Below are 57,671 nucleotides of genomic sequence, written 5' to 3'. Positions count from 1 at the left end.
GATCGCCTTCTGATATTTTCTCTGCTTTTTCCACAATGGCATTGATGGGCTTTGTGATTTTTCTGGCTGCGATCCAGGAAAAAATAGCGGAAAGAAAGATCAGCAGCCCGCTTCCAATCAGGGAGGAAGAGGTTATAAAGCCGATTTTGCTGTTCGTTTCCTGCAGGATGCCTTCATACCATTCATTTGTGCGTTTTTTCAGTAGGTGCATATCATTTAAAATGCCGGAGATTCTGATGCTTTGGCGCTTAATCTCCGCTTTGCTGCCATTGTTGAAGGCTTCAGTGGCGGCTTTCGAAAGTTCGGCGTACTTTGTTTCCATGTTGCCAATGATCCTTTTGTGCTCGGAAACCGTCGCAATCGAAGAAAGCGAAGCCAGGTTTTCCTGGACATTTGCAAGCATGGTCAGGGCCTGGTTTTTGTTGGCATCGCTTGAATTATACGTGAAATTGGACAGCGACTGGCTTGTCACAACCAGGCTTTGTTCAAGGTCCTTCACTTGCAGAAGGAGCTCTATATCATTTTCAGCAGAGCTTTGGATGTTTAATGTCTGGTATATGATAAAGCCGATCATGCTGACCGATAGGACGAGCGGGATCAGCGTAACAATAATAAGGCGTTTTCGTAATGTCATCGTCGGTGCTCCTTTATTTCTCAGCTTTCACTGAGATTTTTCCATCAATAATCTCTTCGGCCGCTTTTTTTAGCAGGGATTTTTGTTCCTCTGTTAAGGAAATAACCCGGACTTCGGATAGGCCGACCCCATCCTCAGCCAGTCCCCATTCATAGGAGGATGCTTCAATTTTGCCGTTTTCGGCTAAGGTTTTTGCCATATGAAAAACGGCTACATCGATGTTTTTCATCATAGATGCCGCGACTGCCTTTTCAGCGACGAAATACTGGTCGGAATCGACACCGCCCGCAAGCACGCCTCTTTCTTCCGCTTTTTTCAATGCGCCAAAACCGGTAAAGCCTGCGGCAGGATAGATGAAATCTGCCCCTTCAGCAATTTGCTTCTCTGCGATTTTACCGCCAAGTGCAGCATCACCAAATGATCCAGCATATTCGATTGAAATTTCAATTTCCGGATTCACATGTTTGGCTCCTTGGATAAATCCGTTTTCGAAATGATGAATAACCGGTACATCAAGGCCGCCGATAAATCCAAGCTTGCCCGTCTTACTCGTCATGGCAGCGAGCATCCCGACAAGGAAGCTGCCTTCATGCTCTTTAAACGTAAGGGAAACAACATTGTCAAGCTCTGAGACCGCATCAATCAGCAAAAATGGCTGATCCGGATATTTTTCCGCTGTTTTCTCAAGTGCTTCCTGTACGGAAAAACCAAGCCCAATTACAAGGTCATTTCCTTCTTTGACTAGCTCGTCCAGCGGCTTTTCAAAATTGCCGTCCGGAGCTTCTTTGTAGTCAAAAAGAATGTCCAGTTCGTCTCGGGCCTTTTCAAGCCCGCGGAAAGCAGAGTCATTGAACGACTCATCCCCTAGACCTGTGTCGGATAAGAGAATGCCAATTTTATATTCTTTCCCTTTCGCAGCGCTATCCTCAGCGGCTGAGCAAGCTGATAAAAACAATGTGAACATCAGTAGAATAGGTAGTAGTTTTTTCAAGGTGAACCTCCAGGTTGTAAGATTTAGCCACCGTTTATATCGGCAGAAAGGAGGAGTTGTTAAGTCTGAAGTCAGACCTTTTACCTAAAAAGGAAAATAAGAAAAGCGCAGGGCACCTGGAGCTAGACCGTTATCAAAGTTCAAAAGGATATAAATTCTGATATTATAAAAAAAGCCTGCAAATCGCAGGCTCTCAAATCATTATTCCGCAAGCACCTTATCTTTCTCCTTCAGCGAATTTGGTGCCATCGTTACCATCTGCTGCAGGACGAACGGATTAGAGTGTGACTAGGTTCTAGGTTGATCGCTGAAAGGGTGCTGCTGCCGCCGTTTGTATTCGCGGCGGATTTTTCACGTCTAGTGTGACGGCCGATTGGCAGCTGGTTTCAAGTATGCTTCAAAAAGTTAGAATAATAAGCCACTTTTGCAAAGTCGCTGTTTTCAATGGATTGCAAATCTCCTCTGAGTTTATTTTTTCTATATTTTTTCTATGAGAGGGGATTATTTTACACCGCAGGTTTTCCTCCTTTTGATTCTTTAATTTGTAATAATGATCTTATCCAAATCCGCGCTTTTCACGCCTTCGTTAAAGATCAGCCTTGTTTTAAACTGAAAAGTGCAGTCTGAAGTCGAGCATGGAATATCCTCAGGCAGCTGAAAGTGAAAGTCCATCCGGTTGGTTTGTTCGGATTGAATCACCTGTGTAGATAGGATCGTCGATGTCCCGATCACGTCTTCCTTTTTATCGGAATGGGTTGTCATGACAAGGTCACATTCAATTCGCTTGATTTGCTGTTCGATGGTACCGCCTTCGATCAGGTATATGCCAGTCACATTCTCGCCTGGAGCATATTGATGCTTCGGCAGCTGTAAATCAATTTTGGCAGAACCGATTCCAAGCATGGACATGTATTTTCGTAAAATCAACAAAAATCTCTCCTCTAATTGTTTTAACAATTATTACGTGAAAGTGATGAGAAAGTTTCATCTATTCGCTACATCTTTTTCACCTTTCTGTCATCCAATTTTTTTTCGATTTTTTCAAGCTGCAGTCTGTCTTTCATTAGTTCCTCTTTATTCTGTTTGATCAGTTCATCCAATGTATATCGTATTTTCTTCTTCATATCCCTATTCCTCCATTTTATAAAATCAAACCATTCGCGGTGTGGGCCTGTTTAGAAAAAAGGCCTTTACCGCGATTGGTAAAGGCCCAAAAATAAAGACCTCTACCGAATGGGTAAAGGTCTTGCTAACAATTGTTTAGATTGCCAGCAAAGCCGAGAGCGGATGCTCCGTAATGACGACTCTGCTGTAAAAGCTACTCCCCTTTAGGAGAATGATTATTGAATTTATAGCCTTATCATACAAAACTTTGATAAAGAAATCAACAAGAAAACAGAAGTTTAGATATACGAAATAAATACTAACATAATATTTATATAATTTGCTATAATCAGAACTAAAGAACCGTAAATTTAACCAGAGGTGAGCCACATGAACTTTGATTTCCAAAACCACCCATACCCTTCACAGCGCACGACCGTGATGGCGAACAATGGCATGGTCGCTACTTCCCAGCCATTAGCTGCACAGGCCGGACTCGATATCATGAAAAAAGGCGGGAATGCGATCGATGCCGCGATTGCCACAGCTGCCGCTTTAACAGTGGTTGAACCCACTTCAAACGGAATCGGCGGCGATGCCTTTGCGCTTGTTTGGACGAAGGGAGAATTGCATGGCTTGAATGCAAGCGGACCGGCTCCAAAGTCCATTTCCATCGAAGCTTTAAAGGAAAGAGGCTATGAAAAAATGCCAGTGCACGGCTGGATGCCTGTTACCGTGCCAGGAGCGCCATCTGCATGGGCAGAGCTATCCAAACGTTTCGGCAAGCTTCCCTTAAAAGAAGTTCTTCAGCCTGCGATTGATTATGCACAAAAAGGCTATCCTTTAACCCCAATCCTCGGCAAGTACTGGAAATTTGCTTATGAAAAATTCAAGCAAATCTTCACGGACGAAGAATTCCAGCATTGGTTTGAAACATTTGCTCCAAATGATAAATGCCCGGAAGTGGGCGAAGTTTGGCGTTCGGAAGGCCATGCGGCCACTTTAAGGTCGATCGCTGAAACAGACGGCGAAAGCTTTTACCGCAGTGAAATCGCCGATAAAATCGATGCTTTTTCGAAAAAATACAATGCTTTTTTATCAAAAGAAGATCTTGCAGATTACAAAGCGGAATGGGTGGATCCGATCAAGGTCAACTACCGCGGCTATGATGTGTGGGAAATCCCGCCGAACGGTCAGGGGCTTGTAGCTCTTCTAGGGTTGAATATCGCCAAAGGCTTTGAGTTCGGCGATAAAGACACCGTGGATACATACCACAAACAAATGGAAGCCATGAAGTTAGCTTTCACCGACGGCAAGGCATTTATTACCGATCCAGCGGATATGAGCGTAACGGTTGAAGAATTGCTTTCCGAAGAGTATGGCGAATCCCGCCGCAGTGAGATTGGCGACGAGGCGCTAACACCTGAGCCATACCAGCCTCACAAAGGCGGAACGGTATACCTTGCAACAGCCGATGCTGAAGGCAATATGGTCTCCTTCATTCAGAGCAACTACATGGGCTTCGGTTCCGGCCTTGTCGTTCCGGGAACAGGCATTGCTCTGCAAAACCGCGGACACGATTTCTCCCTTGATCCTGAGCACCCTAATGCACTGAAGCCGGGCAAGAAAACATATCACACCATCATTCCCGGTTTCCTGACAAAGGACGGAGAGGCAGTCGGACCGTTCGGTGTTATGGGCGGCTATATGCAGCCGCAGGGCCACATGCAGGTGATTATGAATACCGTCGATTTCCATTTGAACCCGCAGGCTGCATTGGATGCGCCAAGATGGCAGTGGATCGAAGGCAAAAAGGTTCAAGTGGAACCAAACTTCCCGAACCATATTGCAAAGGCCCTTGCACGCAAAGGACACCAAATTGAAGTAACCCTTGATACCGGCGGATTCGGCCGCGGCCAAATCATCTGGCGCAATTCGAAAACGGGCGTCCTTATGGGCGGAACGGAATCGCGTACAGACGGATCCGTTGCTGCCTGGTAATAAAAAACGAGGAAACAGCGCGCATATAAGCGTAAAATAATTATATAAACCATGATGGGGAGCGGACCAGATAAAAGCCGCTCCTTCACCTGCTTTTCCGGGACAGGAAGGCAGGGCTTTAGACAGAACGAAAAGAGGTGGTGGCATCATGAAGCAGCTTGACATCTTTTGGGCTTTTTTCAGAGTGGGCATTTTGGGCTATGGCGGCGGGCCGTCGTCGATTCCGCTTGTTCATAAAGAGGTTGTCGATAAATATAAATGGATGGATACAGATGAATTTGGCGATGTGCTGGCCCTCGGCAATGCGCTGCCCGGCCCGATTGCGACGAAAATGGCCGGCTATATCGGCTTTCGTGTCGGCGGGATTCTTGGCATGGTGATTGCACTTTTTGCTACGATGGTTCCAACCATTGTCCTTATGATAATACTTCTTACGGCATTAAATACATTCAAAGACCAGCCATGGGTGGCAGGCATGACAAAGGCTGTTGTTCCGGTTGTAGCCGTCATGCTGGCAACGCTGACTTGGGACTTTGTGAAAAAGTCGACAAAATCTTCACTTGGCTGGGGCTGGACACTCCTTTTTATAGCGGCAAGCTTGGTTCTTCTTGAATTTGTAAATATTCATCCCGCCATCATCATTTTTGCTTTGCTGGCGGCCGCTCTCCTGAAAAAGGATAAGCTTGAAAAAAGTGAAGCGAAAAAGGAGAAGAGTTCAGCATGATATACGCACAGATTTTTCTGGCATTTTTCATCCCGGGGATTCTTGGATACGGTGGGGGACCGGCATCCATTCCTTTGGTTGAAAATGAAGTAGTAGATCATTATGAATGGCTGACAACCACTGAATTCAGTGAAATGCTTGCGATGGGCAATGCGCTGCCCGGCCCGATTGCGACGAAAATGGCCGGCTATATTGGCTACCAGCAAGGAGGCGTTATTGGAGCAATCGTTGGGGTATTTGCTACTGTTGCGCCATCATTGATTCTGATGATCACCTTGCTCGGGCTGCTGATGAAATATAAGGAATCGCCGCGCGTCAAACGGATGACGACTTACATTCGTCCGGTTATCGCTGTGCTGCTTGGCATCATGACGTATGATTTCTTTTTCTCGGCTTATGAAGGCGCCGGCATCTGGCAGACATTGTTCATTGGCATCCTGAGCTTTTTCCTCATGGAAAAGCTCAAAGTGCATCCGGCTTACGTCATTGCCGGAGCGCTCGTTTATGGGGGACTTGTATTAGCATAGGGAGGATTCATAAATGACATTTTCAATTATAGGATACGATCCAAAAGAAAAAGAATGGGGAATTGCGGTTCAGTCGAAGTTTTTAGCTGTTGGCGCTGTGGTGCCGTTCGCCAAAGCGGGAGTTGGAGCGGTTGCGACCCAGTCTTATGCTAATACTTCGTATGGCCCGCGTGCTCTTCAGCTGATGGATGAGGGGAAAACAGCGGAGGAGGCACTTGAAATCATTACAAAAGATGATCCTGAAAAAGAGCTTCGCCAGGTCGGTTTGCTGGATAGGATGGGGAATCCGGCAACCTTCACGGGGGAAGGCTGCTACGACTGGGCAGGCGGCATGACGGGGCCTCACTTTGCCGCACAGGGGAATATTTTAGTCGATGAGAAAACGGTTCAGGCAATGGGGCAGACGTTCATAAGCACGGAAGGATCACTCGCGGAACGTTTGCTGGCGGCATTGAATGCAGGCCAGGCAGCGGGCGGTGACAGCCGCGGCCAGCAATCGGCAGCACTTCTGGTGGTCAAGGAGGCTGGCGGATACGGTGGATTCAACGACCGCTACATCGATTTGCGCGTCGATGACCATCCGGAACCGATTACAGAGCTGATCCGCATCTTTGGTCTGCAGCAGCTTTATTTTGCTCCTTCAAAGGCAGAGCGTATAGCTTCCATTGAAGGCGAGGTAAAAGAAGAATTGGTTCGTGAACTGACTCGCCATGGCTATTTAGAAGCAGGCCACGCGGGCGAACAGCTTTTAAAAGCACTGACTGCCTACATCCACACCGAAAACTTCGAAGCCCGCGAGCAGGAAGCGGGAAAGATTGATCTGGATGTTTTGGATTATATGAAAAAGCATTAAGATTTCCAGAAAAGCGGAGAGTGGAGGCTCTCCGTTTTTTGTTTTTCCTATGTGCTTTGTGGAAAGCTGATAGGACGCGAACTGACCGATATATTGAAAAAGTGGCCGATAAAACGAAAAAGTGACCGATATATTGAAAAAGTAACCGATAAAAATGAAAAAGTGACCGATATATTGAAAAAGTAACCGATAAAAATGAAAAAGTGACCGATAAAATAAAAATCTGACCGATAAACATGGTGTAGTAACCGAAATAAGTTTTCTCAATAAAAACATGAACTAGCAGTATCTTAATGCGGTCTGCCTAAATCTTTCAATCGTTTGTATAATGCCTAAATTGCTGATAAATGTTAGGATAATAGAGTTAAACAAATTTTGTAGGAGAGATTTTAGAAATGTCAACAGTAAAAATAAGCAGAAACGACCCATGCCCATGCGGCAGCGGAAAAAAGTATAAGAAATGCTGCGGCAAGAAGGATGCCGTTTCGATCAAAGAGGTATTGAACCATGAAGTGATTGAGCTTCAAAAGGAAGCGAGGGTATTTGCGCTAACCCATTATGAGGATGATATACGAGATGATTTTACAGATCTTATTGATATACTCGAGGATACTGAGGGCGAAGAGAAACAGTTTTATGAATTTGTTCACTCTTTCTGGTATATTCTTTTCGGCACATTAGAGGAAGAAGTCTCAGTTATGCACGATTATATGCAAGAGAAATTACCTTACATTACGCGCCCGCGCTTAAAAAGGATCTTGCAATCCTGGACGGAAGGCAAGGCAGTGGCTGGCGTATTGACCGAAGTGACAGAAGATCAAGCTGTCATTAAGGATACCTTAACAGGCAAGATTTATAACGTTTCCCTTTTTGACGATTTGAATGGGTTTGAACAGGGGAACTATGCATTTGCACTCCTTCTCCCATATGGAGAAGAGTACCTGGCATTCCCGGCTATTTTTGATCTGCCGAAAGAAAATGCTGCACAATTCGAAGACTATATTCAATATTCCTTCGAAGAAACAGGCTATGATGACCCGGAAGAATACCTGGCAGAATATTTCGTAGATCTGATGCACGAAACACCAAAATTGGCCGTAGCGTCATCCATCGACAACTTCGATTGGCCGAGCAAGGGTGCTGAGCAGGTGGCTGAAATTTTCAGAGACGACATGATTGCGGCAGGCGAAGAGCCATGGATCATCGGCATGGGAGTTTCCCTCTGGATGGATTACATTGAGAAAACAGGCAAACAGGTGAAAAAGCCAGACAATTATGTGGCGGGTCTTCGCTATCTTGTTACTACAATCGCTGATACAAACGAAATGTTAACGCAGAAGGAAGTCGGCGAAAAGTACGGCATCAATGCAAGCCGCGTATCAATATACTATGGTGAAATCTATAATGAAGTAGAAGATACAATTCGCAATTTAATTGAATCATCGAATTCTTAATTTAAGCGGATGGCGCAGGCCCTCCGTTTTTCTTATTTTCATATTGATTATGCTGGAATGTTGCTAGGACGCGAAGTGACCGATATATGGAAAAACTGACCGATAAAACGAAAAACTGACCGATAAAAATGAAAACTGACCGATAAAACGAAAAACTAACCGATAAAATAAAAATTTGACCGATAATCCCAGCAAGGAGACCAAATAAATGATTTCGGAGTGGAAAAAAGAATCGATCTGGCAGGAATATTGGGTGCAGAAAGAGAATTTTATTTTCAAATTACAATAAGGAGTGCTGTATTTGATTGAAAAAGACCGATTTTTACCTATAAGGATTCAAAAAAATCATGCCCTGCTAAAACGAATCTCGAAAAACCACCCGAAGCGACCAGATATTGAGTCAGATCAAACCAGACGATTAGCTGGCTACAAAGGAGAACAAGCAGTTGACTTCCATTTAAGGAAACTGCCAGTAAAAGAGTACATAATCCTCCACGATCTTCGCCTCTCAAACGACAAACATTTTTTCCAAATTGACACGCTGCTCCTCAACTCCAATTTCGCCTTAATTTTAGAAGTGAAAAACTACAGCGGAACCTTATATTTCGACCCGGATTTTAATCAATTAATCCAAACGAATAGCAAGGGAGAAGTCAAAGGATATCCCAATCCGATTGAACAGGCAGCCCAGCAATGTGCTGAGCTGAAAAAATGGCTCCAAAAGCGCAATGCTGCCATTCCGATTGAGTTTCTCGTCATCATCAGCAAACCTTCCACGATCCTCAAAGCCGCTCCCGGCTATGCCAAAATGCTGCAAAAAGTCCAGCATGTCCAATTCCTTCTCAAAAGTATTGAAAAAGTAAAATCTGCATACAGGAACGAGATTTTCATTTTAAAGGATCTAAAGAAGATCTCTCGTGCACTAATAAAAGAACATACGCCACTTTCGTTTGACATTCTGGAATACTACGGAATTCCGCCAGCCGATATTCAAACAGGAGTCATTTGCAAATCGTGTTCACATAGACCGATGAAGCGCCACTTTGGAACATGGTTTTGCCTCAAATGCCAATCCAAAGATAAAGAAGCTCACCTTCATGCCGTCAAAGACATTTTTCTCCTAAACAATCACGCTCCCTTAACCAATCAGAAAATCTGCGGCTTTCTAAACCTTCCTTCGGGAGATATAGCCAAAAAACTTCTTACCTCGATGCAGCTGCCTTATTCCGGCACAAAAAAAGGCAGGGTATATCTCCCGCCGCCTGCTTGCCAGCAAATTAAGAACCTAGAATAAGCGCGGCGTGTGGCATAAGTTGTCACCCCCTACCCAAAGTGGTAATATTAATAAGAAATAATTTGAATTTTTATGGGAGGATTCCGCCGGCAAAAAGCGAATCTTTTTTAATTACTACCTATGCAATTGATGTATAGGCCTAAAATTGACTTTAATATTAGACATGTCTAGCTCCAGCGCCTAGGGACTCGAGGTCATAAACCGTTCCCCTGCTGAAGGCAAAATACGCCTTCCTCCGGGGCCCATCTTATGCATGTGGCCCGCAGGACAAGGAAGTCTTCCTTGAATTAGCATCGCACGAAGGAAAAGCGATAGCTTTTTCGGGGAAGCGGGTCATGCAGACGTTGCCACAGGACAAGGAAAGCTACGGCAGCGATACATCGCACGACCGAAAACGGTAGCTTTTGGGAGGACGTGGCGGTTTTAGTTTGCGTTCCATCCTATCGTGGCGCTTGCGCTTTTCTGATTATCCAACATAAAGGAGCGTTTTTAATGCTTGGGATTTTAAATAAAGTGTTTGATCAAAATAAACGCGAATTAAAACGTCTCACCAAAATGGCAGAACAAATCGATGCGCTGGCATCTGATACCGAAAAATTATCGGACGAGCAGCTGCGCGCGAAAACAGAGGAATTCAAGGCTCGCTGCCAAAAGGGAGAATCCGTCGACGACATGCTGATTGAAGCCTTTGCGGTTGTCCGCGAAGCAGCAAAGCGTGTTCTTGGCCTATACCCTTACCCGGTTCAGCTAATGGGGGGGATCTCTCTTCACGAAGGCAATATCTCCGAGATGAAAACCGGTGAAGGTAAAACACTGACGGCCACAATGCCGGTTTACCTCAATGCACTAACGGGCAGAGGCGTTCACGTTGTAACAGTCAACGAATACCTTGCAAGCCGTGACGCCACCGAAATGGGTCAGCTTTATGAATTCCTTGGACTGACTGTTGGTCTTAACTTAAACGGACTTTCCAAAGAAGAAAAGCAGGCGGCTTATGCGGCTGACATCACATACAGCACAAATAATGAGCTTGGCTTTGACTATCTTCGCGACAACATGGTTCTTTACAAAGAGCAGAAGGTTCAGCGTCCGCTTCATTATGCCGTTATCGATGAAGTTGACAGCATTCTGATCGACGAAGCGCGCACACCGCTGATCATTTCCGGATCTGCGCAAAAATCGACTCAGCTTTATATCCAGGCAAATGCGTTTGTCAGCCGCCTGAAAAAAGATGAAGACTACACGTATGATGAGAAAACTAAGGGTGTTCAGCTGACAGAAGAAGGGATGACCAAAGCGGAAAAAGCTTTTGGGATCGAAAATCTTTTCGACATCACCCATGTGGCGCTTAACCACCATATTACACAGGCCCTGAAAGCCCAATCCAGCATGCATCTTGACGTTGACTACGTCGTTCAGGACGGCGAAATCGTCATCGTTGACCAATTTACTGGCCGTCTGATGAAGGGGCGCCGCTACAGCGATGGTCTTCACCAGGCGATTGAAGCAAAAGAAGGCCTCGAAATTCAGAACGAAAGCATGACACTTGCGACGATTACATTCCAGAACTACTTCCGTATGTATGAAAAGCTTGCCGGTATGACGGGTACAGCAAAAACGGAAGAAGAGGAATTCCGCAATATTTACAATATGAACGTGGTTGTCATTCCGACAAACCGCCCGATCGCCCGTGACGACCGACCGGACTTAATCTACGCAACCATGGACGGCAAGTTCCGCGCTGTTGTAGAGGATATCGCCGAGCGCTACAAAAATGGACAGCCTGTTCTTGTCGGTACAGTGGCAATCGAAACATCTGAAATTATTTCTAAATACCTAAGCAAAAAAGGGGTTCCGCATAACGTTCTTAACGCGAAGAACCATGGCCGTGAAGCGGAAATCATCTTGGATGCCGGTAAGCAGGGTGCTGTTACAATCGCAACAAACATGGCAGGACGCGGTACGGACATCAAGCTGGGAGAAGGCGTTAAGGAAGTTGGCGGTCTATGCGTGATTGGAACAGAGCGCCACGAAAGCAGACGGATCGACAACCAGCTCCGCGGACGTTCCGGCCGTCAGGGAGACCCGGGTGTCACTCAGTTCTATCTTTCCATGGAAGATGAACTGATGCGCCGCTTTGGTTCTGACAACATGAAATCGATGATGGAGCGCCTGGGCATGGATGACACCCAGCCGATCCAAAGTAAAATGGTTTCAAGAGCGGTTGAATCTGCGCAAAAACGCGTTGAGGGCAACAACTTTGATGCGCGTAAACAGCTTCTATCTTACGATGATGTTCTTCGCCAGCAACGTGAAATCCTGTATGGACAGCGCAACGAAGTTCTTGAGTCTGAGAACCTAAGAGAAATCGTTGAAAAAATGATCATGACCAGCATCGAACGCAATGTTTCAGCATATGCACCGGGCCATGAAGACGAGGAAAACTGGAACTTCCAAGGCATCATTGACTACGTAAATGGAAACCTTCTAAATGAAGGCGACCTGACAGCGGGCGATATCCGTGGCAAGGATACAGAAGAAATCGTCGAAACCATTTTTGCCAAGGTCAAAGAACGCTATAATGAAAAAGAGGAAATGCTTAGCCCTGAGCAAATGCGCGAATTCGAAAAAGTGATCGTGCTTCGTGCTGTTGACTCCAAGTGGATGGACCACATCGACGCGATGGACCATCTTCGCCAGGGTATCCACCTTCGTGCGTACGGCCAGACAGACCCGCTTCGTGAGTACCAGGGAGAAGGCTTTGCCATGTTTGAGAACATGATTGCAGCGATTGAAGAAGACATTGCCAAGTATATCATGAAAGCAGAAATCCGCAGCAACCTTGAGCGCCAGGAAGTGGCCAAAGGCCAAGCTGTCAATCCGAAGGAAGACGGAGAAAAAGTTAAGAAAAAGCCAGTCGTCAAGCAAATGGACATCGGGCGCAACGACCCTTGCATCTGCGGCAGCGGCAAAAAATATAAAAACTGCTGTGGTGCAGAGAAATAAGCTACCGAGCCGGCAACAGCTTTGCCGGCTTCTCTCTTTGTAAAAAAGGTGAGGGCTCCGCGTTATGCAGAGGGCAGGGGAATCGGGCGGGCACCTAAGAACTCAGGTGTTCTTCATAGAGAATAAGTGGAGGCTGCGCCCACAATATTTGGATTTTGGGAACATTATTTTAGAAACAAACGATGCCCAACTCCTCTGAACGGTATTCGAATGAAATATGCCCTTCAGAGAGAAACAAGCGATAATAGGCAAAAATAATTTTTGAGGTGACTGGAATGGAATTAGCAGATATTCGCAATGAACTGGAAAAAACAGCTAAGATATTAGCGGACTTTAGGGGGTCTCTTTGACTTAGAAAACAAAGAGGCGCGCATCGCAGAGCTTGACGATGTCATGCTGCAGCCGGGATTTTGGGATGACCAGCAGGCGGCACAAGGTATCATCAACGAATCAAATGCCCTGAAGGATCAGGTAAATGAATTTAATGATTTAAATGAAACGTTCGAAAACCTGGAATTGACGTATGAACTTGTAAAAGAAGAAAGCGATGAAGATCTGCAGAATGAGCTTGAGGGTGAGCTCAAAGAGTTGATAAGGCACCTGAAAGACTTCGAACTGCAGCTGCTCCTAAGCGAGGAGCACGATAAAAACAACGCCATTCTAGAACTGCATCCAGGTGCAGGCGGAACCGAATCACAGGATTGGGGCTCAATGCTTCTGCGCATGTATACACGCTGGGCAGAGAAAAAAGGCTTCAAAGTGGAAACGCTGGATTATCTGCCGGGAGATGAAGCAGGAATCAAGAGTGTTACACTCGGCATTAAGGGCCATAATGCATATGGTTATTTGAAAGCGGAGAAAGGCGTACATCGTCTTGTCCGAATCTCGCCGTTTGATTCATCAGGCCGCCGCCATACTTCATTCGTTTCCTGTGAGGTTATGCCTGAATTTAACAACGAAATTGAAATTGATATCCGTACGGAAGACTTGAAAGTGGATACCTACCGTGCAAGCGGTGCAGGCGGCCAGCACATCAATACGACTGACTCGGCTGTCCGCATTACCCATATTCCAACTGGAGTGGTAGTATCCTGCCAGACAGAACGTTCTCAAATTAAAAACCGCGAACAAGCCATGAAAATGCTCAAAGCAAAGCTCTACCAAAAGAAAATTGAAGAGCAGGAAGCAGAACTCGCTGAAATCCGCGGCGAACAAAAAGACATCGGCTGGGGAAGCCAAATCCGCTCTTACGTCTTTCATCCCTATTCCATGGTAAAAGACCACCGCACCAACACGGAAGCCGGAAACGTCCAGGGAGTCATGGACGGCGACCTGGATCTCTTTATTAATGCATACCTTCGCTCAAAATTAAGTTTGTCCCAAGACTAAAAAGTAGAAGCCAATGCCGGAAGACTTCCGGCATTGGCTTTTTTTTATAATATCAGAATTTATATCCCTTTGAACTTAGAAAACGGTCTAGCTTCAGGCGCCCTGCGCTTTTCTTAAATAGGAAGAAAAGATAATTTCTCTGCGGATGAAAATTTTTTTCGCGAAAAAAGCTTTATCAAAATATAATTAAGAACGATAAATCTTTTATATTCTATATCTCGAAACCAATAATTAATTTTTTTGAAATAGTTTAAATTTTATTATTCGATTTGAATATAAAAAATAGTTTGACAACTAAAACCTACTAACGTTACAATACAAATAAGTTCACGAATGCAGAACAGAGTTTTATAATGTAAAACAATTAAAAAGAGGTGATACATAGACCGATTTTTTTTACAGAAGTATGAAAGCGTTTTATTGCCGGAAAAGTCACTATGAAACTTCCAATGATAGCGCAGAAAATCAGATTAACTATCATTTTTAAAAATAGTTGAGGGGGAAAATTTATGAAGAAACTATCGATTTTATTTCTTAGTATCTTAATGATCAGCACAATGGTTTTAGCAGCCTGCGGGGGAAACTCAAGCTCGACAGGCGCTTCTGAAAAAGGTTCATCAGATAGTGCAAGCGGCGAAGGAGAGAAGCGTACGCTGAAGGTTAGCATCGGGGTAAATGACAAGCATCCTGAATATGAAGGGGCTATGAAGTTTAAAGAATTGGTTGAAGCAGAATCCGATGATTTAACAGTTGAAGTGTATCATTCCGGCCAGATTGCAGATGACCGTTCTGCGATTGAGATGCTTCAGTTCGGTACACTTGATATCACGATTCCATCTACATCACCGCTTGTTAACTTCATTCCTGAATTCGGAGTATTCGACCTTCCATTCACGGTTCCAAATGAAGAAGTTGCAGACAAAGTTCTGGATGGACCGTTTGGAGATAAGATGCTTGAGATGGTTGACAGTCAGGGTCTTGTTGGTCTTGCTTGGTGGGAAAATGGCTTCCGTAACTTAACAAACGATGTAAAGCCTGTTGCCGCAATGGAAGATGTTAAAGGCTTGAAAATCCGTACAATGGAAAATGAAATTCACTTAGACGCTTGGAAAGCTCTTGGTGCAAACCCGACACCAATGGCATTCACTGAATTGTTTACTGCATTGCAGCAGGGCACAATCGATGGACAGGAAAATCCATACCCAACGATTTTGTTAAGTAAGTACCCTGAGGTTCAGAAGCATGTTTCAAATACAAATCACGTTTACACACCGTTTATCTTCTTATTCAGCAAAGAGATTTGGGAACAGCTTTCTGCTGAGCAGCAGGAAATTGTTTCAAAGGCTGCAGTAGAAGCTGGGAAATTCAATCGTGAGCGCAATCGTGCAGTTGCGGATGAATCTCTTGAAACACTAAAGAAGGAAATGACTTTCACAGAAATCAAAGATGGAGAATTTGAAAAGTTCCAGGAAGCTGTAAAGCCGGTAATCGATAAATATAAAGATAAAATCGGTGCTGAAATTGTAGATGAATTCCTTGCTGAGGTTGATAAGGCAAAATAAAAAAGAGAGGCCGGTTGTCGCCTGATGGCCGGCCCCTTTTTAAAGAAAAGAGGCGATCCAGTTTGCTAAAACCACTAAAATGGCTTGATGAAAACCTCGAAAAGTACATACTGTTCCTTTTGTCGGCTGTCATGGTTGCCGTGATTTTTTTACAAGTCTTTATGCGTTATGTGATGTCAAATTCACTTTCCTGGTCCGAGGAGCTCGCGCGGTACTGCTTTATCTGGCTCATTTACATTGGGATCAGCTACGCGGTCAAGCATCACCGCCACATTAAAGTAGATGCCGCATTATTGCTATTTAAAGACAAAACGAAAATATATTTTTCACTCATCTCTAATATCCTCTTTTTCATTTTCTGTGTATATGTTGCGATTTATGGCTATGGCATCGCATCCCAGCTGCTTTTATTTGGACAGACAACACCTGCACTTCAAATTCCAACAGGCATTGTGTATCTGGCTCCACCCGTTGGCATGGGGCTTGCGGGAATCCGATTGATCCAAAACATGATTGGCAATGTGAGAGACATTAAAAACTTTGGTAAAAACCAGGAGCTTCCGTCAGATGTAGGGCAGAACATTAATGCGATCTAGAAGATTTTGTGAAGGAGGTAAGTTCTGAATGGCAGGGGTATTATTCGGTTCATTTGCAGTATTTCTATTTTTTACCGTTCCTATAGGAATCGCAATCGGGTTAGCGGTACTATTCACGATTTTATATACCGGCGAAATGCCGGTCGAGTTCCTGATGAAGGAATTAACCAACTCTGTTGACTCTTTTCCGCTGCTGGCTGTCCCATACTTTATTATCGCCGGCGAAATTATGGGAAAGGGCGGAATATCCAAGCGCTTATTTAATGTAGCAGATTCAATGGTCGGGAATAAAACTGGCGGGATTGCGATGGCTACCATCATCACCTGTATGTTTTTTGCGGCAATCTCCGGTTCAGGTCCTGCAACCGTAGCAGCCATTGGCGGGATTATGATTCCGGCCATGGTTCAAAAAGGGTATGACAAACGCTTCGCCACTGCTGTTGTTGCTGCGGCAGGTTCCATCGGTGTCATCATTCCTCCAAGTATTCCGATGGTTATTTACGGCGTATCCGGCAGCGTGTCGATCGGCGATATGTTTATTGCCGGGATTATTCCAGGGATCATGGTTGGAATCGGCTTGATGATTTATTCTTATATCCATTCGAAAAAAATGGGCTATACCGGATCGGACCAAAAAACAACCGCCAAAGGGATTTTGACAGCCATTTGGGAGGCAAAATGGGCCCTCATGATTCCGGTCGTTATTTTAGGCGGCATATACGGCGGGATCTTCACACCGACAGAAGCAGCAGTTGTCGCAGTAGTATTCGGCTTAGTTGTCAGTGTATTCGTTTACAAAGAATTGAAATTTAAAGACCTTCCGCAGATTTTTGTTGATTCTGCTTTAACGACAGCCTCAGTGCTCGTGATCGTGGGAGCTGCAACAGCATTTGGCCGACTTTTGACTATTGAACAAATACCAAATCAGATTGCGGAAGCGATGATGTCGATTTCCAGCGAGCCGCTCATCATCATGATGCTGATTACATTATTGCTATTGATTGTCGGCTGTTTCATGGACACGATTGCAGCCATTATCATCCTAACGCCAATCCTTCTGCCGGTTGCTCTGCAGATTGGCTATGATCCAATTCACTTTGGGATTATTATGATCGTAAACCTGGCAATTGGATTTATAACACCGCCGCTTGGTGTAAACCTGTTTGTAGGAGCGGGGATATCCGGTTTATCACTGGAGCAGTTATCAAAAGCGATTGTGCCGTTTTTCATTGCCATGGTTATTACCTTGCTGGTCATCATTGTTGCTCCGCAGCTGTCACTATTGTTCTTATAAACCTGACTAAATTGGAAAGACCTATGCGATTTCTATTTAACAGCATTTTATCGGTGATCAAAAAATGCTGTTCACTTTTTGCGGATATGGCAAAACCGTGTTTTACAATGCAGAACAATAACTGGTTTTGGATGATAAACCGCAATTGTGCTGGTGCTGCTGATCCTATTCCCGGAAATGATTCCGGTTCCGCTTAAATGGCTGAATTAACCGGGGTGCCAGAGTGAGAAGGATGAAGGAGATAAGGATATGGACATCATTAAAGAAATATTAAAAGAGATCACTATTCCCAAAATGGTTAAAGTCAAGCAGAAATTTCATGCCCCCCAGCTGGATGATGTGGGAGCTGAGGTGAGGAAAACACTGAATGAAACGAATGTGCTGACAAAAATTAACGAAGGAGATTCCGTGGCGATTGCAGTCGGAAGCAGGGGGCTGGCCGATTTACCTGTTCTGGTGCGTGAAACGGTCAGAGAAATTAAGCGTGCCGGAGGGCAGCCATTTATTGTTCCGGCAATGGGAAGCCATGGCGGGGCAACAGCGGAAGGCCAGATTGATGTGCTTCACCAATTGGGCGTGACGGAAGGAGCCGTTGAGGCACCAATTAAATCCTCCATGGAAGTAGTTAAAATAGGCGAACTCCCAAATGGGCTTCCGGTCTATATTGACCGAAACGCCTATGAAGCTGACAAAATTATTGTCATCAATCGGATTAAGCCTCATACGGCATTCCGCGGACCGGTTGAAAGCGGGCTTATGAAAATGATTACGATCGGGCTCGGGAAGCAAAAAGGGGCGGAAGCAGCCCATGCCTACAGCTTTAAATATATGGCAGAGCATGTACCGGAAATGGCCAAAATTTCATTATCAAAAGCTCCGATTATTTTCGGCCTTGCCTCACTTGAAAATGCTTATGACAAGATTGCTAAGGTTATTGCTGTTGCGGCAGAGGACCTGGAAACAGTGGAGCCGGAACTTTTGAAAGAAGCCAAATCGTTAATGCCTAAAATTCACTTTGATAAGTTTGATGTCCTGATTGTTGACGAGCTTGGAAAAGATATTTCAGGTGACGGGATGGACCCCAATATTACTGGGAATTTCGCTACGCCATATGCAACCGGCGGTCCGGATATCAAAAGAATTGTGGTGCTGGGCCTAACCGAAAAAACGCATGGAAATGCGAATGGCATAGGCTTGGCAGATATGACAACGAAAGCGGTAGCAGATGAAATTATCTGGGAGAAAGGCTATGCAAATGCATTGACCAGCACAGTCATTGAAGTGATTAAGCTTCCAATGGTGCTCGAAACAAAGGAGCTGGCAGTCAAGGCTGCCATCAAAACCTGCAATTCCTTTGATTTAAACAAGGTAAAAGCGATTCGGATCAAGAATACATTAGACATCGGGGAGATTTGGATCTCGGAAAGCATGGTTGAGGAAGCGAAACTAAACGGCAATCTTGAAATTATTTCAGAGCTGCAGGAAATAGTGTTTGCTTAAAACGGCAAAAGCTATTTTTGCAGAATAATAGAGAAGGAGTGTTCACATGACACATGTATATCCGCTTATAGACAATTCTGTAAATCCATATCGTGACAATGTACAAGGGAAAGCCAATGAACCGATTACGGTAGCCGGCCTTTTGGACCGTGCAAAACAGACACTCGGTTCATCCTACGAAGGCGGAAAGCCGGATTGGACGCTTGAAGAAATCTATAACCGACTGGAAATAAATGCCCCGCGCATTGCTATTATCGGAGGCTCATCTGACCATCCTGCCCACATTATGGACTATCAGACCTCTGCCCGGGCAGCCATCCGCATCTGGCAAAACGGAGGAGTTCCTTTTTACTTTTCCACACCCGTCATGTGTGACGGGACTGCCCAAAGCAATCAGGGAATGAGCTATTCGCTTCAAAGCCGGAACGCCGTTGCCCAAATGGTGGTCAATCAGTTGGAAGCACATAGTTATCATGGTGCATTCGTCATTCAAGGGTGCGATAAACAGCCCCTTGGCGTTGTCAGTGCCTTGGCACATGTCGACCGGGTGAGGCGCAGCCGCGGCGAGGCTCCATTTTTTGCAACATTTGCCCCGGCACATGTACTTGAAGGCGGCTCGATCCCTGATGATGTAATCGCAGAACTGGAAGAATTGGCGAAAAAGGCAGAGGCGGACGATGCCCCGGATGTGGCGGCTGATTTGCGCGACACCATGGCCTATATCCTGCAATGCTCTTCTAATACAGCCTTTCAAGGTGTTTTCGAGCGTGCCTGCGAGCGGGGTATTTTAACGAAAGAACAGCATAAATATTTTGAAATGAGGCTTGCCGTTGCCACATGTGACGGACAGGGCGGTGTGTGTGCCTTTAATGGAACCGGCAATAGCTCCAGGCATTTGGTCGCTGGATTGGGGCTTGTTCATCCAGCGGTAGAGCTGCTGACAGATCCGCCGACACAAAGGCAGATCAATGCCGTTCTTGACAGCTTTGCCACTATGATTAATGAAGAAAAATATGGAGTTTCCAATATTGTGGCTGCCAATATTAAGAATGCCATCCGCATCCACAGTGCATCTGGCGGTTCCACTAACTTGATGATGCACATCGTGGCAGGCATGCTCTATGGGGGATACAAATTCAGCTTATGGGATTTGGACCGCATCCATCACGAACATCCAATTCCGGATTTATTTGACTACAGCCTAACAGAAGGCCGCGACATCTACTCGCTTGCGATGCAATGCTGCAGCGGAACGAGCCGGGGAATGGAAACGCTCTTTTACGAACTTCTTGAACATGGCGTTCCGATGGATCAGGATGCACCGACCGTTGCAGCCAGAACATGGAGAGAGCGTCTGGCCATCACACGAAGCCTGCAGGCAGCCAATGTAAAAGAAAATCCTGTCATCTTATCATCAGCAGAACCACGCAGGACATTCAGCGGTGTAGATGTATTGCAGGGGAATTTCTTCGAGAGCGCTGTTGTGAAAATAAGCGGTATGCCAACGCCGCAGCTTGATCAGTTCGATGATAAGCTTGCATTCGTCCTTTATTTTGAGAATGAGGATGATGCTAATAGAAGCCTTCTGGACTCAAACCTGCTTACCGACATAAAAAAGGATAAGTTATTTGACCATAACCTCCTGCTTGAAACACTGAAATACAATAATAAACAGGAATGGGAGCTTTTAAAAGAAGAAACGTACGAAACATTATTTGACGAGATGGCTGAAAAAGGCATTCTGAAGATTTCAGTTGTCATTGGAGGGCAGGGTCCGGTTGCTTTTGGAATGCCGGAGATGTTTACGCCTATGCAGCATATTAATGCCAATCGCGTGATGAAAAAGCTGGCAACCATCATCAGTGATGGACGCTATTCCGGCGTTACCTACGGCGCTGCCATTGGGCATATGACACCGGAAGCCTATGAAGGCGGGGGCATTGGTTTTCTTCAAACAGGGGATGTTGTACATCTTCAGCTTCGGGGACGCCGCATAGACTTTGTAGACCGGGCTCAGCTGTTCGCAGGCCAGGTTGTGCATGCATTTTCAGATAGCTTAAAGGCAGATCGCCAATCCCTTACGGAAGAAAGAAAACAGCGAATGAAAGCACGCCAGAAGCTAGTTGCAGCAAGCAATCGCATGTATGGCCATACCGATGCGGCAAATGGTGTTGTTCCGCTGGCTGTTATAGAAGATGCTGTGCTGGACTATGAAAAAGATATTTTGCTTCATGAAACCAGCACAAACGCATAATAAGGCAAGCTCGTCAAATATCCTGTAAAATTAAGTCAAATAGAACTAGGAGTGAGCAAAAATGCCTATCATCCAATCAGTGGAACGCGCATTAAAGATAATGGATTTATTTGACGAGCGGGATAGAGAATTATCCATTACAGAAATCAGCTTAAGGATGAACCTGCACAAAAGCACGGTTCATTCCTTGCTAAAAACGTTACAGGAACAGCGATATATCTCACAAAATGAAGAGAATGGGAAATATCGGCTTGGCCTGAAGCTTTTTGAACGGGGAAATATGGTTCTCAGCGATCTCGATTTACGGAAAGTTGCCAGAAAACATCTGGAGAGGCTTTCGGCGACGACAAACTTAACGGTTCATCTAGTCATTCTGGACGGCCAGGAAGGTGTTTATATCGATAAGGTTGAAGGAAGCGGAGTCACCGTCTTATACTCCCGTATTGGCCGCCGTGTTCCGGTCCATACCAGTGCTGTAGGCAAATCGCTTATTTCCGCCAAAACAGATGCTGAACTTGAACAGTTTCTTGAAAACTATCAGTACACAAGCCAGACATCCAAGTCAATTAGCTCAAAAGAAGAGTTATTAGAAGAAATCAGCCATGTCAGAATGGCCGGTTATTCAGTTGATAATCAAGAAAACGAATCAGGCATCTTCTGCCTGGCCGTTCCGATTAAGGATTATTCAGGTAAAGCGGTTGCCGGCATCAGCATGTCCATGCCAGCAGCAAAAGTAACAGCTGAAATCCGCGAACAGTATGTAGGGCTCTTAAAAGAATGCAGCCACACGATTTCACAGGCCCTCGGATATGAATATCAAAAGATTTAACTCTTTTGAACTTGGCTGTTGATTTTCACTTATAAAAATGGCTTTCAATGGTCGGCTAGGAGCTTCATGGCACATGGCGTGTGAGGGGTCTCCTTCTGATTCTCATTCTCATATGATCACACAGAACTTGCTCCTTCCATTCTAATCAGCCGTGTGTGGAAAATTAATGAAAAATTTTAATGAATTTATAAATAGTCATTCAGGAGGAATAAGGATGAGAATTATCCGCTACCTACAAGAAAATAAAAAACAACTTGCCGCTGTCACCAAGGAGAATGCAGTAGCTGACCTTCCCTTTAGCGATTTTATGTCGTTGATTGCCAAGGCACGCGAAGATAACAGAACAGCGTTTGATATTGTAAAACAAATTGCGGCGGAAGCAGAAACTCAGCCGCTGGAAGGCCTGCAGTTAACCACCCCTATCGATGCTCCTGAAGTATGGGCTGCAGGCGTGACATACAAAAAAAGCCGGGAAGCGCGGAACTATGAAGCTACACAAGGGAAGCTTGACAGGGAAACGTTTTATGACAAAGTCTATGACGCCGTACGTCCTGAAATCTTCTTCAAATCAACAGCTGCAAGAACGGCCGGGCCGAATGATCCTATTTATCTCCGTTCCGATTCCAGCTGGCAAATTCCAGAACCGGAGCTTGGGGTAGTTATTGATAAAGAAGGCAATGTGCTGGGCTACACGGCCGGAAACGACATGAGCTGCCGTGATATTGAAGGGGAGAATCCGCTGTATCTTCCTCAGGCGAAGGTCTGGAAAAACTCCTGCTCCATCGGGCCTTCTATCGTATTGGCAGACGCTGTATCAGACCCTTATGAATTTCAGATTATTTGCCGCATCTATCGTGATGAGAAGCTTGTCTTCTATGGGGATGCACAAGTCAATCAGCTGAAGCGCACGCTTGAGGAGCTTGTCCATTACCTGTTGCTTGATAATCAAATTTTTGACGGAACGATCCTTCTGACAGGAACATGCGTCGTGCCGCCGAATGATTTTACATTAGCCGAAAATGACCGGATTGAAATTGAAATTCCTGGCATCGGCATCCTGAATAACCCGGTTGTCCAAAGTGAAAAAGCGGGGCAAGCCGCTAAGGGGTGAGGAAATGAGTGAGTACAAGACACTTTTTTTAAACGAAAAAGATAGTGTGGCTATGGCTTTGTCGGATATTCCTGCGGGTGCGCAAGTGACTGTGAAAGCAGAGGAAAGAGAAATTTGTGTCAAAATTCTAGAACCAATCCGCTTTGGCCATAAATTTGCAGTCCGGGCAATTCCCCAGGGGGATGACATTATTAAGTATGGAGAGGTGATTGGGGCAGCAGTTGTCCCAATAGATGTCGGGGAACATGTGCATGTTCATAATCTGGAAGGCAAAAGAGGAAGGGGTGACAAGGTTGTTTAATGAAAAACTTCAGTTTTGGGGTTACCGCCGTTCGGATGGCCGCGTAGGGGTAAGAAATCACGTGCTCATTCTGCCAACGATTACCTGTGCTACGCAAACGGCCCAGCGGGTGACAGAGCTTGTCAGCGGAACGGTTACATTCATCCATCAGCATGGCTGTGCCCAGGTCGGAACTGATTATGACCAGACGGCAAGAACCTATGCCGGAATGGGGATGAATCCCAATGTTTACGGTGTGATCGTTCTCGGCCTTGGCTGTGAAACCCATCAGGCCCACCGCATTGGCGATGAAATTGCCAAATGCGGCAAGCCGGTGCAAACTGTATCGATTCAAGAACATGGCGGCACGCTTCAAACGATTGCCGAGGTGGCAAAAATAGCGGTAAAAATGGTTCAGGATGCTTCCATGGTACAGCGGGAGCTATGCGATTTCAGCGAATTAATCGTCGGTACGGAATGCGGGGGTTCCGATGCATGCTCCGGCCTTTCGGCAAACCCGGCTGTTGGGCGCACAAGCGACATGCTTGTTGAACAGGGCGGTACAGCCATTTTAGCTGAAACAACCGAGTTAATTGGGGCAGAACATTTGTTGGCCAACCGTGCAGCTCATGACTCGGTCGCCAAAAAAGCCTATGCGGTCATCAAAATGATGGAAAACCGCTCGATCCAAATGGGTGTTGACATCCGTACCGGCAATCCAAGTCCGGGCAACATTGAAGGCGGTCTTAGCTCTCTCGAAGAAAAGTCGCTTGGGGCGGCAACGAAGTCAGGTACATCACGTTTAGAAGAAGTAATCGATTATGCACAGAGACCGACCAAAAAAGGACTGGTTTGGATGGATACCCCGGGTCATGATATTGAGCAGCTGACGGGCATGGTTGCGGGCGGAGCGCAGATCGTCCTTTTCACCAGCGGGCGAGGCACACCAACCGGATCGCCGATTGCCCCGGTTATTAAAATCTCAACAAATACCCCAATGTTTGAACGCATGAACGAAAACATGGATCTTGATGCCGGAACGATCGTGGACGGCAAAGAAACGGTCGGAGAAGTCGGCGGGCGCATCATGAAAGAAATCCAGGCTGTAGCAAATGGCAAATTGACAAAAGCTGAAATATTGAAGCAGCACGACTTCGGCATTTGGCGTATTGGCCCAACATTTTAATAAAAGGATCTGCATTTACCGAATGAAATTAGAGAATAACGGTTAATTTTCCTGAATTCAGGATATTTTCGGACCCGGACTAGCGGGCCGAATAACATTTACCGGCCATTTTTAGAAAAAATACCGGCCAAACTAGAGCATTTACCGGCCAAAATTAAAAAATACCGGCCAAACTACCGGATTTACCGGCCAAACTACCGGATTTACCGGCCAAACGGTATTCTGCAGCTACTCAAATTTGGTTTACCGGCCAAATTCATGATTTTATCGGCCAAAAACGGCCAGTTATCGGCCAAAAACGGCCAGTTATCGGCCAAACAGCTAGCTTTATCGGCCAAATGCTTGTTTTGCAAAATTATTCAGCATCCGCACCAAGGATCTCTGAACGCCCGCGGGCGGCTGAGCACTTTAAGCAAAAATCAACAAAAAGGGAGAGGTTAAAACATGAAAGCTGCAATCGAAACAAAAACATACAGCAACTTTATTAATAACGAATGGATAGCATCCGCATCCGGGAAAGTCATTGAAAGCATTAACCCGGCTACGAAGGAAGCGGTCGGCTATGTGCAAAAATCCACTGAGGAAGAGCTGAATCAGGCTGTCGAGGCGGCGTTCAATGCGAAGAAAGCATGGCGCAAGCTTGGCCAGGCAGCAAGAGGCCAGATCTTGTTCCAAACAGCTAACATCCTCGAATCAAGGCTGGATGAAATTGCTGAAAGCATGACAATGGAAATGGGAAAAACCCTTCCGGAAGCCAAAGGGGAAACTGCCCGGGGAATCGCAATCCTCCGTTATTATGCAGGAGAAGGAATGCGCAAAGACGGAGACGTGATTCCGTCAACAGATAAAGATGCCCTCATGTTGACCAAGCGTGCTCCCCTTGGAGTTGTAGGTGTCATCACTCCTTGGAACTTCCCGGTTGCCATCCCTATCTGGAAAATTGCTCCTGCACTTGTGTACGGAAATACAGTCGTATTCAAGCCTGCCAGTGAAGCGGCTGTCACAGCTGCAAAAGTGGCTGAATGCTTTGCAGAAGCCGGCTTTCCAGAAGGTGTATTCAACTTTGTAACGGGTTCAGGCTCTGTTATCGGCCAGGGATTGATCGACCATCCAAAATTGAACGCCATTACCTTTACCGGATCAGAAAGTGTCGGCCAAGGTGTAGCGAAAGCGGCTGCTGCTCGAGGCATCAAGTTCCAGCTTGAAATGGGCGGGAAAAACCCGGTGATCGTGACGAAAAATGCAAACCTTGATCAGGCGGTAGAAGCCGTCATCAGCGGAGGATTCCGTTCTTCCGGACAAAAATGCACGGCTTCAAGCCGCGTAATTGTAGAAGCTGAAGTCTATTCCGAATTTAAGCAAAAGCTAATCGAAGCCTCAGAAAAAATCACCGTCGGAAATGGCCTTAAAGAGGGCATCTGGATGGGGCCATGTGCAAGCGAAAGCCAATTCAACACGTTTAACAAGTACATTGAAATCGGGAAAAACGAAGGTGCCAGACTGGTTCATGGCGGCGAAGTGCTGACAGGCGGGGAATATGATAATGGCTTCTTCGTTAAACCGGCCATATTTGAAGAAGTAACACCTGATATGACGATTGCCCAGGAAGAAATCTTTGGGCCGGTCATAGCCCTTATTCGTGCCGTTGACCTGGAGGAAGCCATTGACTTGGCAAACAATACGAAATATGGGCTGAGCGCATCCATCTTTACGTCCGATATCAGCTCCATCCTGGAATTCATCGATGAAATCGAAGCAGGCCTTGTCCGTGTTAATGCGGAGAGCGCGGGTGTAGAGCTTCAGGCGCCATTCGGCGGCATGAAAGCTTCAAGCACAGGTTCGCGTGAACAGGGCGAAGCAGCGAAAGAGTTCTATACAGCTATTAAAACAGTTTTCATCAAAGGGTCATAAAAAGTAAGCACAAATCGATTGAGCAGCAGAATTATTTAACCCTAAAAATCATTCAACCAAAAAAGGAGATTTCAAGCAGAGAAATCTCCTTTCTATAAAAATATTGCGAGGTGCCCATATGAAAATTACGAAACTTTCATTATATAAAGTTCCGCCGCGGTGGCTGTTTTTAAAGATTGATACAGACGAAGGCATTTCCGGCTGGGGAGAGCCCGTTGTTGAAGGGCGGGCAGAAACAGTGAAAGCAGCGGTTAATGAACTATCAGACTATATCATTGGCCGTAATCCGAATGACATCGAAGATATATGGCAAACCCTGTATCGGGGCGGTTTTTACCGGGGAGGCCCGATTCTGATGAGTGCGATCTCAGGCATTGAGCAGGCCCTCTGGGATATTAAAGGCAAGTATTACAATATACCAGTCTATGAAATGCTTGGCGGCAAAGCGCGCCAGAAAATTAAAGTGTATACATGGATTGGAGGAGACCGGCCGGACGATGTTGCTGCAGCTGCAAAAGAAAAGAAGGAACAAGGCTTCCAGGCGATTAAAATGAATGCTACCGAGGAAATGAACTACATAGATAGCTTTTCCAAGGTGGAAGCGGTCATTGAACGTGTTGCCTCCATACGCGAGGTGCTCGGAAAGGACTTTGGCATTGGCGTTGATTTTCATGGCCGGGTACATAAAACCATGGCCAAAGCGCTTGTGAAAGAGCTGGAGCCTTATCGTCCGATGTTCATCGAGGAGCCGGTGCTCCCGGAAAACAATGAAGCGCTGCGCGAAATTGCACTGCACACTAGCTGCCCGATTGCTACCGGGGAAAGAATGTTTACGCGCTGGGGATTCAAGCAGCTTCTGCAGGACGGCTATGTGGATATTATCCAGCCTGACCTTTCGCACACAGGCGGCATACTGGAAGGAAAGAAAATTGCCGCCATGGCTGAAGCGTATGATGTGTCAATTGCGCCTCACTGTCCGCTTGGACCTATGACGCTTGCTTCATCCGTTCATTTGGATGCCTCTACGCCTAATTTCATCATCCAGGAACAAAGCCTAGGCATTCACTATAACCAGGGAATGGATATTCTTGATTATATTAATAATCCTGAAGTATTCGCCTATGAAGATGGCTATGTAAGCATTCCGGATCAGCCCGGCCTTGGGATTGAGATTAACGAAGAAAAAGTGAAAGAGGCAGCAGAGGCAGGACATAACTGGAAAAACCCTATCTGGCGCCATGAAGATGGCAGCATTGCCGAATGGTAAAGAGGAGGAGAACTTAATGGGCTTTCAGGGAATCATTCCCCCGGTCGTCACCTTATTTGATGAAGCGGGAAATTTGGATTTGGAACTGAATAGACGTTATCTTGATAAGCTGATTTCTCATAATATTCATGGCGTTTTGCTGATGGGCAGCTCAGGCGAGTTTTCTTCTCTTTCCATCGAAGAGCGTAAACTGTATGTAAGGGAAATGATCAAACATATTCATGGACGTGTAAAAGTAATGGTTGGCGTGGGCCATACGGCGCTCAAGGAAGTCCTTGAACTCACTTCTTATGCAGAAGAATTGGGAGCCGATGGTGTACTGGCAGTCAGCCCGTACTATTGGAAGCTCTCAGATGAGCAGCTTTACCGCTTTTATTCTGCGGTTGCAAGCCATACTGAGCTGCCAGTATTCATTTATAATATTCCGCAATTAACCGGGCAGAATTTGCCTGTGGAGCTAATCGTGAAATTGGCTGAAGATCATCCAAATATTGAAGGCATTAAAGAAACCGTCGGCGATTTTGGCCACATTCGCCAAGTGATCACAGAGGTGAAAAAAGTCCGTCCTGATTTCCTTGTTTTCTCTGCATTTGATGAGCATATGCTTCCGGCACTCATGATCGGTGCCGCTGGAAGCATCAATGGCAGCGCCGTTTTTGCTCCGGAAGCATCAGTGGATTTATATGAATCTTATCAAAGAGGAGATTTGGCTGAAGCCGAGCGGCATCACCAGCAGATCTCCAAGCTGATGGATGTGTACACGTATTGTCCGACATTTTTTACAACCATGAAAGAAGCTGTTCACCAGCGCTGGTTTAATACGGCAGCAGGGCACCGTGTCCCGTTTGATGCATACCCTGCTGATCTGAGTGAAAAGGTTCAAAATCTATTAAAAACAATTGAAACGAAAGAAGGCGTTCAACTATGAAAGAATCCCGCGAATTGCTTGAGCAATTAGGCTACCCATCCAGTGATTTTCAAGAATTGCCCACTTCCTCAAAAAGATTCCCCGACGGTGCCCAATACCGTGTTGAAATACCGAGTGTTGAAGGCCCTGAAGCATTAAAGGCCACGCTTGAAGAAATCGATCGCCTCGGCTTGACAATTCACCGCGTCTCCCAGGGAAGCGGCATTATGCTTCAAACAGATGAGGAAATCAAAGAAATGTGTGAACTGACAGCGGAACGGGGAATGGAGCTTAGTTTATTCGTAGGCCCGCGGGGCACATGGGATATCAGTGCTGCTCCGTTTACATCCGGCGGCAAGTCACAGGCGCTTCGCCACGAAGGAGCGGATCAGCTTGTCTATGCCATGGAAGATTTAAAGCGCGGTGCGCAACTAGGCTTAAGAGGCGCACTTGTGGCTGATGAGGGGCTTCTTCTTTTATCAAAAGAAATGAAAAGAAAAGGACAGCTTCCGGAAGACTTTGTTGTAAAGGTATCCGTGCAAATGGGCTCTGCGAATCCCGTTTCAGTAAAACTAATGCAGGATATTGGAGCCGATACGTATAATGTACCTTCCGCATTGCCGCTCGCAAAGCTTGCTGCAATTCGTCAGGCGATTGATATTCCGATCGACTTGTACGTGGAGGTTCCGGATAATTTCGGCGGATTCCTGCGCTACTACGAAATCCCGGAAATCATTCGGGTGCTTGCTCCCGTTTATATTAAATTCGGCCTTCGCAATCATCCGGATGTATATCCTTCAGGAAAGCAATGGGAAAGCACAAATATCTCATTAGTTAAAGAACGTGTCCGCCGCGCTTCCATTGGCATTCAAATGATTGAACGCTACTATCCGGAAGCGGTTACTTCAAAGCTTGGCGCCGAAGGGCTTGGAATTCCAAAAGCAGAAAAAGCGCTGGCCAAATAATGTTCAATCCCTGAAGCGGGCCTTGTTCGTTCCAGGGATTTCTTACTATTCAGCGCTGGCATTTTAGAGGAAGCTATGGTGGACTCAAGGCAAAGGTCCGCCAAAAATATCGTACAGGTTTTAAAAGGTGAAAAAACACCTTATGCCCTAACGTAAGAAAGGACAGATACGGATGAAGCTAGCTGCTTTTACCATCCAATCAGAAAAGCATATTGGCGTCGTTCAAGGAGAGCGCGCCATCAGCTTAACCTTGCTGGGCGGAAATCAATTTCCGCAGTGTTTAAGAACCTTTATTGAGAAAAGCGAAGAACTGCTGCCGCTTGCAGAAAAGCTAATTGGGCAGGAAGTCAATGAGGCTGCTGTTTTTCCGGTCTCGGATATAAAAATCCTTCCGCCGATCCCTGCGCCTGAAAAAATCATTTGCGTCGGGTTGAATTATATTGACCATTGCAGGGAAACCGGAATGGAGCCGCCCGCCTCGCCGGTGATCTTTTCAAAATATGCCAATGCCATTGTTGGACACAATGATGCTGTAGAGATTCCCGTTAATTCAAATGAGGTTGATTTTGAGGCAGAGCTTGCTGTTGTCATAGGAAAGGAAGCAAAGCGGGTAACTGAAGAGGAAGCGAACGAGTATATTTTTGGCTACACAATCATGAATGACATTAGCGCCCGTGATTTGCAATTTAAAGACGGGCAGTGGTCACGTGGAAAAACAGCGGATACCTTTGCACCAACAGGGCCTGTGATCGTGACAAAAGAGGAAGCAGGAAATCCTCACAACCTATCAATCTCACTCGAACTAAATGGGGAAATCATGCAGGATTCCAATACAAGTAACTTAATCTTTACCATTCCGCAGATCATTTCATTTCTGTCGCAATCCATGACACTTAAACCAGGGGATGTAATTGCAACAGGAACACCGCCTGGAGTCGGCATGGGCCGGGATCCCAAGGTGTGGCTAAAAGATGGTGATAAAATGAGTATTACCATTGAAAACATCGGAACATTATCCAATTACGTAAAAGGTGATTCACAGAAGAAAGAGGGCTGATAGACATGGATGTTGTAACAATCGGGGAAACGATGGCTCTTTTTACACCGAATGAAGAGGGCATGCTGCGTCATGCCCATTCTTTTTCAATGAAATTTGGCGGGGCAGAGTCCAATGTGGCCATCGGATTGAGCCGGCTCGGCCATCGCTCAAGATGGATCAGCCGACTTGGAGAGGATGAGTTCGGTGATGCGATGCTGTCATTCATCCGCGGTGAAGGGGTGGATGTTTCTTATGTGACACGTGACCAAAGTGCACCGACCGGCATATTTTTTAAAGAATTCAGGCGCTTGAATGATACGCGTGTTTATTATTATAGAAAAGATTCGGCGGCCAGCAGAATGAACGCAGAATGGCTGCAGGATGAGTCCATTTCAGATGCTAAATATCTGCATATTACAGGTATTACGCCAGCACTCAGTTCCACATGCCGGGAAATGCTTGAAAAAGCAATCCGTATAGCAAAGGGAAATGGAAAGAAAATTGTTTTTGATCCGAATCTGCGTTTGAAAATTTGGCGGGGGGAAGAAGAAGCTCGCCAGTTATTAAAAAAATATGCCTCTGAAAGCGATCTGGTCCTTCCCGGACTTTCTGAAGCTGAATTTTTATTCGGATCATGTACCCCTGAGGAATATGTTGAAAGATTTCATGATCTTGGCATTGAAACAGTCATTATGAAACTGGGCAAAGAAGGAGCGCTGATTTCTTCTCCATCCGTTTCAATGACAAGAATTCCAGGCTTTACAGTTGAACGGGTAGTCGATCCGGTCGGTGCAGGCGATGCATTTGCAGCTGGTGTGCTATCAGGACTGCTGGATGGAAAGCAGCTTGAGGAAGCAGTGCTGCGGGGTAACGCGATCGGAGCAATGGTTACCATGGTTAATGGCGACGCAGAGGGTCTGCCAAACCGAACTGATCTTGCGTCCTTTCTGAACGGCGGCCAGGAAGATGTTACGAGATAAAAAAGGAGGAAAATCAGTGAACAGGCTAGAAGAATTAAAAAAGCGCAAAATTGTAGCCGTTATTCGCGGTGCACGTCCTGAGCAGATATTGCCCATTTCAAAGGCACTGCTGGCCGGCGGCGTCAGCACATTTGAAATAACAGTCGAAACACCTGGGGTTTGCCGGTTAATTGAAAAAGTAAAAGAAGAGTTTGGAAATGAGATAATCGTTGGGGCCGGTACCGTACTGGACCCTGAAACCGCACGCGCAGTGATTTTGGCTGGAGCAGAATTTATTTTTTCGCCAACCGTCAACGCGGAAACCATTCAAATGGCAAAACGCTATGGCGTACTTAGTATTCCCGGCGCCCTTACGCCAACAGAAATCCTTTCTGCTTATGAACAAGGCGGCGATCTTATCAAAGTATTCCCGGCAGATGTAATGGGAGTGTCCTACTTTAAGAGTTTGCAAGGGCCCCTTCCTCAAATCCCGTTAATGCCTACTGGAGGCATTAACGCTGAAAATATCCAGAGTTATTTAAAAGCAGGGGCTGTTGCTGCAGGAGCAGGCAGCTCATTAGTAAATGCGAAAAACCTGAATTCAGAAGAGGATTACAAAAGCCTGACAGAAAAGGCGAAACATTTTGTGAAAGCAGCAGACTGCTGATTTTACCTCTAATGTAAAACCAGGCAGAGTTAATGTAAGCAAGGGACCAGCCTAATTTCGGGGAGGTCCCTTTGAATGGATGACTAGTTTATTTTAGCTGCTTCCAGACTTCTTGAAAGACTTGTTTTAAGGGAATGCTGTTCTTATCGGATATTGCTTTGCAATCGCTGTATTCAGGAGCTTGCTGAACAATCTTGCCTTCAAGCAGCCCCTCTTTGACAGAGACCATTCCCCAGGGTGTCTCAACCTTTCTGAATTGCCGGCCAAGCCGTTTCACAGAAAGCGGATAATATCTGGCACCTAAAGTGGTGGTTTCTCTAAAGATGATATCCATCATCCCGGATTTTTGACTTTCATGACATAAAACCTGAAGCATTGTACCTGGCCGATTTTTTTTCATGTAGATCGGTATATAGAAGACGTCGTTTGCTCCTTCTTTAAGCAGCAATTCCATAACATGCCCCAGCCATTCACCAGGTATGTCATCCAGGTTCACTTCAATCTTTACCATGTCATGATCGATATGCTCTTGACCATGCCGCATCTTTACTGGCCCCCTTCATTATATGTACTATTAGATTAGGAGATAAAGAGAGGTAGAACTAAATGCAATCTTACACTACACATATTTTAACACAATTAAAAAGCGGCTTTCTTTCCATTGAGGAAGCGGAAGAACAGTTAAAGGGCTTTACAGATTACGGATTTGCAAAAGTGGATGATGAGCGGGAATACAGGCAGGGGTTCCCAGAAGTCATTTTCGGTGCTGGAAAAACACCGGAACAAATTTTACAAATTTTCATGCACCTCGTCCATAAGGGCAAGACGGTTCTTGCTACAAGAGTAGCTGTGGATGCTGCCGAAGAAGTGTGCAGACAAGCGAAAGGGGCTGTCTACGATTCAGCAGGAAAAACACTCCTTTACAAACCACAGGATTACGAGCTGAGAACGGAAAAGAAAATTGGCGTCATTTGCGCTGGAACATCGGATATTCCGGTGGCTCGAGAAGCTGAAGTGACAATCGAAGCAATGGGGCACCAGCATAAAAGCTTTTATGATATAGGTGTAGCGGGAATTCACAGGTTGTTTGCACAGCTGGAAGAGATTAAAAAGTGTGATGTGTTAATCGTTGTGGCAGGGATGGAGGGGGCGTTGCCTAGTGTGGTGGGAGGCTTAGTTTCTATGCCTGTTATTGCTGTGCCTACTAGTATTGGTTATGGTGCACACTTAAATGGAATTACTTCATTGTTAGGTATGCTGAACACATGTGCGTCAGGCGTGACGGTAGTCAATATCGATAATGGTTTCGGGGCAGGGTATTCTGCGTCCTTAATGCTTAGAGTATAAATATAGAAAGCAAAGGCAGGTAGATGCAGTGAATATTTTATTTATCGATTGCGGGATTTCAGGTATTGCAGGTGACATGTCGCTTGCTGCCTTTACAGAATTGGGAGTTGATTTATCCGCTGTGGAAAACAAGCTTAAAACGGTTATACAGGAGGATTTTTCTCTTTCCGCTAAAAAGGTTGTTAAAAAGGGCATTGCCAGTACGGAATTAGTCATTCATACAGAAGAAGAAAAGCATTCACATCGCCACTATACACACATAAAAAAAGCGATTGAAGAATCAGGGCTTGAAGATGCAGAAAAAGAAACAGCTTTAAAGATGTTTGAAGCAATCGGGCTGGCTGAATCCCAAATTCATAACAGTACCCTTGAAAAAGTACATTTCCATGAAGTAGGCGGCGTAGACTCCATGATCGATATTATAGGGACCGCAATCGCCTATCATGCGCTCAATATTGAAAAAGTAGTCTGTTCCCCTGTTGCAGCAGGAAATGGATATATAAAAATTGCTCATGGCCTTTATCCTGTACCTGCCCCGGCTACTTTGGAAATTCTTAAAAATATTCCGCTAAGAGAAACAGATGTACAGAGTGAATTAACCACACCCACTGGAGCAGCGATTGTTCGTACACTCGCAAATGAATTTGGGAATATGCCTTCGATGAAGGTTCAGAAAATTGGATATGGTGCAGGGACAAAAGATTTTATAACTCACCCGAATGTTGTTCGGTTTGTTATGGGTAAAGAGTAAAGGAGGAAGCCAGCAAAATGGATTTACATAACAGTCTGCTGAAGGAACAACAGCTTAAGGAAATACTCTCTGAGATGGGAAGGATTATTATTGCTTTTTCAGGCGGAGTAGATAGCACATATCTCTTAAAGGTTGCGCTGGATACCCTGGGAGAAAAAAATGTCCTGGCTATTACAGCGGACTCTGAATCTTTTCCCCCTTCCGAGCTTGAAGAAACCATTCGAATCGCTAAAGCATTAAATGCGCCGCATCAAATTATTGAGATGTCAGAACTCTCCATACCAGGATATTCCGAAAACGATTCTAATAGGTGCTACTACTGCAAAAAAGGGCTGTTTGAGAATCTTTATCCTATTATGATTGAAAAAGGTTATCATAATTTGACTTTTGGACTAATAAAAGATGATTTAGGCGATCACCGTCCTGGTGTAAAAGCTGCTATTGAAAAAAATGTAAGAGGTCCACTGGCAGAAGCTGAACTAACCAAAGAAGATATCAGAATCCTTTCAAAGGAGCTCGGGCTTGATACCTGGGATAAGCCTTCACTTGCCTGTCTATCCTCGAGAATTGCATATGGAGAAAAAATTACAATTGAGAAGTTAAGGAAAGTGGATGAAGCTGAGCAATTTATAAAAAAGTTTGGGATCAAGCAGGTCCGTGTTAGAGTCCATAACGAAATAGCCAGAATCGAAGTGGATCCTGGTGAAATGAAACAACTCTTTCCCTATTACCCGCAAGTCTCGGAACAATTAAAACTTATTGGTTTTAAGTATGTTACGATGGACCTGGATGGATATAAAAGCGGAAGTATGAATAAAATGCTGGAAGTAATATCTTCCAAAATTTAAATAAAGCTCTAATGAGTTAGGAGTAATCAAATGCTAGAAAGCGGATTATTGTCCATATTGCTGCTAGGTTTTACATTAGGGATAAAGCATTCGACAGAGCCTGATCACGTTATCGCCGTTTCAACAATAGCGAGCCAAACTAAACGCCTGTTAAGCTCCTCACTCGCCGGGGTTTTCTGGGGACTGGGACATACGATTATGCTTCTGGTAATTGGAGTGACTGTGATTGCGCTGAATCAGCATATACCTGAACAAATGGCCCTTTCGCTAGAATTGCTGGTTGGCACCATGCTTATCTATCTTGGATTTGCTGGATTTAAAAACAATCAAAAATATAACTCAAGCAAAAAACAGCATTTTCATAAAAAGTCTTTAATCATTGGAGGAATCCATGGCATGGCTGGCAGCGCAGCGCTTGTTCTATTAACAACGGCCAAAGCTCAAACAGGGATGCAAGCATTTCTTTTTATTCTTATTTTTGGGGCAGGGACCATAATAGGGATGCTTCTTTTTACAACTATCCTTGGGCTGCCCTTTTTAATCTCTGCCTCGGGCCACAAAAAGATCCATTTAAATCTTGTGCGGGTTTCTTCAGCTGCCAGCATTCTTTATGGACTTATCTATCTATTCGAGGTAGGCAGAAATTTCTTTTCCTAATGGTACTCAAATAATGGTTTGTATATAAGAAAAGCTGGCCAAGATAAGATGGCCAGCTTTTTATTAAGTTCAGTGTAATGCTCATTGACGGCACTTATTCTGATTAATACTTCGTGTCTATCGTACTTGCATCATCCCTTTAATACGACAGTACATGGCCATTTACAGAGCAAAAACTCCATGCTATACTCACTGACGGTAAAAATGGAAATATCGTCAATAAATGTCATCTGCACAGCATTAAACACCGGAGGGAGAAGAGGATGGGAAAGAAAAGAAGAGGATATACATATAGTACAAAGGCGGAGCGGCTGTTCGAGTATCTGTATGTTTTAATAGGATCGGGTATCGTTGCAGTAGCATTTAATGTATTTTTGCTGCCAAACCGAATTGCGTCAGGGGGTGTAAGCGGGATCAGTACCATACTTGATGCAGTGGCTGGCTGGGAGCCTGCTTATGTGCAGTGGGCGTTTAATATTCCGCTTTTTATAGCAGGAGTCATATTGCTAGGAAAACAGTTTGGAGCCAAAACGCTTGCCGGCACAATTTTTCTGCCGCTTGTCGTCTTTGTAACAAAGGATTCTGAACCATGGACATCGGATCCATTACTGGCTTCGCTATTTGGCGGAATCGGAGTCGGACTCGGTTTAGGAGTCGTATTCAGGGGAAAAGCATCAACAGGCGGGACAGATCTTGCTGCCCAGATTATTAACAAGTATACCGGCTTGTCACTCGGAACCTGTGTGGCACTCATCGATGGACTGATCGTGCTGTCGGCCGCCATTATTTTCGACATTGAACAAGGTTTATATGCCCTGATTGCCTTGTACGTAACAAGTAAAACCATTGATCTGGTTCAGCTTGGATTCAGCCGGACAAAAATGGCATTAATCATTACGGATAACCAAGATGAAGTTCGTGAAGGAATTTTGAATAAAATTGACCGCGGTGTGACAAAACTATCAGCATACGGCGGTTATACCGACCATGAACGCCCAGTTCTTATGTGTGTCGTGGATCAGACGGAGTTCACAAAATTGAAACAACTGGTTCAAACCATTGATCCTACTGCATTTATCATTGTTTCGGATGCCTCTGAGGTGTTGGGCGAGGGTTTCAAACGGGCTTAGGGTTGGTATAATATAGCTGTACTTAGTATTTTTTCCTGAGGGGGAATTATAGGTGAAAAAGAAGCTATTAACATTACTAATGGGTACATCACTTGTTCTTGCTGCTTGCGGCGGCGGTGGCGACGAAGCCACTGAAGAAAAGGACAATGCAACAAATGGCGGCGGAGAAACAACAACTGCTGATGCAGGAGACGCACAAAAGCTTTATGATCAAAAATGTTCAAGCTGCCACGGTGCAAACCTTGAAGGCGCCGTAGGACCGGCTCTTGATAAGATTGGTGCAAATCTTTCTCAAGAGGACATTGAAAACACAATCGCCAACGGGAAAGGCGCTATGCCTGCAGGCTTGCTTCAAGGTGAAGAAGCTTCCCAGGTAGCTGCTTGGCTTGCAGGAAAGAAATAATGATCTCATGGATCATTTGAGTCCTCACTGAAAACGTTCTGCATAGACAGAACGTTTTTTCTTTTTCAAGAGAAAAAAACCGGCAAAAAACGACTCCATTCTTACTTTGGTTAAGAAGAATAAAGGGGTTAATCGTCGATTGGAAGAAGGAATAATTAGAATATAAATAAAAAATAGGTATAAAGTTACAAAATATTACGCGCTTGAAAAGAAACTGTAATAATTTTTTCCGTTATTTTGACAATCTATGATGTTATAATGGGTTGTGTGAGAATTTTAGATGGCTAAAGAGGGAGTATTTTCAAATACTCTGTCATCCGTTTGTCGAAAAGATGTCGTTTTTTAGCGAAAAGAGTGATATTTTTAACAGCATCTTTTTAATTCTTAATACACACTAGATACTAGGTGATATATATGATTGAAATGAGAGACGTATATAAAAGGTACCCGAATGGCGTCACTGCGGCAAGCGGGATTGATGTCCACATCAAACGAGGTGAATTTGTGTACGTTGTAGGTCCCAGCGGAGCCGGTAAATCAACCTTTGTCAAGATGATGTACAGAGAAGAGAAGCCGTCAAGCGGGACAATTACGATAGATGGAGTCAATCTGGCTGCATTAAGAAATACAAAAGTACCTCTTATGCGCCGGAAAATCGGCGTAGTATTCCAGGACTTTAAACTGCTTCCGACTTTAACAGTTTACGAGAATGTTGCTTTTGCTCTTGAGGTGATAGAAGAGCATCCAAAAAATATTAAAAAGCAGGTAATGGAAACGCTAGAGCTTGTCAGCTTGAAGCATAAGGCAAGAATGCTTCCGACGGAATTGTCAGGCGGCGAACAGCAGCGTGTGTCCATTGCCAGATCAATTGTCAATTCTCCAAAGGTCGTGATAGCGGACGAGCCTACAGGTAACCTTGACCCGGACACTTCATGGGAAATCATGAACATCTTCGAGGAAATCAACACGAGAGGAACAACCGTGGTTATGGCAACCCATAATAAAGAAATTGTTAATACGATTAAGCACCGCGTTATTGCCATTGAAGGCGGACGGATCGTACGTGACGAGCAAAGAGGTGATTACGGCTATGAAAGCTAGAACCTTAGGGCGTCACTTCCGTGAAAGTTTTAAAAGCCTCGGCCGTAATGGATGGATGACGTTTGCTTCGGCAAGTGCGGTTACAGTTACACTGATTTTGGTTGGCGTATTTTTCGTCATTATGATGAATCTCAACAAGGTGGCGACGACCATTGAAGAGGACGTGGAAATCCGCGTTCACATCGATGTTGCTGCAAATGAGCAGGATCAGCAAGTTTTACGTGAAAAAATCGAAGGAATACCCGAAGTCAAAACAGTAGATTACTCAACTAAGGAAAAAGAGCTTGATAGTCTAATAAACAGCCTTGGCGAGGAAGGGGAAGCCTTCAAACTGTTCGAACAGGATAATCCGCTGAACGATGTATTTATCGTAAAGACGAAAAACCCGGCAGACACAATGAAAGCGGCAAAGCAAATTGAGAAAATGGAATATGCAACAAAAGTGAAATACGGCCAGGGACAGGTTGAAAAGCTCTTCAACTTTATCAATGCGAGCCGGAATGTCGGCCTTGTTTTGATTGTAGGTCTTTTATTCACTGCCATGTTCCTGATTTCAAACACGATTAAAATTACAATCATGTCGCGGAGAAATGAAATTGAGATTATGAGATTAGTAGGTGCAACCAATTCCTTTATCAGATGGCCGTTCTTCCTTGAAGGCCTATGGCTTGGATTGCTGGGATCGATCATCCCCATTGTGCTTGTGGCAACAGCCTACTATTATGCATTTGACTATTTGGCGCCGAAGCTGGAGGGACACTTTATCAGGCTTCTGGAATTCAGCCCGTTCATTTACCAGGTTTCCGGACTGCTTATTCTCATGGGTGCGCTTATCGGTGTATGGGGAAGCTTAATGTCAGTCAGGAAATTCCTAAAAGTATAACCGGCTATGAAGGGCCTGCGGGGGAACCTCAGATGCCCTTCAAGCCTCATCTAATAGACGATTAAACAGAAAAAAATGTTTCAAACAGATGGAAAATAAAACGATTGACCTGTACATATGGTTTTCATTGAAAGGAGAAATCGGAACATTGAAGAAATCGATCATCACATTATCATTAGCTGCCATTTTGGGATTTGGCAGTCTAACAGTCGGAATGCCTGCGGATCAGGCAGCCGCTGCAAATAAATTAAATGAGTTAAACAGCCAAAGAAATAAGGTCCAGCAAGAACGATCCGGCGTAGAATCGAAGATTAATAGCACTGATCAAAAAATCACTGAAATTCAAGGCGAACAAAAATCTGTGAAGAGCGAAATTGAACGTCTGGATCAGGCAATCAGTGATGCTCTGGCAAAGATTGAAGAGAAGAACCAGCAGATTGACACGACCAAAAAGGAAATCAAAAAGCTTGAAGGTGAAATCAAGGTATTGGTAGAACGCATTGAAAAGCGGAATGAACTTTTGAAGGACCGTGCCCGCAATTACCAGGAAACGGGCGGTATGGTAAGTTACATTGATGTTTTAATGGGCGCACAAAGCTTCGGGGATTTTGTTGAACGTGTCGGTGCGGTTGCCACTATCGTAGAAGCGGACCAAGATATTCTGAAAGCTCATCAGGCCGATAAAGATGAATTGGAGAAAAAACAGGCTCAAGTAAAAGAAGAGCTTGCATCTCTAGAAAATATGCGTGCCGAGCTTGAGAGCATGAAAAAGAATTTAAATGCACAAAAAGCTGAAAAGGATAAGCTATTGGCAGCCCTTGAAAAAGAGGAAAAAGAAATGCATACCCATAAGCTTGATCTTGCTGAAGAAAGGGAAATTCTTGCAGGCCAGGAAGCAGCACTGCAAAAAGCCATCAATCTTGAGCAGCAAAGACAGGCTGAAGCTGCAAGACAAGTTGAGTTAGCAAGACAGCGTGCAGCCCAGGAAGCTGCAAAAGCTAGCAGCAGCCCATCATCGGCTGGCAGCAGTTCTTCAAGCAGCCCGCAGATATCTGCGCCTCCTGTTTCTAGTGGTTCTTGGACAAAACCGGCTGCTGGACGAGTTTCATCAGGTTTTGGGGGACGTTCATTAGGACAGCACTACGGTGTTGATATCGCATCAGGCGGAACGGTTCCAATCGTAGCTGCAGCTGACGGTGTTGTCATCCGTTCATACTACTCTAGCAGTTACGGAAATGCTATTTTTATTGCACATTCTATTAATGGTCAAACATATACAACGGTGTATGCTCACATGAGAAGCCGCTCTGTTGGTTCTGGTGCGACTGTATCGAAAGGCCAGCAAATCGGCATTATGGGGAACACCGGACAATCCTACGGCCAGCATTTACACTTTGAGCTTCATAGAGGTTCTTGGAATGCATCCAAATCGAATGCGATTAACCCAATTGGGATCGTATTTTAATAAGTCGTTTTAAGTGGAAGGAGCTAAAGCTTCTTCCACTTTCTTTTTACCCCAAAATAAGGACTTTAATCCTAATGATTTTATCGTTTATTTAACATTCGGCGGCGTATCATGAATATACGGAGGGGCAGGAGCAAACGGAGGCATTTCCTGCAGGTATTAAAACTGCCCCTGGACGTCCATGCTGCGGCAGGATGCCCAGCGTCCTTGGCTGCTTTCTTCACCTCTTGATAGGTTCATTGGCACACATCCTTCTCAATTTATTCATCCAACCCACTATATTCGGGTCTTGAAATAATGTGCTTATTGAAAAGAAATCATAACTCGTCCATTCCTGTCATAGGATGGAATGAGCAAAGACATTCCGCTTTCCTTTGTGGGGTGTTTTTGTTTGGGTGTTTTCGTAAAGATTGTTTCTTATAGAGTTGATTGGAGTGGAGGGGACTTGACTCTTGCAGGAGGAGAGGGAGCGGGAGACCCCACAGGCGAAGCCGAGAAGCTCAGTTTATTCTCCTCCCCGGAAAGCAAGTGCCCCGTGCTGTAATCAACGGTCTGAATTCATAAGCACAAACACCAATCGATCAGAAAACAGCCTTTTGATTAGGGGCGGAGAATCTTACAGTGTTCGGAAATGCCTCTACATCAAAGAGTGGCAAATAGAACGCAAAAGCACCATCATAGACTTCGGGAAATAGATCATAAATCCTGGGAAGTGAACCATAAATCAAAAAAAGTGAAGCAAAAATAAACCAAAATGATTCATAAATCCACCTATCGTGTTCCCGCCGCTAGTAAAACAGCTGCCCTTCAATCAATAATCTAAAAAAACGCAGGAAGAAAGCCGATAACAGCAGAATTTAAGCTTTAAGGCTCTTACGATATAAAATGCAGTCAACGGAAAGGAAGATGAGGATGAGCAGAAAGTGGATTGCGCTACTGATGACAGGCTCATTGCTGACAGGGGCTGGCGGCACATACGCCGGCATCCAATGGATGGCAAAGGAAGGCCAAAACATAGGAGCCGAAAATTCAATGCTAGATCCACAGAAAAAAAGTGTCCCAATTGATGAAGAAAAAATAGACAAGGTCGAAACAGCCTACCAGCTGATTTTAACTAGTTACGTAGAAAATGTAGAAGAGAAACAGCTTGTTGAGGGAGCTATACAGGGAATGCTTGCAACGCTGGAGGATCCATATTCTGTCTACATGGATGAAGAGACGGCTAAGCAATTCAGCGACACATTGGAATCTTCCTTTGAAGGCATTGGGGCAGAAGTGAGCATGGTAGATGGAAAAATCATTATTGTGTCTCCTTTTAAGGATTCTCCGGCAGAAAAGGCAGGTTTAAAGCCAAAGGATGAAATTTTAAAAGTAAATGGGGAAAGTGTGGAGGGCTTGGATTTATATAAAGCCACCATGAAAATTCGCGGAGAAAAAGGGACAAAAGTAAAACTGGTGATTGCACGTCAGGGTTTAAGGGAACCGCTCACTGTGGAGGTCAAGCGCGATGAGATTCCGCAAATCACCGTATATGCTGAAGTGAAGGAGCAGAGCGGCAAAAAGGTGGGCTACATGGAAATTACCTCTTTTTCTGAGGATACTTCCAAAGAATTTGCCAAACAGCTGAAAGAGTTGGAAAAAGAGGAGATCGAGGGGCTAGTCATTGACGTTCGCGGTAATCCGGGAGGGCTGCTTTCTTCCGTTCAGGAGATATTAAAAGAACTGGTGACTTCCGAAAAACCGTATCTCCAAATCGAGAAGCGGAACGGGGAAAAGATGAGGTACTTTTCTTCCCTTGAGAAAGCTAAGGAATATCCTATTGCTGTTCTGATCGATAAAGGCAGCGCCTCCGCATCCGAAATTCTTGCAGGGGCCCTGAAGGAAGCACAGGGTTATACGCTAATCGGAGAAAATACATTTGGAAAAGGAACTGTCCAGCAGCCAGTGCCAATGGGTGATGGCAGCAATATTAAGCTGACGCTGTTCAAATGGCTGACACCGGATGGAAACTGGATTCATAAAAAGGGAATCGAGCCAACTCTAGAAGTCATTCAGCCGGAAATCTACCATACCCACCCTCTTCAGGTGGAAAAGCCTTTAGTGGCAGATATGAATAACGAGATGGTGAAAAATGCACAGGAAATCCTAGAAGGACTTGGCTACGCTCCTGGACGGAAAGATGGCTATTTCAGTGAAACAACAGCATTTGCTGTGAAGGCTTTCCAGCAGCAGCAAGGGCTCAAGCCGACTGGGGAAATCGATAAGGAAACGGCCTCTGCCCTTGAACGAGCAGCCATCGAAGAAATGAAAAAAGAACAAAACGACTTCCAGCTGCAAACCGCACTGAGGTTTATCGCCAAGTAAAGTACCAAGGTGCCACTCGAATTTTACAGAAAAACCTGGCAATTGCAGCTGATGTGTCTAATAATGGTATAGGGATTTGGTCACGCAGCATAGCAGGAGGAATTTTCCTTCTGCTATTTTTGCTTTTAGGTGAAATTGCAATAGGTTTTGAGTGATAGTTTTGATAGAATAAAGAGTAATAGAATTGTCAGGTAATTACATAATTTCTGGTGAAATTTTTGATAGGGGCTGGTGGCAAGTTTGATAGAGGAGTGGATTTTTGAGTTTTTGAAAGGAACGGGGAAGCTGCTAGTGAATCCGGTGTTTTATTACTTGTTTTTCGTGGCGGCCTATCTGGGTGTTTCCCGTGTGAAAAGAGAGCGGAAAGACTTTTCGGTCAGGGCGGAGAAAGCCTATTTTGAGCTAAGGCAGCTGCTTCCGCTTGGCCTTCTGGCAGGATTGGCGATTTCCGCTGTGATGGTCGGAGCAGGACTCGTGATTCCCATAGAAACGATCGTCTTTACAGCTGTCCTTACTTTCCTGTGGAGCCTTACGACAAAAGTAAGATGGATGGCTCCGGTCTATACGCTGGGGTTTGCCTTTTTTGCCACGATGTTTGCGGTTGAACATCAATGGCCATTGCCTTCTTTCGCAAAATCAGCGACAGATACAGAACAGTCCATCTTTCCGGCCATTGCGGTGCTCTTGGCACTTCTGATCATCGCTGAAGGATTTCTTATTACAAAAAAAGGCCGTAAAGGGACTTCCCCTAAACTGGTCAAAAGCAAGCGCGGCCAAACAATTGGCGTTCATGAGACGAAAAGAATGTGGATGGTGCCTGTTTTCCTCCTTATTCCAGGACAAGCATTGCAGGCGCATGTTGAATGGTGGCCGGTTTTCTCAATTGGCGACCATAGCTTTTCACTCATTCTTGTGCCATTTGCCATTGGCTTTTACCAAAGAGTGCAGGGGACGCTTCCGAATGAGGCAATTAAGCTTTTTGGCCTGAGAATTACGGTGTTTGGTGTCCTGCTTTTACTGCTGTCCGCAGCCGGTTATTGGTACCCGTTAGCGGCTGTTGGGGTTATATCTCTGGCTATTATCGGACGGGAATTCATTTCCCTTCGCCAGCGAATGTCAGAGGACCAAGCGCCGTTTTATTTTTCAAAACGCAATCACGGCATCATGGTTCTTGGCGTCGTGCCGGATTCGCCAGCAGATAAAATGGCCCTTCAGGTTGGCGAAGTCGTCACGAAGGTAAATGGTGTGAAAATCTTTGATGAAAAAGGATTCTATGAAGCCCTCCAAAAGAATGGGGCACACTGCAAGCTCGATGTCATTGGTGTAAATGGCCAGATTCGCTTCGTTCAGCGGGCTCTTTACGAAGGTGATCACCACGAGCTTGGCCTGCTGTTTGTACAGGGTGATAAAAAGTGGGATAGTGAAGCGGTTTAAGGTAATGTTTCATCATCAACCGGGACTCGTTCCTATTCTCCCGGAATGATTTCATCATTAAGCAGAATTGAAATTTTTCGGGGCACTTCAAAAAAAAAGCAATGCTTTTAATGGCATTGCTTTTGTGATCATGATTCCATAGGGATACCGATTTGTTACAAAAAGCTCGATCGTCATTTTTCTGATCTTTTGTGTAACCCATCATTGATTTATTTTTCTTATATTGAAATTATCGTTTAGTAATGCCCAGTTTGAAGGGAAGGGGTACCCTAGTGCCCAGTAGCTGATTCCGCGGAGGTTAAATTCTTTGGCGAGATCAAATTTTGCTTGAGCGCTTCGTGCGTCTTCGAACCAAACTTCGTGACCACGGCCTTGTTCATCTGCGTAACGGAAAAATGGTGATTGGGTGACGGTATCATATTGAATGGAGGCGCCATATTTTACAGCACGGGCGACCGCTTCCTGGGTACTAAAAGTTTCTGCTTCTTGACCTTGAACATGAGGCAGAAGCCAATCCCTTGCATAAATTTGAAAACCTAAAAAGATTTTTTCTGCTGGTATGACAGACCGTGCATACTCTACCACACGCCTCATTTGATTAATTGGGGAAATCGCTTGCGGCGGCCCAAGCCGATAACCCCATTCATAGGTCATCAGGACCACGAAGTCTGCAATTCTTCCATGTGCTTCGTAATCATGTGCTTCATATAATAGACCTGCCTGCGTCCCGCTCACTTTTGGTGCAACTGCTGTAGAAACAAAATAACCCCTCGGGTGAAGGCGGTCAACTGCAAGCTGGAGGAACTGATTGTAATTCTCCCGGTCAGCAGGCAGTACATTTTCAAAATCGATATTTACTCCACGGTATCCTTTTTTCTCCATAATCTGAAGTATATTATTGATGACTCGATCTCGTAATTCCGGTGTAGCCAAAATAGTATGGGCTAAATTTGAACCCGCTGCGGTTGAAGTGAAGTTTGTGACCGACATCATTGGAATCACATTTTCAGCTCGTGCAGCAGCAATCATTAATTCATCATTCACCGGCTGCAGATCCCCACTTTCACGAATGAGGTATGCAAAAGGACTATGATACGTAAGGGAATCACCAAGTTCCCGAATGGTTTGGGCTCCTGCCGCATCTGCTTGATACGAATAGGCATTTACTTCTATATTTTGTTTCCGAAAAGGAATTCTTAACTGTAAACCAGGATATATCAGGTTTGGATCTTGAATATTATTTTCACGAATGATGGCCTGTATGGCTGCTCCATATCGATTTGCAATAAGCCATAGTGTCTCTCCAGGCTGAGTGATGTGGATTTTTGGCGGGATTAATAGTTTCATCCCGGGATTTAATACATTCGGATCTGTTAATTGGTTCGCCTGAACAATTAAATTGATCGGTACATCATATCGCTGGGAAATCAACCATAACGTTTCTCCGCTTCTAACGATATGCGTTGTTTGAGGTACAGGAATCACTAATGATTGCCCAATCACAAGCCGATTCGGATTTTCAAGCCCATTCCCTTGAATGATTCCATTCATATTCACATTGTAACGCTGGGCAATTTGCCATAGCGTCTCTCCACTGCGGACAACATGTATTAGCAAAAACATCTCCTCCTACATAATAATGTACTATATGTTGGGAAGGACCGCGGTGACATCAGTCTAGATTAATTATTTGAAAGCATTCCGCTATGATTATTAGACGGGTGCTTATGAAGGAGGCGCATACAATATAAAAAGGGTTCGGTTAAAATAGTCTTAATTTAAGGAAGCTTACTCAAAATCAGTCTCCGAATCTAATATCCGAACGTTTTTTATGTTCCTATTCAGGAAGCAGGACATGTTTATACCTTTTTATGCCGGGTATGCGTTAATAGGGACAGTGTCTGCAAGGATGCAGGCGCTGTTTTTTACGTTTATTTTGAAACCTTTTAAAAAACTGCACGTATAGAGTGTTAACTCATGATAGGAGAAATGAACAACAATATGGTATTCTTTATTTAATCATTTTAAGGAAAAAGGTGACATTGTGGCAAAGAAGAAACTGCAGTACTGGACGTTGCAATTGCTGATTATTTTAACCATCATCTATGTTTCAACCAAAATTTCTTTTCTGTTTGAGCCGGTCGGCATTTTTGTATCAACGCTGTTTTTTCCCATCATCATTACAGGGTTTTTGTATTTCTTGTTAAATCCGCTTGTGAAATTGCTGCAGCGGTACAAGGTCCCAAGAACGGTTGCCATTTTAATCATTTACGCAGCGGTCATCGGTCTCGTCGTTTTGGTCATCGGGAATCTGGCCCCGCTCATTAGCAGGCAGGTGACAGAATTATTCAATGATTTGCCGGGATATGCCCATACAACACGTGAATTTATTAATTCAATGGCTGAAACGAATCAGTTCAAATGGTTTATGGCTCAGGATTACCTATCCATACAAGAAATTGAAGCCCGGATTATGGACTATGCCAATACGATGCCAAGCCGGATAACAGAAGGGGTAGCGGGGATTGTCAGCCTGGTGACAAACATTGCCATCACGATTGTCACCGTTCCATTCCTGCTGTTTTATATGTTTAAAGATGGAGATAAATTTCCTGCGGCAGTTTCAAAGTTTATCCCGGCAGCGTATCGCAAAGAAGGTGTCAGAACGTTAAGAGAGACGGCAGGGACGCTTTCCTCCTACATTCAGGGCCAGATTACAGTGGCACTGTTTGTCGGCACTTTATCGTTCATCGGCTACTTAATCATTGACCTCCCTTATGCGCTTGTCATGGCGCTGATTGTGGCGGTAACAAACATTATCCCGTATGTCGGCCCATTTCTTGGCGGGGCGCCGGCTGTCATCATAGCGCTTTTCGACTCTCCGACTAAAGCTTTTCTCGTTGTGGTTGTCATAATCATTGCGCAACAGGTGGAAGGGAACGTCCTATCACCGCTCATCCTCGGAAAAACCTTGAACACACATCCGGCAACCATTATCATCCTGTTGCTGGTCGCAGGCAATCTTGCCGGAATTCTCGGCATGATCCTCGCCATTCCAACTTATGCTGTCACCAAAACAATCGTTTTGAATACAGTACGGTTTTTAAAGGCGAGAAAGACGGCCACGGAAGAGGCTGTAACCTAAATGAAACTGAGAAAGCTCCTTTTTTAAGGGGCTTTTCTTTTAACCGGCATGGGCATGATGATCCAGTTATCTTGGATCTTTGGGACTTTATCTAGCAAGTTTCAGAATGTATCTAGCAAAATTTCAATGTAATCCAGCAAGCTTCTAAATTTTGTAACACCTCATACAACTCAACCTTTCCAACATATTTTTACTCTTCCATCCCAAAAAGGTACAATAAAAGCAACAAACCAAACGAAAGCAGTGAACCGAGCATGTGTCTAATTCTATTTGCATACAAACAGCATCCAAAGTACAAGCTTGTGGTTGCCGCCAATCGGGATGAATTTTACGGGAGGCCGACTGCTCCGGCGCATTTTTGGGAAGATCAGCCCAATCTCCTGGCTGGAAGGGATTTAAGCAAAATGGGCACGTGGATGGGCATTACGAAAGACGGCAGATTTGCGGCACTTACAAACTACCGTGACCCGGAAGATGGAACCCAAGGCAAGCGGTCAAGAGGAGAACTTGTTGCTGACTTTCTGAAAGGAACTGCCCCGCCGGCTGAATATTTGAAAAAAACAGCTGCAAACCGCCAGCAGTATCCCGGCTTTAATCTGCTTGCCGGCAACCCAGATAAACTCTATTATTACTCTAATGTTGAAAATCGAATGGAGAAATTGAAACCGGGAATATACGGAGTCAGCAACCATGTGCTGAACACCGAGTGGCCAAAGGTGAAAAGAGGAAAGGAAGGGTTAGCGAAACTGATCGAGAACCCTGAGGAGAATTTTACAGAAAAACTGTTCCTGCTACTGCAAAATGCCGATCCTGCTCCAGATGAGAATCTCCCAAAAACGGGCGTGTCCCTTGAGTGGGAACGTATTCTATCACCATTGTTTATAAAAAGCGAAGGGTATGGCACAAGAAGTTCAACCGTCATGCTGATGTCAGAGGATGAAATCTTCTATAAGGAATGGGTGCATGTTGGTGACAGCCAGACGGAACAGGAATTCACGGTAAAATACTAAAAAGCCAGCGCAGACTGGCTTTTTTTCATAATAACAGAATTTTTGTCCCTTTGAACTTAGAGACAGGCGCCTACCCCCTCGAGGTCACAAGCTTGTCTAGTTGCGGCTCCTAGGGACTCGGGGTCATAAGCCAATCCCTTCCAGGGGTCCCACCAACAAAACGCGGAAAACATACGCTAAGCAAATTTCGACATGAAAAAAGCCGATTTTCCCTACGCTAAGGAAGAATCGGCTGTATTTTATTGGATAAGGGGACGTAGTGAATTCAAGCTCGCTACTTTTTTCGTATCAAAAGTGTATTCTCCAAGAAAATTAATGTGTTCCCAACCTAATGGTGAAATATGTTTTAGTAAGTCCTCTCGTAATGTTCCCTTTTCTTTGAGCAATTTTACTGCTTCTGTAAGATATACTGTGTTCCATAAGCTAATAGCATTTATGATAATATTTAAAGCACTTGCACGCTGAAGCTGATCTTGTATTCCTCTTTCCCGTAGTTCCCCGCGTTTTCCGAAGAATAAAGCTCTTGCAAGACCATTCATTGCTTCACCTTTATTTAATCCTCGCTGAACACGACGACGTAAGGTTTCATTAGATATGTAATCCAAAATAAAATTGGTCTTTTCGATTCTTCCCATTTCACGTAAAGCAGTAGCTAGTTTATTTTGCCTTGCGTAGGATCCTAATTTCCCCATTATAAGTGACCCGGACACTTTTCCTTCTCGAATAGAGTGGGCTAAACGGAGTACGTCATCAAAATTTTCTTGAATAATCTTTGTATTGATTCTTCCACGCAGTAAATTTTCTAGACTGGGGAATTCACTCGGCTTTTGAATCGTGTATAATTTGGCATCAGCTAAATCACGAAGCCGTGGTGCAAAACGAAATCCTAGTAAATGGCTTAAACCAAAGACTAAGTCAGTATAGCCAGCCGTATCTGTGTAATGCTCCTCAATATTTAATTCTGTTTCGTGATGAAGCAACCCATCGATGACATGTACAGCGTCTCTTGCATTGGTATTAATGACTTTTGTATAAAAAGAGGAGAATTGATCACTGGTAAAACGATAAATCGTTGCTCCTTTTCCGGTACCGTAATGCGGATTGGATTCAGCATGTAGAGATGAGACACCCACTTGCACACGCATTCCGTCTGATGATGAGGTGCTGCCATCTCCCCAATAAGATGACAGCGTAAGCTTATGTTGGAAATTTACCAAAATTGCCTGAGCTTTATTTATAGCATCATCATATAAGCGCCATTGTGTGGTATTAGCCATCTGATGATAGGTAATTCCAGGGGTAGCATCTGCCATTTTCGTCAATCCAATATTGGTTCCCATTGCCATGAGTGCAGCCATAAGAACAACTTTCTCTTCTCCCTTTGGAGGGCGATTGGTTGAAGCATGTATCAACATTTCATCAAACCCGGTCCAGTGAGCTACCTCCATTAATAAATCCGTAAGTTTAATTCGTGGCAGCATATTATATAAGGATAAACTGAAATTTCGTGCTTCTTCCGGCGTACCCTTTTCCAAACGGTCCACTCTTAGCCTAGTTTTATCAATATTTACTCCTTCAAGACTATCGATATTATTTGAAACCCATGTCAGGCGTTGATCTAGAGCGTTTCTTCTTTCCTTAAGGTATTCCTCCGCCGATGAACGAACTGCCAGTCTGGTTTCTGTTAACCTAGTTGTTTTCCATTCATTTTTAGGAACAAGATACTCCTCAAAGTCTTTATGAAGTCTACTACCAATTACAGATACATCACCTGAACGAATATGGTTTCTTAATTCCGTTAGGGCTGCCATCTCATAGTAATGTCGATTAATGGTTCCCTCCTCATCATACACATGCTTTTTCCAGCGTTTTGGAACAAAATCTAACGGAGCTCCTTCTGGAACTTTTCTTTTTCCTGATTTATTCATTTCGTTCAATGTTTTTAATGCATTTAATAATGGTTCAGCTGCTTTTGTAGAACGAAATTCTAATGATTTAATAAGGGTAGGGGTATACTTTCTCAAATAAGAAAATCGATTCTCAAGCAAGTCAAGATAATCATAATCCATCGGCCGTGCAAGCTTTTTTGCTTCTTCAACAGAAGTAACGATTTGATCCCAAGGCATAATCTTTTCAAAGGTGCTAAATGGATCAAGTCCTTCATCCCGTGCTTGAATCAGTGCTGCCCCGATATCCGCAAAATGAACAACCTTTTCATTAACTGCTTTTCCATTTTCTCTCTGCATTTCTTCTTGTGTTTTTCGACCTTTTGACTGCAAGATCATCATTTGTCGATCATGAATTTCAATTGCCTGGTCAATTAAATCCTGACTAAGAGTCACAAGGTAAGCCACAAGAATAGCGTATTTCTTATTGTCCTTAAACCTCCGAAATGAATGAGGTTCATAACGTGCTCCAATACGGGATAATTGAAGGAGTCGATTTGGATGAACTTCATGTGCGTTTGTAGGCAACTTCAAATCTCGAATATATTGCAAACGTTCTATTACCTTCAAAAAGGCTTCCGGTGATGATTGGCCGGGAAGTTCACGCAACCATGCTAATGGAGTTTTTCTGCTTTCCGAAAACGGATCAATAAGTGCATCCAGTTTTTGTTTTTGCCAATGTGCAAGAGAACTAGTTAAAGTTTTAAAAATCCTTTCCTCTGCCCTCCGACGAGTTTCCCACACCATTCGCTCTATTGTCGTCATGCCGGGGAGGATGGTCTTTCGATTTCTCAATGCTTCTTGAGCCGTTCGAAGGAGATACATGGAATTGCCATTTTGAAGGGCATGGCTCAAAAGATACTGAGCTACCTCCCGATATTTACTTGCAGAAAAATTCTGGTATCCATAAACTTGCCGAATTTCTTCCATATGTTCATGTTTAGTTGGATCACGTTTTGCATACAAGGAAAACGAATCAGGATTAGCATCTATTTGTCTTGCTATGTATTGAATGACATAATCAGGAATAGGTTCAACATCTGAAAGAGACCACCCAGGATAGCGCAAAACACATAACTGCACAGCAAATCCTAAACGATTATGATCTCTTCTATGCCGTTTAATAATTTCTAGGTCAAATTGTGAAAAAGTATAATAGGTTTCTAGTTCCCGTTCAGTCATATCAGCAGGTATTTTTACAAATTCGGCTCTTTGATCAGCAGTTAGTAATTCTTTCCCTCTCGATGCCATTTCCACCCCATCCCTTCATAAGTTTAATTTATTTCTTTTCTAGATATCGATAAATGGTTGTTCGGGAAACACCCCACATCTGAGCAATATCTGTAATAGGTGTTCCACTTGCCACCAGTGTCTTTAGTATTTCTAACTCTTTCTTATCCAACTTCTCCGGTCTTCCCCCCAAGCGCCCTCTGGCTCTTGCGGCGGCACGTCCGGCTGCCGAGCGTTCTTGAATAAGATTGCGTTCAAATTCGGCAAAGGCAGCAAAGAGATGAAACATAAGCTGTCCTGTGGCACTAGCCTTGTCCATCGTAATGTTTTCTTGCAAACTATGAAAACTACCTCCCCGATCATTAAGGTCATTGACTATCTTAATAAGATGCTGCATATTTCTCCCTAATCGGTCCAAACGCCAAACTACTAAAATATCACCAGATCGAACAAAACGGAGAGCATCTTCTAAACCTTGCCGTTTATCTCTAGCCCCACTAATCTTATCTGTAAATATTTCTTCACAGCCATGTTCTTTAAGCGCATCCAATTGTAAATCTAAATTTTGAACGCCTGTGGAAACACGCGCATATCCTACCTTCATTCACTTCACCCTTTTTTGATTATTCTGTTTTTATCGTAACATAACTTAATGTAATGGGTAATATCTGAACATAGATTTGTTTACAGAGTTTATGAACAACCATTGAAGATAGAAAGCTAGAAAACTATTTTAAAATTTGTGTGTTCAGAAATTGATGACTTTTTGAACATAAAATACAAAATGAGGTCTGAGTAGCAATGGACAAAATTAACGCAATACTTATAAACAGACATTATTAATACTAAATAAATTAAGGATTTCTAAAGTAGGAAAGTCTTATCGAGGGGCAGCGTCAAGAAAATGCCGATTTACAACGGTAAGGAAAATCCAATATTAAAAGCCCAGTTTCTCAGTATTGAAAATTAAGAAACTGGACTTTTTTTATTATCTGTATTCCAACACTAAGGAAACCATAAGAGGGTATAAGTTGATGTGAAAAAATCACAAAAAAATTAATGAATTATGCGAACTCAAGGCAACTTAGAATAAGAGCATGAGCATGTTTTTGATTAATGCAACTACAAAGAATGTATTGACAGTAAAATTAGACAAGCTTAAGCATACAGGCTGCGAAAGCTAAAGGAAAGCATTTAGGCCGTCCCAAGGCCGTTATTACACTGAATTTGTACGAGCATATAATCAATAGAAAAAAAGTAATCTCTGCTGTCGAGGCATTGAAGAAAGCTAAATTGTCAAAAACAACTTTCTGCCAAAGGTAAAAGAATTAAGGGGTAAGAATGAAGTTCAGTATCTATTTTAGAGACTAGTAACATCATCTCTCTTTTAAGAATAGTTCTTTTAACTCAGATTGATTTGAGAAAAACCAAGTAATAACAATTTTTACAGAAAAATTACAATTATTTTAAGAATAAAAAGGAATTTGTAAATATTCCGAAGAATTTATCATATAGAGGTTTTCGAAACCTCTGTAAATCCAAAAAGTTCATATAAGTAAATGGGTTATAAGCAGCTGATGTTTTTGGGTCTGGCTGTTTATAATAGAAGACCGCACCAGGGGGATACTTTTGGCGAGTGACCCCTGATGTGGTCCCGGCAAGACCCTTTTACATAGAGTCTTAGTATAAGCTTAACACTAAGACTAACAAAGTAAATGGTCAAATTTAGCCTAAAAAGGAGTTGTTTATCTTTAAATCGTAAGTAAACGATTACAAAACGAAATACCTATCAATACTTAAAATGCGTAGAACAAATTTTAAACAATCGGAGGAGAAAATTATGAAAAAGTTATTTTTAAATACTTCATTAGCTTTAGGACTATTATCTTCAAGTTTAGTAATTCCATCTGCAGCAGATGCAGCAACTGTAACTAAAAATAGTAGTGGAAAATCTTTTACAAAGTCTTGGTCATTATCTGCTAGTGGTACGAATTCGACTTGGCTTATGAATTATGGATTTAATACCGACTGGATTGATGAGGATTACACTCATACCACGCATTCTAATTATGACCATACTGCTACAGTTAGTAATGGTAATGGTGCTTACTCAAAAAATGCCGGCTCTAAGTCTTGGGCTAAAATAGAGGTTACTCATAAAGGTTCATATGTTGAATATAGCATAACTTATTAATAGGTATTGATTCGATAACACTATATAAAATATAGATTTTTCTAGTAAAATATTATGAACCCAAAACTACGGAGGGGTCTTTTTGAAAGCAATTAAGTATATAATTAGTTTTTGTATTCTTCTGATCGGTATACTAATTATAGGTGAAAGTCATATCTTTCGTTTAGATAATTTTTATACTGAATTTGATAATACAACATTGTATATACAACCGAATATAACTGAAGAAGAAATGATTAACGATATACTTGATTCAGCGAATCATAGTGAAGTAAAAGTATTTACTTTCATAAGATCCCCCCGTAGTACTTTTTATACAGAATACGATATTTATGGAACTAATGGAGTAGAAGAATACATAAATGACAACTTAAATATATATGATAGAAAATATACGAGTCTTTTTTTAGGGCAACTTAATTTTACATTTAATGATATAAAAAGCATTTCTGGAATAGATAAAATACATGATTTTTATGTTATTGGTAATAACGAACAAGTGCATCAATTTAAAATGGAATTGATTGATAAATATGCCGGTAATCATCCTCAAGAAGGTTATTTTAGTAACGAATCGAAGAAAAACACGATGGCAATCTGGATACTCATGAACAGTATAATCTTAGTATTATCGTTTTATGACATAGTTTTACAGAAAAAGGAAAGTCTCATCCGGGTTTCAATGGGCGAAAGAATTAGTAAAATCATTTGGAGAAATATTCTCATTGATTCTATAGTGTTCATTTTATTGTTTTCCATAATATTATATATGCTATCAAAATTTACAAATGCATTTTTTATGTTCGAAATATCCTTGACTTCATTTATAATCTTATTATTTGCTAATGGATTGTTGTATTTAAATATGTATTTTTATAACCTAAAAGAAGTTTTTTCTAATGTTAAAGGCTCTAAAAAGATATTATCACTGAATTACAGCTTAAAATTTATAACGACAATAACTACTATTTTAATAATATCGAGTAATTTGGCATTAATTTTTGAATCATACAAATTTTATAAGCAGAAATCATTTTTTGAAGGATTCAGTGACTATTATTATACTCGATTAGAATATAAACCCCATCTTAATATCGACGGATCAATGTCTAATGTACTTTCTGACAGTGCAAAGGTACAAGCAACTTTTTATAGAGAATTCTTTGAAAAATATGACGCAACTTTATTAGCTAGCACAGATGGTTTATTAAATGGAAAAGGTATATTAGCAAATAAAAATTCTTTTGATTATTTATCAACCGAAATAAAGGAATTAAAGGACCATTCTTTAAATAAGGATATTTACTTTATTTTACCCAAGCGCATGTCTGACGGTTCAATATCTAATACTGAATTAAATGGAGCAGTAAAATTCTACTACGGTAATAATTTTAGTTATGACTATGATGTTATTTATTATGAAGATAATGTTGATATAATTTCAATAGATGAGAATCACATGAACGGAAGTAAATTTGTTGAAAATCCAATAATTATTTATAACAATATTAATGCAAAAGAAATAGGAAACCAGATTGAAAGCGACTCTCAAAAAATTGGATTTGTACATGAGGTTATGTATAAAATATCCAACGATGGTGACTTTAATCAATTTGTAAAAGAATATGATTTGACAAACCAAATTGTTTCCAAAACGAATGTTTTAGAAAGTTACAATAATAAATGGACAAACGTAAAAAGAGTTCTATATATCAATTTTATTTTTAGTATTTTGGTATTGTTGTTAGAACTCATAATTATAAGTTCTATTATCAAAATGGAATACGAGGTCAACGCTATTGAACTTTCTATAAAAAAAGTAATGGGATATAGTATTTTTGAGAAAAATAGAAAAATAATTTTAATTACAGTTATTACGACAATGTTAAGTATAGTATCATCGTTTATTGCTGCTATCCTTATAAATTTAGAAGATCCTGGATATCTGGTCTTCGGAGGAATTATTATCCTAGTATTGGAATTATTGGTTATTTGGTTTTATATTCGGAAAGTTGAGAATGCAAAAATACAAACAATATTGAAAGGAGGAAATATATGATAGAAATAAAAAAATTAACGAAAAAATTTGATGAAAAAATATTATTTTCGAATTTTAATTTAACTATAGATGATGGAGATTTTGTGATATTTTCAGGTCCAAGTGGTTGTGGTAAAACAACATTACTCAATATGATAGGAGCCATTGAAAAGATAGACATTGGTGAAATTACAGTAAACGGTATTGATATAAAAAATAAAAGAAACCATTTAAATTATTTCAGGACAAAAATCGGGTTTTTATTTCAAAATTTCGCACTTGTTGATAATAAAACTGTCAAAGAGAATTTAAAACTGATTCGCAAAGACTGTAAGACTAACTTATCAATAGAAGAAGCTCTAAGAATTGTAGGATTAAATGAAAAATTAAACAAAAAGGTATATACACTATCTGGCGGAGAGCAACAAAGGGTAGCTTTGGCCAGATTAATGCTCAAAAAGTGTGAAATTATACTGGCTGATGAACCTACAGGCTCTCTTGATAAGGATAATGCAGAAACAGTACTCAACATATTAAAACAACTTAATAAACAGGGTAAGACTATTATACTTGTTACACATGATGAGGAGATTAAAAAACAAGGTAGTAGGGTGGTAAATTTATGATAAAAAGTGAATTTATTAAGAAAGGTGAATTTATAAAGAATATTAGTTTGAAAAACATTATTATATTCGTTGTTTCAATTTTTGTAATTTGGAATATAAGCTGGTTTTTGATAACAACGATTAAATATCATAAATTTGTAGAAGTAATACCTAAAAATGAATTTGGTGTACACGTCAAGGAAAAAGATGATTATCTTTACAATGTTAAAAAGCCAGGGTATTTACATTTCACAGGCAATCTAGGGGTTGCTAAAACAAATAGTATGGATGGTTTGATTATATGGCCTCTATTGTTCGGTGGTTATGAATACGGAATTCGATTACAAAATGATGGCGAAGTATTTGAAATTTACGTTGATGAAAATATGAAACCCATAGATAAAGAAGATAAGGTTGCTGTCCAGCAAGTGGAGGAAAACAAGGATGAAATAGAAAAATTAATTTCCAAGGCAAATGAAATATGGAATTTGGAATAATGGTCTATCAATGTCTTGATTTTAAATCCTATTGCTACCATTAGGATGTGAACATATTAATTTTCTTGAAGAATATACTTTCAATACGAAGTGATTAGCAAATTTAGGTTCACTCAGACCTCTTATTCAATAAATTTAAAGCCGATGGTTCCTTAACGTAGGAAAAATCGGCTTTATTCATGTCGAAATTTGCTTAGCGTATGTTTTCCGCGTTTTGTTGGGTAAGCGTCAAATAGACCCCACCTATATTTTAGATGGGGCCTGAGATATTATTTAGTTAAGCTTTTTAAATGAAATACAAGACACTGGTAGTGTCGTT

At 43.2% G+C, this 57,671-nt stretch carries 49 protein-coding genes (1 of these 49 running past the window's edge); 41 read left to right on the top strand and 8 right to left on the bottom strand.

The window, feature by feature from the left end:
• From NCCP133_RS18570 to NCCP133_RS18555, 4 genes are all read right to left on the bottom strand, one after another.
• On the bottom strand, positions 1-634 hold the 5' end (the start) of the coding sequence (locus tag NCCP133_RS18570) for a methyl-accepting chemotaxis protein (RefSeq protein WP_264806759.1). The gene continues 1,028 nt to the left of window position 1, outside the view; the window shows 634 of its 1,662 coding nt (coding positions 1-634); it begins with the start codon at positions 632-634; the stop codon falls past the left edge of the window.
• Positions 635-647: 13 nt separating this feature from the next.
• The gene (locus tag NCCP133_RS18565) at positions 648-1,625 is read right to left on the bottom strand and encodes a BMP family lipoprotein (protein WP_264806758.1); all 978 of its coding nucleotides are present in this window, start codon (positions 1,623-1,625) and stop codon (positions 648-650) included.
• A gap of 537 nt (positions 1,626-2,162) precedes the next feature.
• Positions 2,163-2,552, bottom strand: coding sequence for a sporulation protein (locus NCCP133_RS18560; RefSeq protein WP_264806757.1), 390 nt, complete (start codon positions 2,550-2,552; stop codon positions 2,163-2,165).
• A 68-nt stretch (positions 2,553-2,620) separates the two neighbouring features.
• Complete coding sequence (locus NCCP133_RS18555) at positions 2,621-2,749, bottom strand: FbpB family small basic protein (protein WP_264806756.1); 129 nt, start codon at positions 2,747-2,749, stop codon at positions 2,621-2,623.
• 370 nt (positions 2,750-3,119) lie between these two features.
• Here NCCP133_RS18555 and NCCP133_RS18550 point away from each other — a divergent pair, with 370 nt between their 5' ends.
• The 24 genes from NCCP133_RS18550 to NCCP133_RS18435 all read left to right on the top strand — a co-directional run bounded on the left by NCCP133_RS18550 (position 3,120) and on the right by NCCP133_RS18435 (position 32,304).
• Entirely contained in the window at positions 3,120-4,730 is a 1,611-nt protein-coding gene (locus tag NCCP133_RS18550; RefSeq protein WP_264806755.1) for a gamma-glutamyltransferase family protein, read from the top strand.
• A gap of 148 nt (positions 4,731-4,878) precedes the next feature.
• Entirely contained in the window at positions 4,879-5,454 is a 576-nt protein-coding gene (locus NCCP133_RS18545) for a chromate transporter (RefSeq protein WP_264806754.1), read from the top strand.
• A complete protein-coding gene (locus NCCP133_RS18540) occupies positions 5,451-5,981 on the top strand; it encodes a chromate transporter (RefSeq protein ID WP_264806753.1) in 531 nt (176 codons plus the stop codon). The genes NCCP133_RS18545 and NCCP133_RS18540 overlap by 4 nt, the downstream gene beginning before the upstream one ends.
• Before the next feature lie 13 nt (positions 5,982-5,994).
• On the top strand, positions 5,995-6,834 hold the full coding sequence (locus NCCP133_RS18535) for a DUF1028 domain-containing protein (protein WP_264806752.1): 840 nt from the start codon (positions 5,995-5,997) through the stop codon (positions 6,832-6,834).
• A 395-nt stretch (positions 6,835-7,229) separates the two neighbouring features.
• The gene (locus NCCP133_RS18530; RefSeq protein WP_264806751.1) at positions 7,230-8,288 is read left to right on the top strand and encodes a YecA family protein; all 1,059 of its coding nucleotides are present in this window, start codon (positions 7,230-7,232) and stop codon (positions 8,286-8,288) included.
• Between the two features lie 301 nt (positions 8,289-8,589).
• The gene (locus NCCP133_RS18525) at positions 8,590-9,582 is read left to right on the top strand and encodes a nuclease-related domain-containing protein (RefSeq protein ID WP_264806750.1); all 993 of its coding nucleotides are present in this window, start codon (positions 8,590-8,592) and stop codon (positions 9,580-9,582) included.
• Between the two features lie 492 nt (positions 9,583-10,074).
• The gene (secA, locus tag NCCP133_RS18520; RefSeq protein WP_264806749.1) at positions 10,075-12,588 is read left to right on the top strand and encodes a preprotein translocase subunit SecA; all 2,514 of its coding nucleotides are present in this window, start codon (positions 10,075-10,077) and stop codon (positions 12,586-12,588) included.
• A gap of 275 nt (positions 12,589-12,863) precedes the next feature.
• Positions 12,864-13,977 (top strand): peptide chain release factor 2 gene (gene prfB / locus NCCP133_RS18515; protein WP_264806748.1). Its coding sequence is split into 2 segments (ribosomal slippage): positions 12,864-12,935 and positions 12,937-13,977, totalling 1,113 coding nucleotides; the frame shifts between segments, so codons are not numbered across the junction.
• A 509-nt stretch (positions 13,978-14,486) separates the two neighbouring features.
• A complete protein-coding gene (locus NCCP133_RS18510; protein WP_264806747.1) occupies positions 14,487-15,539 on the top strand; it encodes a TRAP transporter substrate-binding protein in 1,053 nt (350 codons plus the stop codon).
• A gap of 62 nt (positions 15,540-15,601) precedes the next feature.
• The gene (locus NCCP133_RS18505) at positions 15,602-16,135 is read left to right on the top strand and encodes a TRAP transporter small permease (RefSeq protein ID WP_264806746.1); all 534 of its coding nucleotides are present in this window, start codon (positions 15,602-15,604) and stop codon (positions 16,133-16,135) included.
• Positions 16,136-16,163: 28 nt separating this feature from the next.
• Positions 16,164-17,429, top strand: coding sequence for a TRAP transporter large permease (locus tag NCCP133_RS18500; protein ID WP_264806745.1), 1,266 nt, complete (start codon positions 16,164-16,166; stop codon positions 17,427-17,429).
• Between the two features lie 249 nt (positions 17,430-17,678).
• Entirely contained in the window at positions 17,679-18,929 is a 1,251-nt protein-coding gene (locus NCCP133_RS18495) for a lactate racemase domain-containing protein (RefSeq protein ID WP_264806744.1), read from the top strand.
• Between the two features lie 46 nt (positions 18,930-18,975).
• Positions 18,976-21,183, top strand: coding sequence for a dihydroxy-acid dehydratase (locus NCCP133_RS18490; RefSeq protein ID WP_264806743.1), 2,208 nt, complete (start codon positions 18,976-18,978; stop codon positions 21,181-21,183).
• A 61-nt stretch (positions 21,184-21,244) separates the two neighbouring features.
• Complete coding sequence (locus tag NCCP133_RS18485) at positions 21,245-22,012, top strand: IclR family transcriptional regulator (protein ID WP_264806742.1); 768 nt, start codon at positions 21,245-21,247, stop codon at positions 22,010-22,012.
• A 214-nt stretch (positions 22,013-22,226) separates the two neighbouring features.
• Positions 22,227-23,123, top strand: coding sequence for a fumarylacetoacetate hydrolase family protein (locus tag NCCP133_RS18480; RefSeq protein WP_264806741.1), 897 nt, complete (start codon positions 22,227-22,229; stop codon positions 23,121-23,123).
• 4 nt (positions 23,124-23,127) lie between these two features.
• On the top strand, positions 23,128-23,424 hold the full coding sequence (locus NCCP133_RS18475; protein ID WP_264806739.1) for a UxaA family hydrolase: 297 nt from the start codon (positions 23,128-23,130) through the stop codon (positions 23,422-23,424).
• The gene (locus tag NCCP133_RS18470; protein WP_264806738.1) at positions 23,375-24,589 is read left to right on the top strand and encodes a UxaA family hydrolase; all 1,215 of its coding nucleotides are present in this window, start codon (positions 23,375-23,377) and stop codon (positions 24,587-24,589) included. Before NCCP133_RS18475 ends, NCCP133_RS18470 begins: the two co-directional genes overlap by 50 nt.
• 444 nt (positions 24,590-25,033) lie before the next feature.
• Positions 25,034-26,500, top strand: a complete 1,467-nt coding sequence (gene gucD / locus NCCP133_RS18465) for an alpha-ketoglutaric semialdehyde dehydrogenase GucD (RefSeq protein ID WP_264806737.1) — start codon at positions 25,034-25,036, stop codon at positions 26,498-26,500.
• 118 nt (positions 26,501-26,618) lie between these two features.
• Positions 26,619-27,767 carry a galactonate dehydratase gene (dgoD, locus tag NCCP133_RS18460; RefSeq protein ID WP_264806736.1) on the top strand — a complete coding sequence of 383 codons (1,149 nt, stop codon included), beginning with the start codon at positions 26,619-26,621 and terminating at the stop codon, positions 27,765-27,767.
• A gap of 16 nt (positions 27,768-27,783) precedes the next feature.
• A complete protein-coding gene (locus NCCP133_RS18455) occupies positions 27,784-28,695 on the top strand; it encodes a dihydrodipicolinate synthase family protein (protein WP_264806735.1) in 912 nt (303 codons plus the stop codon).
• Positions 28,692-29,639, top strand: a complete 948-nt coding sequence (locus NCCP133_RS18450) for a U32 family peptidase (protein ID WP_264806734.1) — start codon at positions 28,692-28,694, stop codon at positions 29,637-29,639. The genes NCCP133_RS18455 and NCCP133_RS18450 overlap by 4 nt, the downstream gene beginning before the upstream one ends.
• Before the next feature lie 172 nt (positions 29,640-29,811).
• Positions 29,812-30,696: a fumarylacetoacetate hydrolase family protein gene (locus NCCP133_RS18445; protein ID WP_264806733.1), complete on the top strand. Its 885-nt coding sequence runs from the start codon at positions 29,812-29,814 to the stop codon at positions 30,694-30,696.
• 5 nt (positions 30,697-30,701) lie between these two features.
• Complete coding sequence (locus NCCP133_RS18440; RefSeq protein WP_264806732.1) at positions 30,702-31,658, top strand: sugar kinase; 957 nt, start codon at positions 30,702-30,704, stop codon at positions 31,656-31,658.
• A gap of 16 nt (positions 31,659-31,674) precedes the next feature.
• Positions 31,675-32,304 carry a bifunctional 4-hydroxy-2-oxoglutarate aldolase/2-dehydro-3-deoxy-phosphogluconate aldolase gene (locus NCCP133_RS18435; protein ID WP_264806731.1) on the top strand — a complete coding sequence of 210 codons (630 nt, stop codon included), beginning with the start codon at positions 31,675-31,677 and terminating at the stop codon, positions 32,302-32,304.
• Positions 32,305-32,392: 88 nt separating this feature from the next.
• Here the strand turns inward: NCCP133_RS18435 and NCCP133_RS18430 are convergent, their stop codons facing one another.
• Positions 32,393-32,848, bottom strand: coding sequence for a LarC family nickel insertion protein (locus NCCP133_RS18430; RefSeq protein ID WP_264806730.1), 456 nt, complete (start codon positions 32,846-32,848; stop codon positions 32,393-32,395).
• A gap of 62 nt (positions 32,849-32,910) precedes the next feature.
• Here NCCP133_RS18430 and larB point away from each other — a divergent pair, with 62 nt between their 5' ends.
• The 11 genes from larB to NCCP133_RS18375 all read left to right on the top strand — a co-directional run bounded on the left by larB (position 32,911) and on the right by NCCP133_RS18375 (position 44,687).
• Positions 32,911-33,651 carry a nickel pincer cofactor biosynthesis protein LarB gene (larB, locus tag NCCP133_RS18425; RefSeq protein ID WP_264806729.1) on the top strand — a complete coding sequence of 247 codons (741 nt, stop codon included), beginning with the start codon at positions 32,911-32,913 and terminating at the stop codon, positions 33,649-33,651.
• Positions 33,652-33,679: 28 nt separating this feature from the next.
• Complete coding sequence (locus NCCP133_RS18420) at positions 33,680-34,402, top strand: LarC family nickel insertion protein (protein WP_264806728.1); 723 nt, start codon at positions 33,680-33,682, stop codon at positions 34,400-34,402.
• 17 nt (positions 34,403-34,419) lie between these two features.
• Positions 34,420-35,250, top strand: coding sequence for an ATP-dependent sacrificial sulfur transferase LarE (larE, locus tag NCCP133_RS18415; RefSeq protein WP_264806727.1), 831 nt, complete (start codon positions 34,420-34,422; stop codon positions 35,248-35,250).
• Positions 35,251-35,280: 30 nt separating this feature from the next.
• Positions 35,281-35,907: an urease accessory protein UreH gene (locus tag NCCP133_RS18410; protein ID WP_264806726.1), complete on the top strand. Its 627-nt coding sequence runs from the start codon at positions 35,281-35,283 to the stop codon at positions 35,905-35,907.
• 263 nt (positions 35,908-36,170) lie between these two features.
• Positions 36,171-37,037 carry a YitT family protein gene (locus NCCP133_RS18405; RefSeq protein WP_264806725.1) on the top strand — a complete coding sequence of 289 codons (867 nt, stop codon included), beginning with the start codon at positions 36,171-36,173 and terminating at the stop codon, positions 37,035-37,037.
• A 52-nt stretch (positions 37,038-37,089) separates the two neighbouring features.
• Positions 37,090-37,440, top strand: coding sequence for a cytochrome c551 (gene cccB / locus NCCP133_RS18400; protein ID WP_264806723.1), 351 nt, complete (start codon positions 37,090-37,092; stop codon positions 37,438-37,440).
• A 414-nt stretch (positions 37,441-37,854) separates the two neighbouring features.
• Complete coding sequence (ftsE, locus tag NCCP133_RS18395; protein ID WP_264806722.1) at positions 37,855-38,541, top strand: cell division ATP-binding protein FtsE; 687 nt, start codon at positions 37,855-37,857, stop codon at positions 38,539-38,541.
• Complete coding sequence (gene ftsX, locus NCCP133_RS18390) at positions 38,531-39,424, top strand: permease-like cell division protein FtsX (protein ID WP_264806721.1); 894 nt, start codon at positions 38,531-38,533, stop codon at positions 39,422-39,424. The genes ftsE and ftsX overlap by 11 nt, the downstream gene beginning before the upstream one ends.
• A gap of 148 nt (positions 39,425-39,572) precedes the next feature.
• Positions 39,573-40,889 carry a murein hydrolase activator EnvC family protein gene (locus NCCP133_RS18385; RefSeq protein WP_264806720.1) on the top strand — a complete coding sequence of 439 codons (1,317 nt, stop codon included), beginning with the start codon at positions 39,573-39,575 and terminating at the stop codon, positions 40,887-40,889.
• 912 nt (positions 40,890-41,801) lie between these two features.
• Positions 41,802-43,253 (top strand): S41 family peptidase, encoded by a 1,452-nt coding sequence (locus NCCP133_RS18380; RefSeq protein ID WP_264806719.1) that lies wholly within the window; start codon positions 41,802-41,804, stop codon positions 43,251-43,253.
• Between the two features lie 240 nt (positions 43,254-43,493).
• Positions 43,494-44,687, top strand: a complete 1,194-nt coding sequence (locus NCCP133_RS18375) for a PDZ domain-containing protein (protein ID WP_264806762.1) — start codon at positions 43,494-43,496, stop codon at positions 44,685-44,687.
• 201 nt (positions 44,688-44,888) lie between these two features.
• Here the strand turns inward: NCCP133_RS18375 and NCCP133_RS18370 are convergent, their stop codons facing one another.
• Positions 44,889-46,304 (bottom strand): LysM peptidoglycan-binding domain-containing protein, encoded by a 1,416-nt coding sequence (locus NCCP133_RS18370; protein WP_264806718.1) that lies wholly within the window; start codon positions 46,302-46,304, stop codon positions 44,889-44,891.
• A gap of 427 nt (positions 46,305-46,731) precedes the next feature.
• Here NCCP133_RS18370 and NCCP133_RS18365 point away from each other — a divergent pair, with 427 nt between their 5' ends.
• The gene (locus NCCP133_RS18365) at positions 46,732-47,832 is read left to right on the top strand and encodes an AI-2E family transporter (protein WP_264806717.1); all 1,101 of its coding nucleotides are present in this window, start codon (positions 46,732-46,734) and stop codon (positions 47,830-47,832) included.
• 254 nt (positions 47,833-48,086) lie between these two features.
• Entirely contained in the window at positions 48,087-48,842 is a 756-nt protein-coding gene (locus tag NCCP133_RS18360; protein WP_264806716.1) for an NRDE family protein, read from the top strand.
• A 239-nt stretch (positions 48,843-49,081) separates the two neighbouring features.
• Here the strand turns inward: NCCP133_RS18360 and NCCP133_RS18355 are convergent, their stop codons facing one another.
• A complete protein-coding gene (locus NCCP133_RS18355) occupies positions 49,082-52,039 on the bottom strand; it encodes a Tn3 family transposase (RefSeq protein ID WP_264806715.1) in 2,958 nt (985 codons plus the stop codon).
• Positions 52,040-52,067: 28 nt separating this feature from the next.
• On the bottom strand, positions 52,068-52,622 hold the full coding sequence (locus NCCP133_RS18350; protein ID WP_264806714.1) for a recombinase family protein: 555 nt from the start codon (positions 52,620-52,622) through the stop codon (positions 52,068-52,070).
• A gap of 1,236 nt (positions 52,623-53,858) precedes the next feature.
• Between NCCP133_RS18350 and NCCP133_RS18345 the strand changes: the two genes are divergently transcribed.
• From NCCP133_RS18345 to NCCP133_RS18330, 4 genes are all read left to right on the top strand, one after another.
• Positions 53,859-54,212 (top strand): mediterrocin family bacteriocin, encoded by a 354-nt coding sequence (locus NCCP133_RS18345; protein WP_264806713.1) that lies wholly within the window; start codon positions 53,859-53,861, stop codon positions 54,210-54,212.
• Between the two features lie 82 nt (positions 54,213-54,294).
• On the top strand, positions 54,295-56,271 hold the full coding sequence (locus tag NCCP133_RS18340) for a DUF1430 domain-containing protein (protein ID WP_264806712.1): 1,977 nt from the start codon (positions 54,295-54,297) through the stop codon (positions 56,269-56,271).
• Positions 56,268-56,876, top strand: a complete 609-nt coding sequence (locus NCCP133_RS18335) for an ATP-binding cassette domain-containing protein (protein WP_264806711.1) — start codon at positions 56,268-56,270, stop codon at positions 56,874-56,876. The genes NCCP133_RS18340 and NCCP133_RS18335 overlap by 4 nt, the downstream gene beginning before the upstream one ends.
• Positions 56,873-57,352 (top strand): hypothetical protein, encoded by a 480-nt coding sequence (locus tag NCCP133_RS18330; protein ID WP_264806710.1) that lies wholly within the window; start codon positions 56,873-56,875, stop codon positions 57,350-57,352. Before NCCP133_RS18335 ends, NCCP133_RS18330 begins: the two co-directional genes overlap by 4 nt.
• Positions 57,353-57,671: the final 319 nt, after the last annotated feature.

This window comes from Cytobacillus sp. NCCP-133 (assembly GCF_026011715.1).
Taxonomy (GTDB): domain Bacteria; phylum Bacillota; class Bacilli; order Bacillales; family Cytobacillaceae; genus Cytobacillus.
This window is presented reverse-complemented; position numbering and strand designations above follow the sequence as displayed.

Excerpts from the sequence above, each read along its gene's own strand:
- NCCP133_RS18555 (WP_264806756.1), bottom strand. The coding sequence starts at position 2,749 with ATGAAGAAGAAAATACGATATACATTGGATGAACTGATCAAACAGAAT.
- NCCP133_RS18550 (WP_264806755.1), top strand. The coding sequence starts at position 3,120 with ATGAACTTTGATTTCCAAAACCACCCATACCCTTCACAGCGCACGACC.
- NCCP133_RS18545 (WP_264806754.1), top strand. The coding sequence starts at position 4,879 with ATGAAGCAGCTTGACATCTTTTGGGCTTTTTTCAGAGTGGGCATTTTG.
- NCCP133_RS18540 (WP_264806753.1), top strand. The coding sequence starts at position 5,451 with ATGATATACGCACAGATTTTTCTGGCATTTTTCATCCCGGGGATTCTT.
- NCCP133_RS18535 (WP_264806752.1), top strand. The coding sequence starts at position 5,995 with ATGACATTTTCAATTATAGGATACGATCCAAAAGAAAAAGAATGGGGA.
- NCCP133_RS18530 (WP_264806751.1), top strand. The coding sequence starts at position 7,230 with ATGTCAACAGTAAAAATAAGCAGAAACGACCCATGCCCATGCGGCAGC.
- secA (WP_264806749.1), top strand. The coding sequence starts at position 10,075 with ATGCTTGGGATTTTAAATAAAGTGTTTGATCAAAATAAACGCGAATTA.
- NCCP133_RS18510 (WP_264806747.1), top strand. The coding sequence starts at position 14,487 with ATGAAGAAACTATCGATTTTATTTCTTAGTATCTTAATGATCAGCACA.
- NCCP133_RS18500 (WP_264806745.1), top strand. The coding sequence starts at position 16,164 with ATGGCAGGGGTATTATTCGGTTCATTTGCAGTATTTCTATTTTTTACC.
- NCCP133_RS18495 (WP_264806744.1), top strand. The coding sequence starts at position 17,679 with ATGGACATCATTAAAGAAATATTAAAAGAGATCACTATTCCCAAAATG.
- NCCP133_RS18490 (WP_264806743.1), top strand. The coding sequence starts at position 18,976 with ATGACACATGTATATCCGCTTATAGACAATTCTGTAAATCCATATCGT.
- NCCP133_RS18485 (WP_264806742.1), top strand. The coding sequence starts at position 21,245 with ATGCCTATCATCCAATCAGTGGAACGCGCATTAAAGATAATGGATTTA.
- NCCP133_RS18480 (WP_264806741.1), top strand. The coding sequence starts at position 22,227 with ATGAGAATTATCCGCTACCTACAAGAAAATAAAAAACAACTTGCCGCT.
- NCCP133_RS18475 (WP_264806739.1), top strand. The coding sequence starts at position 23,128 with ATGAGTGAGTACAAGACACTTTTTTTAAACGAAAAAGATAGTGTGGCT.
- NCCP133_RS18470 (WP_264806738.1), top strand. The coding sequence starts at position 23,375 with ATGTTCATAATCTGGAAGGCAAAAGAGGAAGGGGTGACAAGGTTGTTT.
- gucD (WP_264806737.1), top strand. The coding sequence starts at position 25,034 with ATGAAAGCTGCAATCGAAACAAAAACATACAGCAACTTTATTAATAAC.
- dgoD (WP_264806736.1), top strand. The coding sequence starts at position 26,619 with ATGAAAATTACGAAACTTTCATTATATAAAGTTCCGCCGCGGTGGCTG.
- NCCP133_RS18455 (WP_264806735.1), top strand. The coding sequence starts at position 27,784 with ATGGGCTTTCAGGGAATCATTCCCCCGGTCGTCACCTTATTTGATGAA.
- NCCP133_RS18450 (WP_264806734.1), top strand. The coding sequence starts at position 28,692 with ATGAAAGAATCCCGCGAATTGCTTGAGCAATTAGGCTACCCATCCAGT.
- NCCP133_RS18445 (WP_264806733.1), top strand. The coding sequence starts at position 29,812 with ATGAAGCTAGCTGCTTTTACCATCCAATCAGAAAAGCATATTGGCGTC.
- NCCP133_RS18440 (WP_264806732.1), top strand. The coding sequence starts at position 30,702 with ATGGATGTTGTAACAATCGGGGAAACGATGGCTCTTTTTACACCGAAT.
- NCCP133_RS18430 (WP_264806730.1), bottom strand. The coding sequence starts at position 32,848 with ATGCGGCATGGTCAAGAGCATATCGATCATGACATGGTAAAGATTGAA.
- larB (WP_264806729.1), top strand. The coding sequence starts at position 32,911 with ATGCAATCTTACACTACACATATTTTAACACAATTAAAAAGCGGCTTT.
- larE (WP_264806727.1), top strand. The coding sequence starts at position 34,420 with ATGGATTTACATAACAGTCTGCTGAAGGAACAACAGCTTAAGGAAATA.
- NCCP133_RS18410 (WP_264806726.1), top strand. The coding sequence starts at position 35,281 with ATGCTAGAAAGCGGATTATTGTCCATATTGCTGCTAGGTTTTACATTA.
- NCCP133_RS18405 (WP_264806725.1), top strand. The coding sequence starts at position 36,171 with ATGGGAAAGAAAAGAAGAGGATATACATATAGTACAAAGGCGGAGCGG.
- ftsE (WP_264806722.1), top strand. The coding sequence starts at position 37,855 with ATGATTGAAATGAGAGACGTATATAAAAGGTACCCGAATGGCGTCACT.
- ftsX (WP_264806721.1), top strand. The coding sequence starts at position 38,531 with ATGAAAGCTAGAACCTTAGGGCGTCACTTCCGTGAAAGTTTTAAAAGC.
- NCCP133_RS18380 (WP_264806719.1), top strand. The coding sequence starts at position 41,802 with ATGAGCAGAAAGTGGATTGCGCTACTGATGACAGGCTCATTGCTGACA.
- NCCP133_RS18360 (WP_264806716.1), top strand. The coding sequence starts at position 48,087 with ATGTGTCTAATTCTATTTGCATACAAACAGCATCCAAAGTACAAGCTT.
- NCCP133_RS18355 (WP_264806715.1), bottom strand. The coding sequence starts at position 52,039 with ATGGCATCGAGAGGGAAAGAATTACTAACTGCTGATCAAAGAGCCGAA.
- NCCP133_RS18350 (WP_264806714.1), bottom strand. The coding sequence starts at position 52,622 with ATGAAGGTAGGATATGCGCGTGTTTCCACAGGCGTTCAAAATTTAGAT.
- NCCP133_RS18345 (WP_264806713.1), top strand. The coding sequence starts at position 53,859 with ATGAAAAAGTTATTTTTAAATACTTCATTAGCTTTAGGACTATTATCT.
- NCCP133_RS18335 (WP_264806711.1), top strand. The coding sequence starts at position 56,268 with ATGATAGAAATAAAAAAATTAACGAAAAAATTTGATGAAAAAATATTA.
- NCCP133_RS18330 (WP_264806710.1), top strand. The coding sequence starts at position 56,873 with ATGATAAAAAGTGAATTTATTAAGAAAGGTGAATTTATAAAGAATATT.